This window comes from Silanimonas sp., from assembly GCF_027531545.1.
GTDB lineage: Bacteria > Pseudomonadota > Gammaproteobacteria > Xanthomonadales > Xanthomonadaceae > Silanimonas.
On record NZ_JAPZSC010000016.1, the window covers coordinates 168,358 to 224,375 of the forward strand.

Consider the following 56,018-nt stretch of genomic DNA (forward strand, 5'->3'; position numbering starts at 1 on the left):
GTTCCAGACCGGGACTGGCATCGACGACGGGTCCATCGAGGTTGCGGCGGGCGGCGTCGGCACCGCTTCGACCGCCTGTGCCGCGGCGCCTGCGCTGGGGAGCGCAAGGGCGGCGGCAAGAGCGATGGCGAGAGCAGTGCGCATGCGAGGATCGGACTGTCGACCGGGCAAGGAGTTCCCGGCCGTGCAGGGTATCACTTTACGCACTTTTAACAACAGTGCCGCCGTCGATGGTTCGGGGTGCGGGGCGCCGGAACGCCCCGCGGGCCCTGCCTACTGCAGGCCCTTCGGGCCGCTGACGTTCGCCTGGGCCTGGGGTGTGAACAGCGCGCTGATCGCGTCCTTCGCCAGCCGGTACTCCCTGCCGCAGAACTCGCAGTGGATCTGCGCCTCACCGCTCTCGGCGGCGGCCAGGGCCTCGGTTTCCCCGAGGCCGCGCAGCATGTCCTCCACCCGGGCCTGTGAGCAGGAGCAGGCGAAGCGCAGGGGCTGATCCGACAGGAGCCTTACGCCGTCCTCGTGGAACAGGCGCCAGAGCAGGTCGGTGTCGGGGCCGGCCAGCAACTCGGCCGTGCCGAGGGTGCCGAACAGCGCCTCGACGCGGGCCCAGCCGTCGCCCTCGCGATCGGCATCGGGGAGCAGCTGCAGCAGCAGGCCCGCCGCACGCGACCCGTCGGCGGCCAGCAGCAGGGCCGTGGGCAACTGCTCGGATTGGCGGAAGTAGGCGGTCAGCGCTTCCGACAGGGTGTCCTCCTGCAGCCCGACGAGGCCCTGGTAGCGCTGCACCTCGCGCTGGCCGGGCGGCAGGGTTTCGATGGTGATGGCCAGCATCGAGCCCTCGCCGAAATCACGCGGGCCGAGCACGGCCGGCAGGTCGCCCTCGTGGCGGGCGAGGCCGCGCAGCGTGCCCTGCGAAGTGCACTCCGCGAACAGGGTGCGCAGGGCGCCGGTGCCGCGCAGCTGCAGGCTCAGACGGCCATCGACCTTGACGTGCCCGCAGAACAGCGCGGCGGCGGCGGCGGCCTCGCCGAGCAGGTGGGCGACGGCCTCCGGGTACTCGGCGCGCGCGCGGATCTCCTGCCAGGTGGCGTCGAGGCTGACCAGCACGCCGCGGACGCCGGTGTCTTCGATCAGGAAACGGGTGAGGGTGTCGGGATTCGCCATCGGTGCATGGACAGCGCGGCGTCGGGACGCCACGCTTCGCGCTCGGTCGGATTCGGGGATGCGAATGGTAGCGCGGGGGCGGCGATGAGGCGGAACGCGCGACGCGGCGCACGTCCGGGGTGGCGCGTCTGGCTGTTCCGGATCGCGTGGGGCGTGCCGCTGCTGTTCGTCGCGGTAACGGCGCTTCAAGTGGTCGCCTTGCGGGTGATCGACCCGCCGACCAGCGCCTTCATGCTCGACCGCCAGTGGCAGGCCTTCGGGAACGACGAGGCCGGCTTCACCTTGCAGTACGACTGGGTGGACTGGGACGCGCTCTCGCCCGAGCTACCGATCGCCCTGGTGGCGGCGGAGGACCAGCAGTTCCCGTCGCATGCCGGCTTCGACCTGGCGGCGATCGACAAAGCGCTGGAAAACAATGCACGCGGGCGCCCGGTGCGCGGTGCCAGCACCATCAGCCAGCAGGTGGCGAAGAACCTGTTCCTCTGGGACGGGCGAAGCTGGCTGCGCAAGGGGCTGGAGGCCTGGTACACGGTGCTCATCGAGCTGTTCTGGCCGAAGCAGCGCATCCTCGAGGTGTACGCGAACATCGCCGAATTCGGCGATGGCGTGTACGGCGCGGAAGCCGCCGCGCAGGCCTATTTCGGCAAGCCGGCGAAGCGCCTGAATGCCGCCGAGAGCGCTCGGCTCGCCGCCGTGCTGCCCAGCCCGAAGCGCTACAGCGTGCGGGCGCCGGGCCCCTACGTGCAGCGCCGTGCGGCGTGGATCGGCCGGCAGGCGCGCAACCTCGACGGGCCGCACTACCTCGCGGCCTGCTGCGGCGTGCCCGGCGTCGACCCCGCTAAGCTGGAGCGATGATGCCGACCGTCGATCTCGTCCTGCTGGTCGCCGCCCACAACGAAGAGGCGGCGCTGCCGGCCATGCACCCGCGCCTGCTCGGGGTGGCGGAAGCGCTGGGGCCGGGCGTGCGCGTGATGTACGTCGATGATGGCAGCCGTGACGGGACATGGGCCCTGCTGTCGGACTTCGTCACCGCTTGCCCCGAGCGCGTTGGCGCCCTGCGGCTGTCGCGCAATTTCGGCAAGGAGCTGGCCCTCACCGCCGGCCTCGACCACGTGCCGCCGGGTGCGGCCGTGGTGGTGCTGGATGCGGATGGCCAGGACCCACCGGAGCTCGTGCCGGCCATGGTCGCGCGTTGGCGGGCCGGTGCCGAGGTGGTGTTTGGGCGGCGCTCCGAGCGCCACGGCGAGCCATGGCTGAAGCGGGCCACCGCCGCCGCGTTCTACCGCGTGATCAACGCGCTGTCGGACACGCCGATCCCGCGCGACACCGGCGACTTCCGCCTGATCGGCCCGCGCGCCGTCGAGGCCCTGCGTGGCCTGCGCGAACGCCAGCGCTTCATGAAGGGCTTGTTCGCCTGGGTCGGTTTCCGCGCCGAGCCCTTCGACTACGAACGTGCGCCGCGCGTCGCCGGCGCCAGCAAGTTCAACTACTGGCGGCTGTGGAACCTCGCGCTCGAGGGGATCACCGGCTTCTCGACGGTGCCGCTGCGCGCCGCGACCTATATCGGGCTGGCCAGTTCTCTGGCCGCCTTCGCCTTCGGCGTATGGATCGTCGTGCGGACCCTGCTCTGGGGCGACCCGGTCGCCGGTTGGCCGAGCCTGATGGTGGTCATCGCCCTGCTCGGTGGCCTGCAACTGATGGCGCTCGGCATCATCGGCGAGTATCTCGGCCGGCTGTACCTCGAAGCCAAGCAGCGGCCGCTCTACATCGTCGACGAGGCGCGTCTCCCCGGTGCCTGAGCCGCACGCCGGCGTGACTTGAGCGCGCCCCTCGCGGGCGTATGATCGGGCTATCCACGACGGGAGCCAGGACGATGCGCAGCGTTCGACAGATCCTCGACGGCAAGGACACCCCGCTGGTGACGGTCGGGCCGGACGATCCGGTGCTCGACGCGCTCCGGCGCATGGCGGAGAGCGGCGTCGGCGCGGTGCTGGTGATGGAGCACGGCGCCCTCGTGGGCATCATGACCGAGCGCGATTACGCGCGGAAAATCGTCCTGCAGGGGCGCGCTTCGGCGACCACGCCGGTGCGCACGATCATGACGAGCCCGGTGAAGACGGTGACGCCGGAGCATCGGGCCCGCGATTGCATGCAGATGATGAGCGACCACCGCTTCCGCCACCTGCCGGTCGTCGAGGACGGCACGCTGATGGGCGTCATTTCCATCGGCGATCTGCTGAAGACCGTGATCGCCGAACAGCAGCAGGAAATCGGCCAGCTTCAGGCCTACATCGCGAGCTGAGCCCGAAACGAAAACGCCGGCGCGAGGCCGGCGTTTTCGTTGCGACGAGCGGGGCGATCAGAAGCGGTTGTCGCCGCCGAGCACTTGGCCGAGCCCGCCCAGCACCGAGCCTTCATCGCGGCCCGGCTTCATCGCCGCCTGCATCATGCGGCCCGCCAGGCGCGAGAACGGCAGCGACTGGATCCACACTTTGCCCGGGCCGGTGAGCGTGGCCATGAACACGCCTTCGCCGCCGAACAGCATCGACTTCACCGAACCCACCGACTTGATGTCGAAGTTGACGCCGTCGGTGTAGGCCACCACGCAGCCGGTATCGACATCGAGGCGCTCGCCCGGGGCCAGCTGCCGCTCCATGATCGTGCCGCCAGCGTGCACGAAGACGAGGCCGTCGCCTTCGAGCTTCTGCATGATGAAGCCTTCGCCGCCGAACAGCGCCGTCATCACCTTGCGCTGGAAGTGCAGGCCGATCGAGACACCTCGCGCCGCGGCGAGGAAGCTGTCCTTCTGGCAGATGATGCGGCCGCCGTAGTTCGATAGCGTCATCGGCACGATGGTGCCGGGGTAGGGCGCCGCGAAGGCGACCTTGGCCTTGCCGCTGCCGCCGGCGTGCGAGAACACCGTGGTGAACAGCGACTCGCCGGTGACGAGGCGCTTGCCGGCGCCGACCAGCTTGTCCATGAAGCCGCCACCGCTGCTGGCCTTGCCGTCACCGAACACGGTTTCCATGTTGACGACGGCGTCCTTGTACATCATCGCCCCGGCCTCGGCGACCGCCGATTCACCCGGATCGAGCTCGATCTCGACGAACTGCATGTCCTCGCCGTAGATCTTGTAGTCGATGACGTCGGCGCGCTGGCCCCCGGAAAAGGCCGGAGGCGGCGGCGAGGTGACGTTGCCGGCCACCGACTCACTGCGCAACTCGGCGCAGGCGGCGATCGGCACCCACTCGGCGAAGCCGTTGCGCCAGCAGTGGCCGTTCGGGTTCTTCGCGGCCTGCGCGACGGCGGCGGCGGTGTCGAGCGGGCCCATCTGCTGGCCGTTGTAGCTGAGGTACCACTGGTGCATGGCGAGTCTCCTTGCGGGGGGATCAGAGGCCGAGTTCGGCGTGGAGCTGTTCGCGCACGGCGGCGTCGAGGCCGAGGCGCTGGGCGAGGTCGTCGAGGTAGCGGACTTCGAGCTCGGTGTCGCGGCCGATCGCGATGACGGAAGCGACGTACACCTGCTCCCGCTGCGCCGGGCGCGTGCGCGCGACCAGCTGGGACACCGTCAGCGGCGCCGCCAGTTCGCCTTCCAGCGCCTCGAGGTCTTCGGCGTCGAGTCCGGCATCGCGGGCGCTGCCGAGGATGCGTTCGCGCTCGTCGGCGTCGATCAGGCCGTCGGCGTTGGCGGCGCAGATCATCGCGCGCAGCAGGTGCATGGCTTCGACGGCGCGTTCGGCATCCGTTGGTGCGGCCGTGCCAGGGGCCTGCGGCGGCGATGAAGGGGCTGCCGGCGGCGGGGGGGGCGGTGTGCCCCCATGCATCGGCTGCGGGGGCGGTGCGCTGGCGGTGCCGGCGGGTCGGTTGCTCGACTTGTAGTGCTCGTAAGCGGCAATCGCGAGGCCGAGCGCGCCCATGCCGATCTTGGCCTTCGTGGCGGTCGACAGGCCGCCGCTGCTGCGACGGCCGCTGCCGCTGCCCAGCACGCCGCCCAGCAGGCTGCCGAGGCCGCCCGATCCGCTGGACGAGCCGCCCGACGAACCGCCAAGCAGGCTACCCAGCCCGCCGAGGCTGCTGCTGCCGTAGCTCGACTTGTGGCGGCGCTGCTTGCCGCCGAGGCTGCCGCTGAGGGCTTCATTCATGACCTGCTTGAGCAGGCGTTCGGGGTCGAACATGGGTCGTCCTTCTACATGCGGGAGGCCGCCGCATCATGCCAAAGCGGGGTTAATCCCCTGTCAGTGCCGTAGGTCCTGCCCGCGGGCGCCGGCCTCGAGGGGCCGCCTGTGGCACACTGCCGCGCCTTCACTTCGCCTTGAATCCGGACCGCGCGCGACATGGCCGACAGCATCGACAGCCACGCCCCGCGCACCCCCTTCCAGGTGTGGCGGGCGATGACGTGGTCGCTGCAGGGCCTCCGTGCCGCGTGGATGCTGGAGAGCTCGTTCCGCCTCGAGGTCTACCTGTTCGTGGTGTTGGCCCCGCTGGGCTACTGGCTGGGTGCGGATGGGGTGGAGCGCGCGATCCTGATCGGCTGCCTCATGCTGGTGCTCATCGTCGAAGTGCTGAATTCGGCCCTGGAGGCGGTGGTCGACCGCTTCGGCAGCGAGTGGCACGAGCTCGCCAAGCGCGCCAAGGACATGGGCTCGGCCGCGGTGTTCCTCTGCGACCTCAACGTCTTGCTGTGTTGGGGCTTGATCCTGCTGCCTCGCTGGCTGTGATGCCGCGTCGCTTCCCCTTCTCCTGAACCGGTACCGATGATCGAATTCCTGACCAGCCCCGAACTGTGGATCGCGCTGCTGACGCTCGCGACCCTCGAGATCGTCCTGGGTGTCGACAACCTCGTTTTCATCTCCATCGCGGTCAGCAAGCTGCCGCCGCACCAGCGTCCCAAGGCGCGCAAGTTCGGCCTGGCGCTGGCCTGCATCACCCGCATCCTGCTGCTGCTGACGCTGGCGTGGATCGCCGGCATGAAGCAATCGCTGTTCTCGCTGTTCGGCCACGCCTTCTCGATCCGCGATCTCGTGTTGATCGGTGGCGGCCTGTTCCTGCTGGTCAAGGGCACGATGGAGATCCACGATTCCGTCGAAGGCGACAGCGACGCCGAGCAGATCGACACCAAGCCCTCGGCGGTCTTCGGCTGGGTGATCGCCCAGATCGCGGTGATCGACATCGTGTTCTCGCTCGATTCCGTCATCACGGCGGTGGGCATGGTACCGGCCGAGCAGACCGGCATCATGGTGGCCGCGATCATCATCGCCGTCGCCGTGATGATCCTCGCCTCGAACCCGATCGGCGATTTCATCGACCGGCATCCGACGGTGAAGATGCTGGCCCTGACCTTCCTGATCCTCGTGGGTGCCGCCCTCGTGGCGGACGGTTTCGGCTACCACATCCCGCGTGGCTTCCTTTACTTCGCCATGGCCTTCTCGGGCCTCGTCGAAGCCCTGAACATGGTTTCCCGCCACCGCCAGGCGAAGAAGGCCGAACGCAAGCGCCTGGCCGGCTGAGGAGTTGTCGATGAGCGATGTCGCACCGCTGGTGCTTAAGAAGGGCGAAGAGCGCCGCCTGCGTGCCGGGCACCTGTGGGTCTTCAGCAATGAAGTGGATGTCGCGCGCACCCCGCTGACGGCGCTGCAGCCTGGCCAGCCGGTGATGCTGATCGACGGCGCGGGCAAGACGCTGGGCAGCGGCTACGCCCATCCGAATACGCTGATCGCCGCCCGGCTCGTCGACCGCGGCGGCCACGCGCTCGACCGCTCGCTGTTCGTGCACCGGCTCAACGTGGCGCTGGCCCTGCGCGAGCGCCGCTACGCCGACCCGTTCTATCGCCTGGTCTTCGGTGAAAGCGACGGCCTGCCCGGCCTCACCGTCGACCGCTTCGGTGATGTTCTGGTGGCCCAGGCCACCACGGCCGGCATGGACCGCCTGCAGGACGAGATCACCGACGCGCTCGACAAGGTGTTGAAGCCGCGCAGCATCGTCTGGAAGAACGACAGCAGTGCCCGCGCCATCGAGGGCCTTGGCAATGAGGTGCGCGTGGTCGGGATGCCCGTCGAGGGGCCGGTGGAAGTGCGCGAGGGCGCCCTGCGTTTCGCCGCCGATGTCATCGAAGGCCAGAAGACCGGCTGGTTCTACGACCAGCGCAGCAACCGCGACCGCCTCGCGCCCTGGCTGAAAGGGGCGAGCGTGCTCGACCTCTTCAGCTTCGCGGGCGGCTGGGGCCTGCGCGCGGTCGCCGACGGTGCCGCCAGCGCCGACTGCGTCGATGTGTCGGGGCGTGCGGTGCAGGCCGTCCAGGCGAATGCCGAGCGCAATGGCCTGGGCGACCGCGTTTCGGCGCAGGCCATGGACGCGTTCGATTTCCTGAAGGCCGCACGCGCCGAGCGCCGTCGCTGGGACGTGGTGATCGTCGATCCGCCCGCGTTCGTGAAGCGCAAGAAGGACTTCAAGGAAGGGGCGCTGGCCTACCGGCGCATCTTCGAAGCCGCCATGCAGGTGCTCTCGAAGGACGGCCTGCTGGTGGCCTGCTCCTGCAGCCACCATTTCCCGCGCGGCGCGCTCGTCGAAGCGGTGCAGGCTGGCGCGCGGCACCTCGACCGACAGGCGCAGCTGCTGGAGTTCCTCGCTCAGGGGCCGGACCATCCCGTGCATCCGGCCATCCCGGAAACCGAGTACCTGAAAGGCGCGCTGTTCCGCATCCTCCCGGCCTGATGAACGCCCCCGACACGCTCACCCTCGACCAGCCGCCGCCGGCCTTCGAAGCCGCGCTGAAGGTGCTGCATCGCCTTGCGCAGCGCGACGACGAGGACGTGCCGGGCCGGCTGCTGGAGATCACGGCGGAAACGCTCGGCGTGGCGCGGGCCAGCCTGTGGGCGTTGACGCCTGGGCGGCGCTCCATTCGTTGCCGCGCGATGTTCGAGCAAGGGCAGGGCATGCTTACCCCCGAGATCGAGCTGGCCTGCGATGCGGCACCGGCCTACTTCCAAGCCATCGAAGGCCTGCTGGTGCTGGCCGCCGAGGACGCGCAGCGCGATCCGCGCACCGTCGAGCTCGCCGAGGGCTACCTGAAGCCGCTCGGCATCGGGGCCATCCTCGACGTGCCGATCTGCGAATTCGGCGAGATCGTCGGCGTGCTCTGCCTGGAGCACCTCGGTCCGCCGCGGCGTTGGAGCGGCGCCGAGCGCCTGTTCGTCACCTCGCTCTCCGGCATCTTGTCGCAGCGGCATGACCGCTTGCGCATGGCCGCGACCGAAGACGAGCGCAAGCGGCAACTGCTGTTCGATGCCGCCACCGGCCTGGCCGGGCGAAGCCTGTTCATCGACCGTCTGGCGCATGCCGTCGCCGAGTTGCCCGCGGGCCACGACCTCGCTGTGCTCGCCCTCGACCTCGAGCGCCTGCGCAGTCTCGCGCACCGCTATGGCGGCAATTTCGCCGACAGCGTGATGGCCGAGGGCGCGGCGCGCATCGGCCAGGTGGTGCCGGCCGCCCGCTGTGGCCGCATCGCCGATGACACCTTCGCGCTGTGGGTGTCCGGGGATCGAGCGCAGGGCCTGGCCACGCGCCTCGCGGGGCGCCTGCAGCGCGCGCTCGCGCTGCCGATGGCGGCACCGGACGGCGACAGCCTGGAGTTCAGCACCGCGGTGGGCATCGTCCCCGGCGCTCGCGCCGAGCCCGACGCCGACCGCCTGCTGCGCGATGCGCTCACCGCGGCGTTCAGCGCGGCGCGCAAGGGCCGCGGGCGCGTCGAGGTGGTGTGGCCCGACGTGCGCAACGAATTGCAGAGTTCGCTCGAGCTCGAGCGGGAAGTCCGGCGCGCCGCGGACGCCCGCGAGTTCACGTTCCGCCTGCAACCGATCGTCGACCTCGTGACGGGACGCGCCGTCGGTGCCGAGGCGCTGATGCGCTGGCCGCGCGAGGGTCGCGACGTGCCGCCGTCCGACTTCGTGCCCCTGCTGGAAGACAGCGGCCTGATCGCGCAGGTGCACATGGGCCTGCTGCGTGACCTTTTCGCCTGGGCGCGTGAGACGTCGCTGCTCGAACGCCGCCCTGGCTTCCAGCTGCACGTGAACTTCTCGCCGGTGCAGCTGCAGTCGCCGGGCTTCGTCGAGGAACTGCGCGACACCGCAAGGGCCTACGGCGTGGAGGGCTTGCTGGTCTGCGAGATCACCGAGAACACCCTGTTCTCCAGCGGCGAAGATGCGGCGTCGACCTTGCGCTACCTCGCCGAGATGGGCATCCCGGTGTCGCTCGACGATTTCGGCACCGGCTTCGCTTCGCTCACCCACCTGATCGACCTGCCGCTGCATGGCCTGAAGATCGACCGCAGCTTCTGCCTGCGCTGCGCCGAGGATGCGAAGGCGCGGGCCGTGGTCGCCGGCTTGCTCGGCTTGGCCAAGCACCTCGGCCTCGACGTGGTGGCCGAAGGCGTGGAGACCGACGCGCAGCGCGCCTTGCTGGTCTCGCTGGGCGCCACCGTGGCGCAGGGCTACCTCTTCGACCGCGCGCTCGACCTGGAACCCTTCGCGCAGCGCTGGCTGTGCGACTGATGGAGCGTTAATGAGCACCCTGCACGACATCGATCCCATCGCGGTTTCCCTGCCGCTCTGGCCGCACGGCATCCACTGGTACGGCCTGATGTACGTGCTGGCCTTCGCCGCCGCGTGGTGGCTGGGCCAACGGCGCCTCCGCGCCGGGCGCTTGCCGGGCATCGACGAGAACGCCTACGGCGACCTGTTGTTCTACGGGATGCTCGGCGTGCTGCTGGGCGGGCGCATCGGCTACGTGCTGTTCTACGACCTGCCGGCTTTCCTCGCCGACCCGTTGGTGTTGTTCAACGTGCGCGGTGGCGGCATGAGCTTCCATGGCGGGCTGCTCGGCGTGATGGCCGCCGGATGGTGGTGGTGCCGCAAGCACCGGATGCACTGGTTCGACGTGATGGATTTCGTCGCGCCGCTGGTGCCCTTGGGCCTCGGGTTCGGGCGCATCGGCAACTGGATCGGCGGCGAGCTGTGGGGGCGCGTCACCGACTCGCCGCTCGGCGTCGTCTTCCCGCGCGCACTCCCGGCGGAATACGCCAACCTGCCGGTCGAGCAGCTGCGCGTGCTGCATGCGCAGGGCGTGCTCGAGCCGTTTGCGCGCTATCCGTCGCAGCTGCTGCAGGCGCTGCTCGAGGGGCTGGTGATGTTCGCGGTGCTGTGGTGGTTCAGCGCGAAGCCGCGGCCGCGCTTCGCGGTGTCCGGCATGTTCGCCCTGCTGTACGGCGTGTTCCGCATCGTCGCCGAGTTCTTCCGCCAGCCCGACGCTCAGTACGGCTACCTGGCCTTCGGCTGGCTGACGATGGGCATGGTGCTGAGCCTGCCGCTGGTGGCGATCGGACTGGTGTTCCTGTGGCGATCGCGCACGGCGCCGACGCTGGCGAAGGAGGGCGCGTGATGCAGGCCTACCATGACCTTCTCACCCACGCGATGGCGAACGGCGCCACCAAGACCGACCGCACCGGCACCGGCACGCGCAGCGTGTTCGGCGCGCAGATGCGTTTCGACCTCGCCGCCGGCTTTCCGCTGGTCACCACGAAGAAGGTGCACTGGAAGTCGGTGGTGCACGAGCTGTTGTGGTTCCTTAAGGGCGAAACCAACATCGCCTACCTGAAGGAACACAAGGTCGGCATCTGGGACGAATGGGCCAATGCGGACGGCGAACTGGGGCCGGTGTACGGCAAGCAGTGGCGCAGCTGGGCCGCGCCCGACGGCACGGTAATCGACCAGATCAGCGACGTGATCGCGCAGATCCGCAAGAACCCCGACTCGCGCCGCCTGATCGTCAGCGCCTGGAACGTGGCCGACCTGCCGCAGATGGCCCTGATGCCTTGCCACGCGCTGTTCCAGTTCTACGTGGCCGACGGCAAGTTGAGCTGCCAGCTCTACCAGCGCTCGGCCGACCTCTTCCTCGGCGTGCCGTTCAACATCGCCAGCTACGCGTTGCTGACGCAGATGATCGCGCATGCCTGCGACCTCGGCCTCGGCGATTTCGTCTGGACCGGCGGCGATTGCCACATCTACTCGAACCACGTCGACCAGGTGAACGAGCAGCTCTCGCGCGACCATCGCGCGCTGCCCACCGTGCGCCTCAACCCCGAAGTGCGCGACGTGCTGGCCTTCCGCTACGAGGACATCGAACTCGTCGGCTACGACCCGCATCCGGCCATCAAGGCGCCGGTGGCGGTGTGAGCGGCGTGGATATCGCGCTCGTCGCGGCACTGGACCGCGACTTCGCCATCGGCCGCGGCAATGCCCTGCCGTGGTCGCTGCCGGACGACCTGAAGCGCTTCAAGGCTTTGACGCTGGGCCACCCCATCCTGATGGGGCGGAAGACCGCCGAGTCGCTGGGGCGCGCGCTTCCGGGGCGCCGCAACCTCGTGATGACACGCTCCGGCCGCGTGCCCTTCGAAGGCATGGAGGCCGTGGATTCGATCGATGAGGCCTTGGCACGCATCGCCACGCCGGCGGGAGCGGACTCGGGCGTGCTGATGGTCATCGGCGGCGGCGAGGTCTACGCACAGGCGCTGCCGCTGGCCTCGCGCCTGCACCTCACCTGGGTCGATACGCGCGTCGAGGGCGCCGATGCCTGGTTTCCGCGTTTCGATCCCGCCGCTTGGACGATGACCGACAGCGAATCGCACGCCGCCGACGCGCGGCATACCCTCGCGTTCCGTTTCGCGGATTACCTCAGGCTTCCGGTGGATCGCGCGACAAGCGTTGGCGCATGACTTCGTCGAGGATGGCATCGCCGTCCGTTGGTGCCTCCCCGACCCAGCCCGTGTCGTCGCCATCCAGTCGCAAGCGGTAGGTCCCGCCGTTCTGCATCACGCGCAGTTCGTTGCGGAGTCGCGGACGCGCGTACACAACCACGTCCGCAGGACGCGGAACGGGTCCCAGCATCCGCCCCTGCCAAGACGTCCGGCAATCCCTGCTTTCGATCAGGGCGCGCAACGACGGCAGCAGGTCGGTCTGCTGGTAGGGGCCTGGCGCCGCGCCGCCCGGCGTGGCGCCGACGCCCAGAACGAAGGCGGGAACCCGTGATGCGGAGGACTCGCCGAACCGCCGCGCCTCGTCCGCGCGGATGGGGGTCATCGCGCGATGGTCGCCCAACACCACGACGGTGCCGGTCTCCAGCACGCCACGGGCGTCGAGTGCTTCCAGCAGGCGATCCACTTCGCGATCCATCCGGCGGAGCGCCGCCGCCTCGCCGGCCTCGTCCGGATCGGTGTGGTCGGTGTCGACGAACGGTGGGTGCGTGCCGACCGTCAACAGCGTCGCCATGAACGGGCCGGGCGGGCGCTCGTGGTCGAACCACGCCAGGAAGCGGTCAACGAGGGCGCGATCGCTGGCGGCCTCGAAGGGCCCGCGCGGCATGTCGACATAGGCTGGGTGCTCGCTACCCTCGACGGCGTCGATGCCGATCTGGGTCATGACGGCGGCCCGCTCGCCGAAGTGCAAGGCCCCCGTCGTGGCGAATCGGGTCTGCCAGCCACGCATGGCAAGCCCGCGGTGGAAGTCGGCGTCGACGTCACTGAAGGCCAGCGCACCCCAGGAGCGATGGCTGGGGATCGGAACCCGACCGTTGAGAATGGCGATCAGGGCCGCCTCGGTCGAATAGCTGTTGGCGACGAAGTCCGGGAACCATCGGCCGCGTTGCGCCTAGGCATCAAGCCGTGGCGTCGCATCGTCGAGGCCGGAGAACAGCGCGCTGTGGTGTAGCGACCACGATTCGAGCACCACGACGATGATGGATTGCGGCGCGGCCCCGGCGGGCAGTGCCTCGCAGCGGGGGGCGGGTTCGGGCAGGGCGCGGATGCGCCGCGCGATGGCCCTCGAGTGGTGGCGCAGGCCGGAATCGATGCCTTGGATGGCAACGACGTTGCCGAGGAAGGCGGTATCCGTGTAGTCGAGCGGCGGCGTGCGAAAGCCGACGAGCATGGCCAGCCCGGCGACGGCCGCGGCGACCCCGGCAGGCCACCGAGCGCGCTCCGGTGGCGTCGGCAGCAGCGCGAACCCGAAACCCGCCAGCGCGAGCGCCAGCCCGCCTGCGGCGAGCAATCCCTCCCGGTTCTGCAGATAGGGGAGCGCCATGTCGGCGATGGCGCCGACTTCGCCGCCGTAGTTCAGCAGGTCGGTGAGCAGCAAGCGATGGCCGAGCGTCGCCATCGTCCCGACGTCGACCGCCATGGCCACCGACAGCAGGGCCAGGATCGTGAAGGCGACGATGCGGACGATCCTCGCACGCCCTATCCAGGGCAGGGCTGCGCACACCGCCAGGGCGAAGGCCAGAAGGGGGAGGTCGGTATGCAGCGCCATGTCGACGAAGCAGCCTTGGCAGTCGACGTAGGCGCCGCGCTGCGCGTCGAGGCTCTGGCCGCGCAGCTGCGACAGCAGCAGCAGCCCCGCGGTGCCCGCGACCGCCGCGACCCACGGACGGCCGGCTCGACTCCATCCACGCAGGCGGCGCAGCAGCGACGCCAAGCCTCAGTCCTCGGCCTTCGGCGCACCGACGACAACGCGCCCCGGCACCTGGTGCACGCGCGGTTCCGGCCCGAGTTCGAGCGCGGTGAGCTTGCCGCCCCACACGGCGCCGGTGTCGAGGCCGTGCACGCCGAGGCCCTGGAACAGGCCGAGCGTGCTCCAGTGGCCGAACACCACCGGCATCTCCCGCTCGACGGTGCCCGGCACCGAGAACCACGGGTAGAGGCCGGGTTTCTGCGTGCCGGGGCGTCCCTTCTCCTCGAAGGCGATGCGGCCGGCGGTGGTGCAGTAGCGCATGCGCGTGAAGATGTTGATGATCGCGCGCCAACGGTCGACGCCTTCGAGCTTCGGCGTCCAGTTCGGCTTGTCGCCGTACATGTTCTTCAGCAGGCGTGCGCCGCCTTCGCCCTGCAGTCGCTCTTCGACCTCGCGCGCCCGTGCTTCAGCGATCCGGACCGTCCACTTCGGGCCGAGGCCGGCGTGGACCATGGCGAAGCCCAGCTCGCGGTCGACGTGCATCAGCTTCTGCGCGCGCAGCCACTCGATCAGCGTCGCCGCGTCGTCGTCGAACAGCACGCGCTGCAGGTCGGGGTTCACCCGGCGCTGTTCGTCCGGACGGCGACCGGCGATAGCCAGCAGCGAGAGGTCGTGGTTGCCGAGAGTCACCACGATGTGTTCGCGGATCGAATGCAGCAGCTTGAGCGTTTCCAGCGACTGCCCGCCACGATTGACGAGATCGCCGCAGAACCACAGGCGGTCCTTCGCCGGGTCGAAGCGGATCGCTTCGAGCAGGCGCAGCAGGATGTCGTGGCAGCCCTGGAGGTCGCCGATGGCGTAGGTCGCCATCAGTGAAGCGTCCGCGGGATGCTGAGCGCGAAAGGCGCGATCTCGGCGTCGAACTCGGTGCCGTCGTCGGCGAGCATCTGGTAGCTGCCGCGCATCTGGCCGCAGAAGGTCTCGAGCACGGCGCCCGAGGTGTACTCGAATTCGCCACCGGGCTTGAGCCAGGGCTGCTGCCCCACCACGCCTTCGCCCGCCACCTCCTGCACCTTGCCGTTCGCGTCGGTGATCAGCCAGCGGCGCGACAGAAGGCGCGCCGGCACGTCGCCAGTGTTGGCGATGCGGATCGTGTACGCGAACACGTAGCGGCCTTCGTCAGGCGCGCTCTGTTCGTCGAGGAAGCGGGTGGCGACGGCCACCGCGATGGCATAACGGGGGTTGGGCATGCCGGGATTTTACTTAAAGCGCGTCGGCTTCCGGGGGTTGGATGCCGGCGTCGATCAGCTGGTTCGACAGCGTGACGTAGGCCTCCACCGCAACCGCCTCGGCGCGCGCGCCCGGATCGATGCCGGCGGCGCGGATGGCGTCGGCGTCGCAGACGGTCGAGAGTGAATTCCGCAGCGTCTTGCGCCGCTGAGAGAACGCCGCGGCGACGGTCCGCGCGAAATGCGCGGCGTCCTTCACGCCGGCCTCGCCCTGTGGACGCGGCACGAGGCGCACCACGGCCGAATCGACTTTCGGCGGCGGCGTGAAGGCGCCCGGCGGCACGTCGAACAGCGGCGTCACGCGGCACACCGCCTGCAGCATCACCGAGAGGCGGCCGTAGGTCTTGCTGCCGGGCTCGGCGGCCATCCGGTCGACGACCTCCTTTTGCAGCATGAAGTGCATGTCCTTCACAGCCTCCGCGTGTTCCATCACGTGGAAGAGGATCGGCGTGGAGATGTTGTAGGGCAGGTTGCCCACGAGGCGCAGCGGGCCCTCGACGTCGTGGCCGTGGCCGAGCTTGCCGAAGTCCACCTTCAGCACGTCGCGGTGGACGATGGTGAGCTTGCCGTGCTTCGCGCCTTCTTCCGCCAAGGGCACGATCAGGTCGCGGTCGAATTCGATGACGGTGAGCTCGCCGTGGGCGCGCAGCAGCGGGAAGGTGAGGGCGCCGCCGCCGGGGCCGATCTCGACGATGAATTCGCCCGGTTTCGGGGCCACCGCGCGGATGATCTTTTCGACGATGCCGGGGCTCGACAGGAAATGCTGGCCGAGCTGCTTCTTGTGGCGGTGGGCGTCGAGGCTCATGGGGCGTATCGGCTCAGTGCGTGTGGCGCGCAGCGGCGCGATGGCGGGCGAGGTCGGCGCACAGCGCCGCGGCGTGCTGCAGGCTGGAGGGGTCGGCGATACCGCGGCCGGCGAGGTCGAGCGCGGTGCCGTGGTCGACGGCGACGCGCGGGAAGGGCAGGCCCAGCGTGATGTTCACCGCGTCCTCGAAGCCGCTGGCCTTGAGCACCGGCAGGCCCTGGTCGTGGTACATCGCGACGACGGCGTCGAAGTGGCCGAGATGCTGTGGCAGGAAGGCTGTGTCGGCCGGCAGCGGGCCTTCCAACTGGAGGCCTTCCGCGCGCAGCCGTTCGAGCACGGGGATGATCACGTCGATCTCCTCGCGCCCCATCTCGCCCGATTCGCCGGCATGCGGGTTCAGGCCGAGCACGCGCAGGCGCGGGTTGGCGATGCCGAACGAATCTCGAAGTGCAGCGGCAGTAATGCGCAGCACGCGCTCGAGGCCGGCTGCGGTGATGGCATCGGGCACCGCGCGCAGCGGCAGGTGGGTGGTGGCCAGCGCCACGCGCAGGCGCGGGTTGGCCAGCATCATCACCACGTCGGTCCCGGCCACTTCGGCGAGCAGCTCCGTCGTGCCGGTGTAGGCGATGCCGCCGCGGTTGATGGCGGCCTTGTGCACCGGGCCGGTCACGAGGCCATCGACCGTGCCGGCCAGCGCGTCGCGAGCGGCGGCCTTCAGTGCGCCGATGACCGCCGAGGCGTTGGCCGGGTCGGCGTGGCCGAAGCGCACCGGTGCGGCATTGCGATGTTGGACCAGCGCGAGCTCGCCCGGTCCGGCGTCCGCTGAAGCGTCGCGCAGGCGGAGCGGCAACCCGAGCGAATGCGCGGCGGCGAGCAGGGTGTCGCCGTCGCCGTAGGCGACCAGCTGGGCGTCACGTGAGGCTTGGGCGATCCGGACGCAGAGTTCCGGACCGATGCCGGCCGGCTCGCCGGGGATCAGCGCGAGCCGGGGCGCGGTGGGCATCGGCTCAGGCGCCGAGGCGCGACTCGACGTAGGCGTCGGCGCGGAGCTGGCGCAGGAAGCGCTCGAACTCGTCCTGCGCCTTGCGCTCGCCGATCTGCTGGCGGGCGCGCTGGCGGCGGTTCTCGTCGGTGACGTCCTGCTGGCGCTCGGCGATGCGACGGACCACGTGCCAGCCGGCTTCGGTGCGGAACACGGCCGAGAGCTGGCCGTCCTGCAGCGACTGCACCTGCTGGGTCACGGCGGGGCCGAAGGTCTCGCCGCTGAACCAGTCGAGACGACCGCCGCGATTGCGGCTGAAGGTGTCATCGGAGTTCTCGCGGGCGATCTTGGCGAAATCCTCGCCGGACTCGATGCGCGTGCGCAGCTCGTCGATCTTGCGGCGCGCGGCCTCTTCACCGACGACGTCGTTCACCGCCACCAGCAGGTGGTCGGCCTGGTACTCGGTGACCGTCTGCGGGCCCGACTCGCGGACGCCGACCAGTTGCACCATCTGGAAGCCGCTCGGGCCGCGGATCGGCGCAGTGTACTGGCCGGGCTGCAGGCCCTGGATCAGCTCGGCAAAGCGCGGCGGGATGCTGTTCGCCTCGCGCCAGCCGAGGTCGCCGCCCTCGAGGGCATTGCGGTCGTCGGAATAGCGGATGGCGGCGGCGCGGAAGTCGATTTCGCCCCGGTCCATCAGCGCCTTGATGCCGTTGATCTTCTGCTCGGCTGTGGCCACCTGCTCCGGCGTGGCGCCGTCCGGCAGGGCGACCAGCAGGTTGGCGAGCTGGAATTCGGTGCTGTCGACGTTGCGCAGTGCCAGGAATTGGTCGATTTCCGATTCGCTGATCACCACGCGGCTCTGCACCACGCGCTGCTGCAGGCGGCGCATCTGCAGCTCCTCGCGGACGCTGCGGCGGTAGTCGTCGAAGCTGAGTCCGCCGCCTTCGATCTGCGCACGCATCTGCTCGATGCTGACGCCCGACTGGCCGGCGATGCTCTGCAGGGTCTGGTTGAGCTCGGTATCGCCGATGCGGATGCCGGTGCTCTCGGCGCGCGCGACTTGCAGGCGCATGAGCACCAGGCGGTCCAGCACCTGCCGTTGCAGCACATTCTCCGGTGGGAGTTGCGCTTCACGGCCTTGGTACTGGTTACGCACGTTGGCGACGGCGCGGTCGAGCTCGGACTTCAGGATCACGTCCTCGTCGACGACGGCCACGATGCTGTCCACGCTGCCACTGCTGGCCCCCGGGCCGGCGAGCAGCTGGGCGCGGGCGGGTGCGGCGAACGCGAGGGCGGCGGCCAGAAGGCCGGTGAACGCGGGCTGGAGGAGCGAGGTCTTCGACATGGGGCTGGAACGGGCTCTGGCGCGCGGAAAGCGCTGGGTCAAGGCGAATAGCCGAGGATAGCATCGGACAACAACCGCTCTGAATCGCGGCCGAAGCTGCCGATGCCGTTCAGCTCGATTTCGAGGTAGACGCCGAGGTTGCGGTCGCCATTCAGGTCGCGGACGTAGTCGCGGGCCAGCACGCGCACCGCCACGCAGCAGCTCTGCCATTCGAGGCCGCCCAGCGCTTCCTGCGTGCGGCGATCGCGCAGGGACCAGGCCCAGCGGGCGACCGCCCGCCAGTTCGCGTTGATCGGCGCGGCGAAGCTCACGTCCGTCTGCTCGATCAGGTCCTTGCGGTAGCGGTAGCTGGCGTTCACCACGCCGCGCTCCGAGAAGCGCCACTGCGTCCGCACCGCCGACAGGTCGGTGCCGAATTCACCCGGGTTCCACTGCTGGGCGAGCGACACGCTCCACGCGTCGCTCACGCGCCAGTCGAGCTCGCCGACGTAGGCCGAGCCGTCGCTGGCCGGCGAGCGCTCGCCGGGGATGCTCACCCGTGGCGGGTCGAAGTAGTGGACACGGCCGAGGCTGGCGGACAGGCGCTCGCGGCCGTCGTCGGCGTCGAGCAGCCGGGTGGTGACGGCCAGCGTGGCCTGGTTGGCGTCGGTCTGGCGATCGGCGCCGGTGTAGCGGTTCTGGCGGAACAGGCCGGGCCAGCTGAAGGACAGCGGCTGGGTATCGAACAGCGGCAGGTCGTCCTGCACCCGGTAGGGCACGCGCAGGTAGTAGAGGCGCGGCTCCAGCGTCTGCACGTAGTCCCCGCCGAACAGCGTGGTCTCGCGCTCGAACAGCAAGCCAGCGTCGATGCTGCTGATCATGGTGCTGCGGTCCGGGCTGAGGTCCGTGCGCTGCGCCAGCACCCGCGGGTCGCGCTCGAGCGTGTAGCTGGTCTGGCGGACGGCGAATTCGGGGTTCACGAACCAGCTCGCGCCACCGAAGTTGAAGCGCACCGAAGGCTTCACGTCGATGCGCTGGCCGCCGGGCAGCTCGTCGTGCTGGAAGCGCACGGCTTCGGCGCTCACGCCGAGGTCCATCCACGGCAGCACCGGCTGCAGCCACTGGCCGCGAATTCGCGGCAGGCGCGCATAGGGTTCGCTGCCGGGCAGCACGGCCGGATTGGCGGCCTCCCAGCGTTCGAACGACACGCCGGTGGACCAGTAGCGGCCGCGGCCGTTCAGCGCGAGGCTGCTGTCGAGCAGGCTGAGCGTGTTCTGGCCGAAGTTGTCGCCGAGGTCGCGGAAGTACTCGCGGTCGCTGACGTCCTGCAGGTTCGCGGTGGCGTACCAGTTCGGCGACAGCGCGCTGAAGTGCTGCCAGCGGAAGAAACCGCGATCGTCGCCGGTGCGGTCGTCGTCGGCGAGGTAGGTGCCCTCGACCCGGCCGGCGATGGCCGCGCCGAGATAGCGGAACTCGCCGCCGAGCATCAGGCCGCGGCGCGACATCCAACGCGGCGTCAGCGTGGCATCCATGTTCGGCGCGAGGTTCAGGTAGATCGGCTGCTCGTAGTCGAAGCCGTTCTCGTCCTGCACGCCGACCTTCGGGGCCAGCAGGCCGGTGCGGCGTTCGCTGGTGGTCGGGAAGCTGATCCACGGCAGCCACAGCACCGGTACGTCGCCAAGGCGCAGGACCGCGCTCTGCGCGACGCCGCGCTTGGCTGCGTCATCGATCTCGATGGTCGAGGCCTCGAAGGCCCATTGCCGCTGCCCGGGCGGGCAGGTGGAGAACAGGGCGTCGGCCAGCGTGCTGCGTTCGCCCTCGCGCACGACGCTCGCGGCGGTGCCGTTGCCCATCGTGCCGTCGAGCAGCTGGAACTGGACGTCGCGCAGGCGGACGCGCTCGGCGGCGTTGTCGCCGTCGGCCGATGTCGCCGCGACGCGCAGGCGCTCGTCCTCGAAACGCAGCGGGCCCGGGCTCTCCCAGGTCTCATTCTCGTGGCGGTAGACCAGCGCGTCGGTGCCCACCCACTGGTCGGCGCGCATCAGTTCGACCCGGCCGCTGAAGGTCGTCACCTTCTCGCCGGAGACGTCCAGCGCGTCGGACTGCACCTGCGTGGCGCTGGTGCCGCGTTCGGCCGCGCCGGCCGTCGGGGCGCTGGTGCGCGCGCCTTCCAGCGTCATCGGGGCGCGGCACAGCACCCAGTCCGGGCTGGCCAGCGGCTCGGCGGCGCGTGCGGGCAGGGCCAGGGCGAGGCCCAGGGCGAGGGCCAGCGGGTGCAGGTTCGGTCGCGACACGGACAAGCCTCTCACTTCGTGACCCGTAAGCTTGACTCAAAACCGCTCCCAGCCGGGAGCCCCGCGCCGCGATCTGCGGCCCCGACGATGCCGGAGGACCCCCGATGACCGCGCCCGTCCGCAAAACCGAGGCCGAATGGCAGGCCGAGCTGAGCCCCGAGCAATACGCGATCTGCCGCTGCTCCGCGACCGAGCCGCCCTTCACCGGCGCGTTCTGGGACCACCATGCCGACGGCGTCTACGGCTGTGTCGCCTGCGGGGCGGCCCTGTTCGATTCCACGGTGAAGTACGACTCCGGCAGCGGCTGGCCGAGTTACTGGCAGCCGGTGGCGCGCGAAGCGGTGGCGCTGAGGGAGGACGGCTCCCACGGCATGCGTCGCACGGAGGTCTGCTGCGCTGCTTGCGATTCGCATCTGGGGCACGTGTTCCCGGATGGGCCGAAGCCCACGGGCTTGCGCTACTGCATCAACTCGGCGGCGCTGCGCTTCACGCCGCGGTGAGGCCGCGGAGGTGGGCCACGCTGCACTCGCGCAGCGCGGTGAGGCTGTAGCCGCCTTCCAGCACGGACACGAGCCGCCCGCGGCAGTGGCGGGCCGCCAGATCGGCCAGCTCCGCCGAGAGCCAGCGGTAGTCCTCGGCCGTCAGTTCGAGATCGGCGAGCGGGTCGAGGTGGTGGCCGTCGAAGCCGGCTGAAACGAGCAGCAGCTGCGGTCGGAAGGCCTCGAGCGCCGGCAGCAGCTTGGCGCGCCACGCATCGCGGAACACCGCGCTGCCCGCGCGCAGCGGCAGCGGCGCGTTGACCACGTTGCCCGCGCCGGTGTCGCTTTCCATGCCGGTGCCCGGATACAGCGGATGCTGGTGCGAGCTGAGGTACTGCACGCGCGGCTCGGCGGCAAAGATGGCCTCGGTGCCGTTGCCGTGGTGCACGTCGAAATCCACGACCGCCACCCGGGTCAGTCCGTGCGCGTGCACCGCGTGCGCGGCGCCGATGGCGATGCCATTGAGCAAGCAGAAGCCCATCGCCGTCTCGCGCGTGGCGTGATGGCCCGGAGGGCGCACGGCGCAGAACGCACGGGTCACTTCGCCAGCCATCACCGCATCGACCGCGGCCACCACCGCGCCGGCGGCGCGGCGCGCGGCTTCCGGCGAATCCGGCGACATCGCGGTGTCGGCATCGAGGCGCACGAGGGCCTCGCCGTCGAAGCGGGCGTCGAAGATCGCGTCGACCAGGGCCTTGGTATGCACGCGCTCGGCCGCTTCCCGGCTGGCCAGTGGCGCCTCGATCCACTCCAGCGGCTGGATGGCGGCGCGCAGGGCTTCCGTCACGGCCTGCAGGCGCGCCGGGCACTCCGGATGCCCCGGACCGGGCTGGTGGGCGAGGCAGGAGGGGTGCGTGTAAACGCGCATCAGCGCCGGCGGTCGTGGCGCCAGAGCACTTCGCCGTGGCCACTCTCGCGCGCCAGCACGCGGCACAGCACGAAGAGCAGGTCGGAGAGGCGGTTGAGGTAGCGGATCGCTTCCGGGCGCACGGCATCGTGGTGCGAGAGCGTCACGACCTCGCGCTCGGCGCGACGGCAGATGGTGCGGGCGAGGTGCGCCTGCGCCGCCGCCATGCCGCCACCGGGCAGGATGAAATCCTTCAACGGCGGCAGATCGGCGTTGAAACGGTCGAGCGTGTCCTCGAGCGCCTGGATGTCGGCGTCGAAAATGGCCGCGTGGCCGGGAATGCAGAGTTCGCCGCCGAGGTCGAACATCTGGTGCTGCACGGCGACCAGCACGTTGCGGATCGAATCGGGGATCTCGCAGGCCAGCACGATGCCGATCGTGCTGTTCGCTTCGTCGACGGTGCCGTAGGCGGTGACGCGGGCCGAATCCTTCGACACGCGGGCGCCGTCACCGAGGCCGGTGCTGCCGTCGTCGCCGGTGCGGGTGTAGATCTTGGAGAGGCGATTGCCCACGCGGGGTTCCTGTCGTCGGAGGGGCCGACAGTGTCGACCCCTGCGCGTGGCGATGGCGTCAGTCGGCCTTCACCGCCGCGCCCGGCAGGCGGGCGAGCAATGGCTGCACGGCGAGGTGCATGGCGCCGATGACCGCAACCCACGCGAACGCGACCTGTGCGTAGGGGAGCAGCCAGTCGCTCCAGTTCTTGGCCCAGCCGGCGAGGGTGGGCTCGGCCACGCTGCTGCTGAACCAGTAGAAGCCGCCCTGCGCCAGCAGGTGGCAGGCGGCGGTGCCGACGGCCAGCGCCAGCACGAGGCGGCCGAGCAGCGCCCAGCGCGGCGCGAGGCCGGCCGAGGCGGCCCACTGGCCGGCCGCCATCATCGCGGCGTGCGCCGGCAGCAGGAACCAGTAGCCCGGGGAGACGCAGTAGTGCGACCAGAAATTCACGCCGGTCGCGGAGATGACGACGTAGTCAACGACCACGGCCAGCGCCATCAGGGCCGGGAAGGCCCAGCGCTGGTGGCCCGTGAGGTAGACGCCGGAGGCGAAGAACACCGCCCACGAGGCATCCGGGATGGCGCCGAAGTGATGGGCGCGCGTGGCGGCCATGAGCAGGGCGAGGGCAGCGAACACCGCGAGAGCGGGGCGGACGGCAAGGCGCATGGAGGGTGATCGGCAGCGGAAGCGAAGGCCGAGAGTCTAGCCGATGCCTCGGCCGCCGTGACCGGCCGACGACCTACTGATCGAGGGGGGCGCGTATTCTTGCGCGCCATGGAGATCCGAGATTTCGACGTGGTGGTGGTCGGCGGTGGCCTCGTCGGTTGCAGCCTCGCGTGTGCCTTGGCGCCGCTCGGGCTGGCCGTGGGCCTCGTGGATGCCGGCAGTGGTCCGACGCCGCTCGCGGCGGACCCGCGCAAGCTGGCCTTGGCGGCCGCCAGCCTGAACGCCCTGGGCCGGCTGGGCGTGCTCGCTCGCCTTGCCACGCCCCCGACGCCCATCGAGCGCCTGCAGGTCAGCCGTGAGGGCGATTTCGGCGTGCTGAACGTGGCTGCACATGATGTTGGCCGCGCTGCCTTCGGCGGTGTTGTCTTGGCGGGCGATCTCGGGTCGGCACTGCTGCAGGCCGTGGGCGCGCTGCCGGACCTCGTGTCGGTGCGTGGCACAGCCACGGCGGCCGGGATGGCCGACGATGGCCGTCGCATGCTCGACGTCCGCGGGGGCATTGATGACCCCGGAACCACCGCTGCGGCGTCCGCGCAGCGCTGGCGGGCTCGGCTGGTGGTGGCGGCCGATGGCAGCCACTCGCCGCTCCGCGTTTCCGCGGGCATCGATGTCGACACGCACGACTACGGGCAGACCCTGATCGTCACTTCGGTGCGCATGGGGGCCGCGACCCCGGGCACGGCTTACGAACGTCTGACGTCGACCGGCCCCTGCGCCCTGCTGCCGATGGCCGGCGGGCGCCATGGCGCCTTGATGGGCGTGGCCACCGACGAGGCGGACGCCGTGATGGCTCTCGATGATCGCGCCTTCGCCGAGGCGTTCCAGCGCCGCGCCGGCTGGCGTGCCGGCGCCGTGCGCGAGGTCGGTTCGCGCAGCGCCTGGCCGCTGCGCCGGCTGGTCGCGAAAGCGTTGGTGGCCGAGCGCTTGGTGCTGGTCGGCAATGCCGCGCAGACCATCCATCCGATCGGCGCGCAGGGCTTCAACCTCGGCTTGCGCGATGCGCTGAGCCTCGTCGACGTGCTGGCCGAGGCGCGAGCGTGCGGCACCGCGGATGCCGGTGCCGCGGCGGTGCTGTCGGCTTATGAGGATCACCGCCGTATCGACCGCGCCGAGACGCTGGCCTTCAGCGACGGTCTCGCGCGCGCCACCGCGAGTGACTCGCCCCTGCATCGCCTCGGACGCAGCCTCGGGTTCGCCGCGATGAGCCTCGATGCCGGGCTGCGTGCGGGCTTCGTCGCCGGCGCCATGGGCTTCCGCGGCCGCGTGCCGACGCTGGCGAGGGACGCCGCATGAGCGCCTCGATCGAACGTCGCCGCCTCGATGCCGTCGTGGTCGGCGCGGGCATCGTCGGCAGCGCGTTGGCGCTGGGTTTGAAGCGCCGCGGCCTCGATGTCGCAGTGGTCGAGTCGACGCCACCGGCCGCATGGCGCGCCGTCGCGCCGGACCTGCGCGTCTACGCCATCGCGCCCGACAGCGAGGCTCTGCTTGCCGCGCTCGAGGTCTGGCCGGCCGTGCGTGCTGCACGCGCCCAGCCCTACGCGGCGATGCAGGTCTGGGATGCCGGCGGTGGCGCGCCCTTGCGCTTCGACGCGGCGGCGCTGGGCGTGCCGCGCCTTGGCCACATCGTCGAGCACGGGCTGCTGGTCGATCGCCTGCAGGCGGCGCTGGCCGCCGCGGGCGTGCCGATCCTCGATGCCGCCGTCGAAAGCCTCGAGCCCGGCGACGACGAGGTGACCCTCCGCTTGTCCGGCGCGCGCCGCATCCGCGCCTCGTGGGTGTTCGGCGCGGACGGCGCGGCCTCCGCGGTGCGCGGGCTGGCCGGCATCGATGTCGATGCCCGCGACTACGGTGCGAAAGGGCTCGTCGCCTACCTGCGCACCGAGCGTCCGCACGAGGCCACGTGCTGGCAGCGCTTCCTGCCGACGGGGCCGCTGGCCCTGCTGCCCTGCGCGGACGGCCGCGTGTCGATCGTCTGGTCGCTGCCGCAGGCCGAGGCCGATCGCCTCACCGCCGTGCCCGAGGCGCAGTTCAATGCCGAGATCACGCGCGCGTCGGATCGTGTGCTGGGTGATCTCGCGCTCGATTCGACGCGCATCGCCTTCCCGCTGAAGCGCCAGCTCGCCAGCCGCCCGCGTGACGGGCGCATCGCCCTGCTCGGTGACGCCGCGCACGCCGTGCATCCGCTGGCCGGGCAGGGCGTGAACCTCGGGTTGCGCGACGTCGGCGAGTTGCTGGCGGGCGTCGATGAGTCGCTTTCGCGGCGCCGTGCGCCGGTTTCGGAAACGATGCTGGCGCGCTGGGCGCGACGTCGCCACAGCGAGAACGTCGTGTCGGCGCGGGCGTTCGAAGCCATCCACGACGTCTACTCGAATGCGGTCCTGCCGGCCGTCGCCCTGCGTGGCTGGGCGCTGGCGGCAGGCAACCTGCCACCGCTCAACCGCCTGCTCTGGGGCCATGCCGCGGGAGGCGCGCGATGAGCGCCGAAGCCCACGAGCGCACCGGGGCCAGTTATCGCCGCGAGGCCCTGTTGCACGCGCAGGCCAAGACCTGGGAGGCCGTCAACGCCATCGGCCGCGGCGTTCGTCCCGGCATGCGCGAGAGCGAGGCCAAGGCCCTTGCTGGCGAGGTGCTGGCTTCGTTGGGCTACCAGCGGCGCTGGCACCCCGACATCGTCCGCATCGGCCCGAACACGCGGCTGATGTGGAAGGAGCGCTCGCCGGTCGATGCGGTGCTCGGCGAGAACGACCTCTTCTTCGTCGACCTCGGCGCGGTGTGGGATGGCCATGAGGGCGATGCCGGCACCACCTTCGTGGTCGGCGACGATGAAACGATGCGCGCCTGCGCCGAGGCTTGCCGCGAACTTTGGGATCGCGTCGCCGCGGCATGGCGCGAGTTGCGCCCGACTGGGCGCGAGCTTTACGCCTTCGCGAAGCGCGAGGCTACGGCGATGGGCTGGGAGTTCAACCACGAAGTGAAAGGGCATCGCGTTGGCGATTTCCCGCACGCGATCCACAAGGCGCCGGACCTCGGTGCGGTCGGCCACGAGCCGGGCGATGCGCTGTGGATCCTCGAGATCCAGATCCGCCATCCGGAGCGGCCGATCGGCGCGTTCCACGAGGACCTGCTGGCGCGCTGAGCGCGGCCGATGCGTCGTCGTAATCCGGGAATCATGCGCCGCGATCCATGCTGACCTGCAGGCAATAAAAAACCCGCCTTCCGGCGGGTCTTTTGCGATCTGGTGCCCAGGAGAGGACTCGAACCTCCACGGTTTTACCCGCTAGTACCTGAAACTAGTGCGTCTACCAATTCCGCCACCTGGGCAGGCGTCGACCGCCACTGGGACGACCGAGCCCGGAACTTTAGAGGGCCGCCTTCGCCCTGTCAACTTGTCCGGCGCGCTGCACGTGGCTGGCAAAACACGCGCTTTGACTCGGGTGCGTCATGCCCGCGTGAGTCCGGCTTGATAGAATCGTGACGGAACGCGCGGTTCGACATCGTCATCGCGTCTCGAGAAGCGCCCGTACCGGGCAGGCATTGAAGGGGCAGGGCGACGATGGATGCCACATTGGAGGACTGTTTTCGCGCGCAGCAGCTTTCCGCGCAGTGGGCCTTCGCCTTGCCCGCGCTGGCCGAGGCCATGGCGGGTTCCGCGAACGAGCGCGAACTCAAGGCCCTGTTCCGTCAGGCGGGCCAATCAATGGGCGAGGCGGCGGTCGACGCCATGCCGGACGTCGACACGATTTCCGACCTCGAAGCGTCCCTGAACACGTTCTGGCAGGTCCGTCGGTGGGGGCGCGTGGCCCTCGACGAGCGGAAAGGCCACATGGAGATCGTCCATTACGCGGCACCGCTGACTGCCGCCTTCGGCGAGGCATCGCTGGTCTGGACCTGCGGTCTGCTGGAGGGCTTCTACGAAGCGGTGCTGCATGCCTTGGGTGCGGGCGACGGTCTCGCCGTCGTTGCCGAATCGAGTGATGCGGAAGGGCTCGTCCTGCGCTTCCGTTTCGGTCGTTGATCGACGGAGGATCAGGACATGGTGAAGAAAGCAGGCGGCGACATCGAAGGGTTGTTCCGGAGCTTCGGCAGCGACAGCGGCTCGTATCGCGAACTCGCCCGGGAAGCGGATGCCCGCGATGCGCAGCAGCGCTGGCCGATGCTCGGGGAAATCGCCCCTGAAGCCGGCGTCCGCCCCGATGCGCTGGATGCCGCCAGCAAGCGCCAATGGCGCGAGCGCGGCGAAGGCGACGCCGAGTCGCCGCTGTCTCCGCCGCAGGCTTCGGCGGAGGGCCGACGCCTGATGGGCGGGCTCGACCACCTGTTGCAGCGGGGTAGTGCTCCCCAGGTCGATCCAGCGGACGCTCCGGCCCCCAGGGCCTGGGGCGCGGCCAAGCCCCAGACCCAGACCCAGACCCAGCCTCAGCCCCCCGTCCCGGTCGAAGAGCCGCGGTCGTCCGCTGGCGCGTCGCGCTCGGTCCGCAAAGGAGAGTCGCAGCGGCTCGACCTGCGGGGAAAAACCGGCTTGTTCGGTGGCGTCGATCGCGGCGACAAGGCCGGCGAAGAAGCGCCGCGGAACGCGCTTTCCGGGCTGTTCTCGAGGCTCGAAGGCGAAGGACGCGGCACGAAGCCGCTCGTGCCGGGGCGGTTGCGCAAGCGATGAGCGTGGTCGTTGTCGCATCGATGAAGGGGGGCGTCGGCAAGACGACGACCACGGCGAACGTCGCCTTCGCCCTCTCCCGCCTCGGTCGCCCGGTGATGGTGGTCGATCTTGATCCGCAGAACTCGCTCTTCCTACACTTCGGCCTCGACGGGTCGAATCGCGATGGCCTGGCGGTCGCCGCGCTGGACGGCAGGCCATGGCATGCGCCGGCCCTGGTGTCGGACTCTGGCGTGCTCTGCCTGCCCTACGGGCTCCTTCGCGGCGAACAGGTGGCCCGCTTCGAGCGGCCCTTGAACGAGAACCCGCGAGCGCTCGGCGAGGCCCTGCGCGCCGCCTGCGCCGCCGAGCCCGAGGCCATCGTCCTCATCGACACGCCGCCTGGGCCCTCGCCCTATCTGAAGGCGGCTTTCGAGTGCGCCGACCTTGCCCTACTCGTGTTGCTTGCCGACGGCGGCTCGTACGCCACCATCCCGGCCATGGAGGCCTGGGTGGACGAGTGGCAGTCGCAGCGGCCGGGCCTCCGCGCCGCGTACGTGCTCAACCAGACCGACGCATCCTCCCCGTTGGCCCGCGACATCGCCGAAGTGTTGAGGCAGCGGCTGGCCCATCGACTGCTGCCGGTGGGCATCCACCGTGACGAAGCCATCGGCGAAGCGCTGGCCGTCCAGCAATCGGTGATCGAGTACGACCCGCACTGCCGGGCGTCGCTGGACTTCCGGCAGCTCGCCGCAGCCGTGGCGCGCGAGTGCCCATGAGCGACCTGCGCGGCCGACTGCGCGGGCTGGTGCACGACCTTGCCGAGGGCGAGCGCTCCCGCCTGAATCCGCGCTACGTCTACGGTCGGCTCAACGACTGGGGGCGGCGCGTCGTCGACGCGCGCGTGTGGGAGTCGCGCCTGCTGCGCCAGGTGGCCGGTGCGCTCTGCGTGGTGCTTGCGGTTCTGATCGTCATCGTTCCCTTCGACCTCACCGAGCAGTTGCTGTTCTCCGCGGTCTTCCTCGTCGTGTCGCTCTACCTGCGACGCTTCGTCGGGACGCTGGTGACGCTTCTGTTGATCGGCCTGTCGATGCTGGCATCGACGCGCTACCTCTACTGGCGGTTCACCGAGACCCTGGCGGTGGAGTCCAGCCTCGACCTGTTCCTCGGAACGGGACTCCTGCTCGCGGAGGTCTACGCGTGGCTGGTGCTGATGATCGGTTTCGTGCAGACCATATGGCCGCTGCGCCGGAAGCCTGTGCCGATGCCGGACGATGTGTCCACCTGGCCTTCGGTGGCCATCCTCATCCCCAGCTACAACGAACCGCTGTCGGTCGTTCGCCCCACGGTGATGGCGGCGCTGGCACAGGACTGGCCGCGCGACCGCCTCAAGGTCTACATCCTCGATGACGGGCGCCGCGAGGAGTTCCGGGAGTTCGCCGAGCTGGTGGGGGTCACCCACATCACGCGCGACAACAACCGGCATGCGAAGGCCGGCAACATCAACCAGGCGCTCCCCAAGACGGAAGGCGAGCTTGTCGCCATCTTCGACTGCGACCACATCCCCAATCGCAGTTTCCTGCAGATGACCGTCGGGCAGTTCCTGGTCGATCCGAAGCTGGCGATGGTGCAGACACCGCATCATTTCCTCTCGCCCGATCCGTTCGAGCGCAACCTCGGCGTCTTCCGTGCGATGCCCAACGAGGGCGCCCTGTTCTACGGGTTGGTGCAGGACGGCAACGACCTCTGGAACGCGACCTTCTTCTGCGGCTCCTGCGCGATCCTCCGGCGCGACATGCTGCTGGAGGTGGGGGGCATCGCCGTCGAGACCGTGACGGAAGACGCGCACACCGCCCTGAAGCTGCATCGGCGCGGCTACAACACCGCCTACATCGGCATCACGCAGGCTGCGGGCCTCGCCACGGAGAGCCTCTCCGCCCACGTCGGGCAGCGCATCCGCTGGGCGCGCGGCATGGCGCAGATCTTCCGCATCGACAATCCGCTGCTGGGGCGGGGCCTCAACCTCGCCCAGCGGCTCTGCTACATCAACGCGATGCTGCACTTCTTCTACGGCCTGCCGCGACTGGTGTTCCTCACCTCGCCGCTGGCCTATTTCTTCCTCGAGGCGCACATCATCGCCGCGCCCTCGGTGCTCATCGCCGCCTATGCCCTGCCGCACCTGATCCACGCGAACATCGCCAACTCGCGGATGCAGGGCAAGCACCGTCACAGCTTCTGGGCCGAGGTCTACGAAACGGCGCTGGCCTGGTACATCTTCGTGCCCACCTCGCTGGCCGTCATCAACCCCAAGCTGGGCACCTTCAACGTCACCGCGAAAGGCGGCGTGGTCGAGCGCGACTACTTCGACTGGAAGATCGCGACGCCCTACGTGGCCCTCCTTGCGCTGAACCTCATCGGGCTCATCGTCGGCCTGGGTCGCCTGTTCATCTGGAACACGCATGAAGCGGGCACGGTGATCCTCAACCTGCTCTGGACGCTCTACAACCTGATGATGCTCGGCGCGACCCTCGGCGTCGCTTTCGAGACGCGGCAGATCCGGCGGTCGTGGCGTGTGCGCAGCCGCCTGCCGGCGATGGTGCAGCTTCCGAACGGCCGCACCATTGCCTGCGAGACCGAGGATTACTCGGAAGGTGGCGTGGCGCTCGCGCTGGGCCGTGAGATGGCCTTGCCGCTGGGAACCGAAGTGACGCTGACCCTCTACCGCGGTGACCGTGCCTATCCGTTCCCGGTCAAGGTGGTCTACAGCAAGGGGGAGGCCTTGCGGCTGCAGTTCCACGAGCTGTCGCTGGACGACTACCGCGCGCTCGTGGCGGCGACCTTCTCGCGCGGCGACGCGTGGCAGGAGTGGCTGCCGCAGGAAGAAACCGATCGTCCGCTGCGAGGCTTGGTGGAGATCTTCAAATTCAGCATCGAAGGCATGCGGCGTTTCGCTGAAAGCGCACTGCTGGCCTGGCGCCTGCGACAGGCGCGCCCCCGCTTCAAGGAGCTCATGTGATCCGATTCCCGGCGATCTTCCTGCTCGCGTGCCTCTGCGCGAGCAACCTTCCCGCCCAAGCGCCGGCCGCGGCCCCGCCCGCCGCCGAAGCGCCCGCTCCGGCGACGCCGGCGAACCGCGTGCTTCGCCTCGGCTTCAAGGAGCTCGGTGCTAGCGGGCCGCTCATGCTTCGTGGCGTGGAGGGTTCGATCGGCCTACCGTTCTCCATCCGTTCGGACGAAGTCGTCGTCGGGGCCAAGCTCCGCATGGACTACCAGTATTCGCCGTCCCTGCTGGAAGAGCTCAGCCACCTCGTCGTCACCCTCAACGACGAGGTCGCCGCCACCATCGCGCTCCCGAAGGGGCAGGGCATGGGCAATCGGCGCGAGATCGATCTCGATCCGCGCCTGTTCATCGACCACAACAAGCTCGCGTTCCGCCTGATCGGCCACTACACCTACCGCTGCGAGGACCCGACGCACTCGTCGCTGTGGCTTAGCCTCGCGCAGTCCGGTTCGCTCGAGCTCACGCTGGCGCCCCTGGCCTTGGCCAACGACCTGCGCTTGCTGCCCAACCCCTTCTTCGACCCGCGTGACCAGGGCGCCTTGCGCCTGCCCTTCGTGTTCGAGGAGACGCCGTCGCCGGGCATGATGAAGGCGGCAGGCATCGTCGCGTCGTGGTTCGGCGGCCAGGCGAGCTACCGCGGCGCGAGCTTCCCGGTCCGCCTAGAGGGCTTGCCGGCCGGCCACGCCGTGCTCTTCCGTCGTCGTCCGTCGCCGGCGGGCGAGGCGGGGCCGGCCATCGAAGTGCAGGCGCACCCCTCGGTGCCGGGGGCGAAGCTGCTGATCCTCTCGGGCGCCGATGACGAAGCCTTGCAGCGCGCGGCCCGCGCCCTCGTCTTCTCGAATGGCGCCTTCAGCGGTCCTCGCGTCGTGATCACCAGCGAGAACCTCCCCGCGCCGCGCGAGCCCTACGACGCACCGGCATGGCTGCCCGTGGATCGGCCGGTGCGGTTCGGCGAGGTGATGGCGCTCCAGGACATGCAGGTCAGGGGCTATTACCCGGACGTCATCCGGATGAACTTCCGCGTCGCCCCCGACCTGTTCACCTGGCGCAGCGAAGGCGTGCCGATCGATTTGAAGTACCGTTTCACGCGGCTGCCGTTCAACAAGAATTCCAGCCTGAACATCAGCCTCAACAACAATTTCATCCATGCCCTCGCCCTGAACGACCCCGAGCGTCGCGAGGAGGAGCAGGAGAAGCTGCGGTTGCCCGTGTTGGACGAGAACCTCGCGCTGCGCGAGGACGTCCTGTTCGTCCCGCCCTACCAGGTGGGCGGCCGGAACCAGATGCAGTTCCACTTCTACTTCGACATCCACAAGCAGGGTGAATGCCGGGATTCCATCCCCGACAACATGCGCGCGATGGTCGATCCGGAGTCGACCATCGACTTCAGCAGCTTCCCGCATTACGTGGCGCTGCCGAACCTCGCCTATTTCGCCAACATCGGCTTCCCTTTCACCCGCCTCGCGGATCTTTCCGAGACCGCGATCGTCATGCCGTCCTCGCCGGCCGCCGCCGAAGTGCAGATGTACCTCGACCTCATGGGGCGCATGGGTGAGGCCACGGGCTATCCCGGTTTCCGCCACGCGCTGACCACCGCGGACGCGGTCGAGGAGCATGCCGACAAGGACTTCATCCTGATCGGCAGCCACACGAGCCAACCGCTGTTCGGCCGTTGGGCCGAGCACCTCGCGCTCGTCGAGCAGCAGGGCGTGCGGCGCCTGCGCGATCCTGACAAGTTCCTGCGTTCCACCTATCGCTGGGAGGAAAAGGACGTGCAGGAGCGCCCCGACCCGCTTGGGGATGTCAGCTTCACCGGAGGTGGTGCGCTGGCGGCGGCGATCGCCTTCGAATCACCGCTGAAATCGGGCCGCAGTGCGATCGCCTTCTATGCGGACCAACCGCGACACCTCGGTTCGATCAGCCAAGCGCTCAATGATCCGGCACGCATCTCGAAGTTCCAGGGCGACTGGGTGATCGTGCGCGGTGATCGCGTCGGCCACTACCAGGTGGCGGAGACCTACTACAGCGGCTCGCTGCCCTGGCTGCTGAAGCTGCGCTGGTGGTTCACCGAGAACCCCATCCTGTTGGGCGTGCTCTCCATCCTGCTCGCGCTGCTGGCGGCCATCCTGGCCTACCGCAGCCTGCGTCGTCTCGCGGCGCGCCGCCTGGCGACGAAGAAGTAACGTGCGGCGACTGCTCCTGAAAGCGGCATTGGGCCTGCTGGCAACGGCGGGTCCCGCGCTGCTGTGCGCGGCGGAGCCAGCAGGGGACTGGCCGGCGTTTGCCCGCGACTTCATCCAGGCGGATGGCCGAGTCATCGACCACGAGGCGGAGGCCATCAGCACCTCGGAGGGACAGGCTTACGCGCTGTTCTTCGCTCTCGTGGCGGGTGATCGTGCCCGCTTCGAGACGGTGCTGCGCTGGGCCGAGGACAACCTCGCGCAGGGCCGGCTGGAGGACCGGGCGATGGCCTGGAAGTGGGGCCGCGATGACCAGGGCCAGTGGCGCGTCCTCGACGCGAATGCCGCCAGCGACGCCGACCTCTGGATGGCCTACACGCTTTACGAAGCCGCGCGGCGCTGGCAGGTGCCGGCATGGCGTCTGAAGGCGGATGCGATGCAGGCCCACGTCGCCCGCGATCTCGTGACACGCGTGGGCGGCCGGACGACCTTGCTGCCGGGTCCTGAAGGATTCGCCCTGCCGGGCGGCGGTGTGCGGGTGAACCCCAGCTACCTGCCGCTGTTCGTCCTGCGTGGGTTGGCGCGCGAAGCGCCGCAGGGGCCGTGGCGGTCCTTGGCTGAAGGGCTGCCGGAGATGCTGGCGGCCTCGCCCGCGAAGGTCGCGCCGGACTGGCTCCATGTGGCGCCCGCTTCCGGCTATTCGTTGGCTGCGGAGTTCCCGGTCGGGAGTTACGACGCCATCCGTGTCTACCTTTGGGCGGGCATGACGCACTCCGATGACCCGGCACGGGAGGCCGTGCTCCGGGCGCTCGCGGGCATGACGGCCTGCGTGGATGCCGCAGGGCGCGTCGCCGAGCGCATCGATGCCACCCGCGGCACCTGCACGGGCACCGCCGACGCCGGGTTTTCCTGGGCCGTGCTGCCCTTCCTGATGGCGCGGGACGACCTCGCGCAGGCCCAGCGGGCACGTGCCGCCGCGGCCATTTCGCCCGTGGGCAAGCGTTACTATCCGCGGTCTTTGGAACAGTTCGCAGCGGGTTGGATGGCGGGGCGGTTCCGGTTCGCGGCTGACGGCCGTCTGCTGCTGGCTGAGGATTCGGAATGCGAACGATGAACGCCCTTTCGCTGGCGATCGCCTTGGTCTTCGGATCGGCCGTGATGGCCGCGGACGACGTCGCCGTGCGTCAGCTGGTCGATCAAGCCCAGTATTGGGAGAAGAAGGGCGACGACGAGCGCGCCGCGCAGGCCTGGCAGAAACTGCTGCGCGCCGACCCGCTGAACGCCACGGCGCAAGCCGGGATGGCGCGCCTCAATGCCCGCCGCGGCGGCGTGCTGCAGCCCCTCGTTGACGATGTGCCAGGCGCGCGCGATCGCGCAGCGTCTGCCGCGCCGCGCGCGGCAACGCCCCCGTCGCGCTCGCCGGAAGGCACGGCCACGCGCCCGCAGGCCTATGCCGGTCTCACCGGCTCCACCGAGGGTTGGGCCGCAGCGCGTGCCAGCCTCGAGGTCCTGGCGCGACAGAATCCCGACGACGCCGCGGTGCGCTTCGAACTCGCGAAAGTGCTGACCTATCGCGAGGGCGCGCGGCCCGAAGGCCTGCGGATGCTCCAGGCCTTGGCGCAGGCGAAGCCGGATGACGCCGCGATCCGCGATGCGTGGCGGCAGGCGCTCACCTGGTTGGGCAACCGCGCGTCGGACCGGGCACTCATCGAGGCCTATCTCGCGAAGCACCCGGGCGACCAGTCGCTGCGGGAACGCCTGCGTGCGCCTGCGACGGGCGCGCGCGGCAGCGCGACGTCACTCTCCCGTTTGGCGGGATTCGCGGCCTTGGATCGCGGTGACCACGAGAAGGCGGAAGCCGCGTTCCGCGCGGCCTTGCAATCCCGTCCCAATGATGCGGAAGCGCTGGGCGGGCTCGGGGTGATCTTCCTTCGCCGCGAGGACTTCCCCGAAGCCGCGCGCCTGCTGGACCGTGCCGTCGCCGCCGGCGGTGGTCAATGGCGCGACGCCGCGCGAAGCGCCCGGTATTGGCGGGACGTCGAAGCGGCCAGGGCCGCGCGCCTCGCGGGTCGGCGCGACGAGGCGGCGCGACTCGCCCAAGCGGCCGCGCGAGCCGATGCTTCGGAGCCCGAGGCCGCGGTGCTGCTGGCGGATATCCAGGCTGAACGCGGCCAGGCGGCGTTGGCGGAGCGCGCGTATCGCGCGGTGTTGGCGCGCCACCCCACGCACGAGGGCGCGTTCCGTGGGCTGCTCGCCATTCTGGCGAACACGGGGCGCATCGCGGAGATGCAGACGCTTGTCGCGGAGATGCAGGGGAAGGCGGGTGGCGATGGGGCGAGTGGCCAAGCGCGCGCCGTTCTCATGCTGCGCGAAAGCGAGGTGCTGGCCGCTGCCGGTGATGACGCCGGCGCCGCCGCGCTGCTCGAGGATGCGCTGGTGCGCGATCCGGGCAGCCAGCCCATCCGCGTCGCATTGGCGCGGGTGTATCAGCGCCTGGGGCGCGCGCAGGCGGCTGTCGGCCTGCTCGGCTCCGCTTTGGATGCCGATGCCCAGTGGCAGGACGGATGGTTCGCCAAGGCGCAGGCGCTGGCCGCGCAGAAGCGTTGGCTCGAAGCCCTGTTCGCCATGGAGAACATCCCCTTCGGCGAGCGCGATGATGCGATGGCCGCCGAGCAGAACCGCTTCTGGGTCAACGCCCGGGCCGAGCGCGCCGTGGCGCTCGCCGGGGATGGTCAAGCCGGTGAGGGGCTCACGCTGTTGATGGAAGCCGAGCGACGGGCTGAAGGGAACCCGGGCGCGATGGCCGCGGTGGCCTCGGCATGGGTCGACCTGGGCCAGCCCGCGCGCGGCATCGCGATGGCGCGGCGCCTGGTGTCCGCCTCGCCAACGCCTGACATCGGACTGCAGACGACCTACGCCGGCCTGCTGCTTCGGGCCGGTGAAACGGACGAGGCCGCCCTCATCCTCGAACACCTGTCCGGGCAATCGCTCAGCGATGGCCAGATCAACGATCTGAACGCATTGATCCGCGCCTACACGCTGCGACAGGCCGATATTCTTCGCGAGGAGGGCCGCTATGCGGAGGCCTTCGACGTCCTGCGCCCGTTGATGCAGCAGGGGCCCGACACCGCGCTCACCATGGCCTTGGCCCGGCTGTATCTGAGTGCCGGCGACAGGGAGGAAGCGCAGGCGCTGGCGGAATCCGTCTTGAAGGCCGAGCCCCGCTCGCTCGAGCACCGCCTGTTCGTCGCGGGCATGAGCATCAGTGCGAGGGACTGGCCGGCGGCGGAGCGGCACCTCGCGGTGGCGAGCCAGATTTCACCCGGCCATCCACGCGTGTTGACGATGCAGGGGCGGCTTGCCAAGGCGCGAGGCGATCGGGCCGGCGCGACGGCGCTGTTCGAGCAGGCGCTGGCCGCGGAGGGCACGCGGGCCGGCATCACGCCCGGCGGTGGCTTGATGTCGCTGCGCCTTGTGGAATCGGAAGGCAGCGTCGGCTGGCCCGGTGGTGGACGTGCCGCTCCCTCGCCATCGATCCCCGCGAGACCCCGCCTTCTGCCGATGCCGGGTCAGGCCGCTCCGGTGGGCACGCTGCCTCCGTCGAGCCGCGGCCTGTCGCTGCCGCGCGCGACGTCGGACGCGACGCGCCGCACCGCGTCGCCCTTGCGCCGTGCCGCCGCCGTGGCCTCCCGCGAGACGCGGTTGCCTTCCCTGCCGCGGTCCACGGCATCGGCCTCGTCCGATCCCGCCACCGAGGCCGAGCGCGAGTTGGCCCAGCTTGAGGCCGAGCGTTCCCCGAAAGTGGAAGCGGGCATCGACATCGGTGGTCGCAGCGGGGAAACCGGCCTCGGCCAGCTCGACCACACCGCGCTGACGGTGCAGGGCCATTGGCCGACGACCTGGGGCGGCACCTTAAGTGCCTCGCTGACTGCCGTCGATATCGATGCCGGTCCTTTTGACACCCGTGACATCTTTGCCTCGCCGCGTTTCGGCACCAATGCCCTCGGGGCCTTCCTCGCCGCGCCGCCGCCGGCGCCCCTCACAACCGACAGCGGCCTCGCCGCGGCCTTCGCCTATCGCGACGAAACGCTCGCCTTCGATGCCGGTGTCACGCCGGTCGGCTTTGTGCTCGGGCGAGCGGTGGGCGGCCTGAGCCTCTTCAGCGACGCGGGTGATTGGCGGCTGCAGGGCACCGTCGAACGCCGCGCCGTCACCGACAGCCTGCTGTCCTGGGGGGGTATTCGCGATCCACAATCGCTGCGGCGCTGGGGTGCGGTGACGCGCAACGGCGCGCGATTCTCCGCAGCCTCGGGAAACGAGCAAACCGGTGTGTACGGCGCCCTGGGCATGTACCAGCTCGAGGGTCGCCTGGTCGCCCGCAACAATGCGACGGAGTTGGGCGTCGGCGCGTACATGCGGCTCTGGGATGACGGCGCGTCGAGCGCCACGCTCGGTGTCCATTTCGAGACGCAGGCTTATGAGAAGAACCTCTCCCGATTCACCTTCGGGCATGGCGGCTACTTCAGCCCCCAGCGCTTCGTCAGCCTCAGCTTCCCGTTCACCGCCAGCGGCCAGCGCGGCGACCTGAGCTACCAGTGGGGAGCGGAGGTCGGCGTCCGCAACATCCGTCAGGATTCGGCGCCGTTTTTCCCGAACGACCCCGCGCTGCAATTCGAGTGGGAGCGACGCTTGTCGACGCCCGGCTTGGGCGCTTTCTCCGCTCGGCATCCGGGCTCGAACGAGCGCGGCTTCGGCTACGGAATGCATGGCGCCTTCGAGTACCGCGTGATGTCCGATCTTTCCGTGGGCGGGCGCTTCTTCTGGGACGACAGCCGCGACTTCAGCCGATATGGCGGATTGCTTTACTTGCGTTACGGCCTGCAGGGCTTGCCGTTGCCGGCGGCGCCGCCCAGGCCCTTGCAGCCGATTGAGAAAGGGGTGCCCTGATGCATCGTAGTCTTCGAGCCCTCGGCGCACTGATGCTGGGGATTTCCGCGATGGCGGGGCCTTCGTTGACGGTGGCGCAGGACGCCGGGCTGGCGCGCGAGCAGTTCGCCCAAGGGGAACACGATGCCGCTGCGGCAGCGTGGGAAGCGCGCCTCGAGGTCAACCCCTTCGACCCCGCCGATCTGAACAACCTGGCGGTGGCCAAGGCGGCCCGCGGGGACTACCAGGCCGCGCGCGAACTGCTGCAACGTGCGGTGCGCCTCGCGCCCGGGCGCGAGGACATCGCAGCGAACCTGGCGCGTCTGACCGACTGGATGGACCGCCAGCGCGACGGCATCGCACCGCCGGGCGCCCATCCCGCCCTGCAGCAGCCCGGCGCGCGCGTCGTGCCGCCCGAGCCGCCGGCGCCGTGGCCTCGTCGCGCCGCCGCCGGTGGACGGGGCTGACGCATGGCCGTGATCGCATTCGTTTCCGGAAAAGGAGGCGTGGGCAAGACGTCGCTCACGGCGGCGACGGCCGTCGCGCTCGCACAGCGCGGCCGGCGTGTCCTCGCGATCGATCTGGACCCGCAGAACGCGCTGCGCCTGCACCTCGGGATGGACCCGGCGGACCCGGCGGGCTGGTCGCGCGAAGGCTTCGGAACGACGGCGATCTTCGAAAGCGCTGGCGGCGTGTCCTTCCTCCCCTTCGGCACCTTGCTCGAGGCCGAACTGGAGGAGTTGGAGGCGGTGTTGCAGGACGATCGGCACTGGCTGGCGGAGCGACTCGCTGACGCGGCGGCGCGCGGACGCTTCGACTATGTCCTGATCGATACGCCCCCGGGGCCGACGGTGTTCCTGCAGCAGGCGCTGCAGGCCGCGCATCGAGCGCTGGTCGTGGTGCTGGCCGACGCGGCCTCGCTAACGACGCTGCCGATGTTCTTCCCGCTGATCGACGAGTTCACCGCCGGGCGTGACGGCTTCCAGGGCAGCCAGATCCTGATCAACCAGTTGCCGCACCAGAGCCGCCTCGGCCACCAGGTGCGCACGGCAATCCATGCCCATTTCCCGGGCCGCGTCGTTCCGGTCGCCGTGCATCGCGATGCGGCGGTGGCGGAGGCCCTGGCGTTCGAGCGCACCGTGCTCGACTACGAGCCGGGGGCCGAGGCCTGCCTCGACCTGCAGCATCTCGCCGATTGGCTGCTGGCCACGCTCGAGTCGTGAAACGCCTGCGCCATTGGGTTGCGGCCGTTTGCCTGATGCTGGTGCTTCCGGCAGCGGCTTCGTCTGTGCCCGCCACGTCGCCCCCGCCGATGACGGGCTACGTCGCTTGGTGGCTGGGTGATGCCTGGAAGACGACGCCGCTCGAGGGCTTCGAGCGGATCATCTTCATCGAGCAGCGGATCGATGTCTCCGGGCGCATCGCCGAGGCCAACGGTTGGCCGGAACAGTGGCAGGAACTCCGCGACGCTTCGCGCGAGGCTGGCGTCGGCATCGATCTTTCCCTCGGGCTCGTGCAGGAATCCGATTTCGCCGCGCTGTTCGCTTCGCCTGAGGCGCGTCGACGCTTGCTGCGCGAAACGGCCCGCCTCCTGCGGCAGCCCGATGTGGCGGGCCTGCACATCGACATCGAGGTCTATCGCCAGGCGTCCACGTCGCCGGAGGCCATTGCAGGCTTTCGTGCCTTTGTCGAGGAGCTCGCCCAACGGGCACGCCGCTCCAAACGCTGGCAGCTGAGCGTCTTCCTGCCGATCGGCGGTGAGTTGCAGCTCTACACGCCTGCCACGCTCGCCGGGATGTCCCGCGTGGTCGTGCAGGGCTACGACGCGCATTGGCCGGAGGGCCCCAATGCGGGCCCCGTGGCACCGCTGCGCGGTCCAGAGGCGGTCACGGTGGAAAAAGCCCTCGCCCAGGCCCGGGCCTTGGGCGTCGACGATGCGCGCCTCCGTCTCGCGTTCCCGCTCTACGGTTACGAATGGCCGGTGCAGGGCGAAGGGATCCGGCGCAAGACCACGGGCAAGGGGCGCGCGCTGCCGCTCGCACCATTGCCCGAAACGATGCGTGCGAGCTTTCCCTCGAGCGTCGTGGAGCGGGTCGCGCGACATGGCGCGGTGTTCCACCCGGAGAGCGCCTCCGGAAGCTATGCCTTCGAACAGGACGGCACCGCTTGGGAAGGGTGGTTCGAGGACTGGACGTCCCTTCAAGTCAAGCGCCAGTGGCTGAAGTGCGAGGGTGTCGATGGCCTGGCGTTCTTCGCGCTCGGCTATGACGCCGGCGCCCTCGTTTCCACCGTCGCCCATTCCTTCCCCGACGACTCCGCCTGCCTCGCGCCAACGCGAGCCGCGCCTTAGGCGGAAGGGTCGATGCATCAAGCCGGCAGGAGTTCGCCTTGCTCTTCAGCTCACAGCTCTTCCTCTATCTCTTCCTGCCGCTGTTCCTGCTGACGTACTACCTGTGTCCGCAGCGGTTCCGCTCGGCCCACATGTTGCTCTTCAGCTACGTCTTCTATGGATGGTGGCGTCCGGACTTCCTCGGCCTGCTCATCGGCGTGACGGTCGTGAGCTACTACGTCGCGGCGGCGCTTGAAGCGGCGGCGGTGCAGAACCGCAAGCGTTGGCTCGCGGTCGGTGTCACGGCCAATCTCGCCGCGCTCGGCTATTTCAAGTACGCGAACTTCGGCATCGACAGCCTCAATGCGCTGCTCACGGCCGCGGGTTTCGACACGATCGGTTGGACCAAGATCGTCCTGCCGATCGGATTGTCCTTCTACATCTTCCAAGCCATCAGCTACATCATCGACATCTATCGGAAGACGGCCCCCCCGGCGCGCAATCTCGTGGATTTCGCGGCCTTCATCGCGCTGTTCCCGCAGCTGGTTGCCGGCCCGGTGCTGCGCTATCACGACCTGGCCGAGCAGTTCTACGTCCGCACCTACTCGTGGGAACGTTTCTCCCGCGGCTCCATGATCTTCATGGTCGGCTTCTGCATGAAGGTGCTGGTCGCCGACACCGTTGCACCGCTGGTCGACGCGGTGTTCGCGCTGCAGGCCCCGACCCTCGTCGATGCGTGGATTGGCGCCCTGGCGTACACGATCCAGCTGTTCTTCGACTTCGCGGGTTACAGCACGATGGCGATCGGCATGGCGCTGATGATCGGCTTCGTCTTCATGGAGAACTTCAACGATCCCTACGTGTCGCGCTCGATCACGGAGTTCTGGAAGCGTTGGCATATCTCGCTTTCAAGCTGGCTGCGGGAGTACCTGTACATCTCGCTCGGCGGCAATCGCAAAGGGCGCCTGCGCACCTACATCAACCTGTTCCTGACCATGCTGCTTGGCGGCATCTGGCACGGTGCCAACTGGACCTTCGTCCTCTGGGGTATGTGGCATGGCGCGGTGCTTGCCTTCGAGCGCTACTGGGAAGAGAAGTTCGGCCCGTCGCGCTTGCCGGTACCCATCCAGGTGGCGCGCACGATGCTGCTCGTGATCATCGGTTGGGTAATGTTCCGTGCGACCACCGTTGATGGCGCACTTCAGATGTATGCCGGCATGCTCGGATTCAACGGCATCGGCATGAGTGATTTCCTCATGTCTGAGGTGACGACGGACCGCGTGGCGGTGCTCATCTTCGCTTTCCTGCTGGTCTATGCGATGCCTTGGATCAAGCGCAATGGCGACAACCTGCGTTGGGTGATCCTGCCGCTCTTCGCCTGGGCCGTGGCGACGCTGTCCGCGCAGTCCTTTTCGCCCTTCCTCTACTTCCAGTTCTGAGTGGCCGACCATGTCCATGGAAACTACGACGCAGAATCCGTCGCCCCGCCCGATCGGCATCCAGAACTTCCTCGCTTCCGCATTGCTGCTGGCGGTGATGGTGTTCGGCCTTTGGCAGATGGCGGGAGCCAGTCGCAACCTTGATCTCAGCGCCGTGCCTTGGGGTTGGGACCACTTCTGGGAGGGCAGCACCACGCAGGCTTTTGAAAAGCGCCTCGATCAGGCCGTGCCGGCTCGGCCCGAGCTGATCATGGCGGCGAACGCCGCGCGCTACTGGCTCACCCACGGCGCAGGCCCGAAGGTGCGAGTGGGTGACGACAACTGGCTGTTCCTCACCGAGGAGCTGCAGGTGGACGCCGGCGTGGGGCAGCGCCTGCAGCAGCGCGTCGCCCTGCTGGCCGATACGCATCGCGCACTCGAGGCCCGCGGTATCGCTTCTGTCATCTTGCTGGTGCCGGACAAGACGCGCGTGCATTCGGAGGCCTTGGGGGCGAGCCGCCCCGAATTCGTCGAGCGGCGCTATGCCCTGGGTCTGGAGGGCCTGAAGGCCGCGCACGTGCCGGTGATCGACCTGTATGCGGATATGCAGGCGGCGCTCCAGAACGACCCAACGCAGGAGCTCTACTACCGCACGGACACGCACTGGAACCAGAACGGTGCCGAGTTGGCGGCCAAGGCCGTCGCGCGCTGGAACAGCGAGAAAGGCATCGTCGCGGGCCAGACGGCGTTCGAGCTGCGTCGCGAAGGCGAGGGGGCCGAGCGCGTGGGCGACCTGCTGGCACTGATCGGGCTGGACAAGGCGCCGGCGTGGATGCGGCCGCGTGGCGACTGGGAAGTACCCGTCGTGGTGGAGGCGCAGGCCTCGGCGTCGGCCGACGCCTTGGGCGACCTGTTCGGTGACGCTGGCGTGCCCGTGGTGCTGCTGGGCACCTCCTACTCGCAGCGTGCCGCTTTCGGCGACTTCCTGCGCCTGCACCTCGGGAGCGAGGTGCTCAATGCGTCGAAGGACGGCGGGCGCATCGCCGGTTCCGCCGAGGAGTACTTCGCCGACGACGCGTTCAGCCAGTCGCCGCCGACCCTGGTGGTCTGGGAAGTGCCGGAGCGCTTCCTGACCCTGCCGATGGACGATGGAAAGTCCGAGCCCGTGGTGCTGCTTCCGGCCCCGTGAGGCCGGAAGCGGCGGTTACGGAGAAAGCGCGGGGAGGGTCGGCATCCGGCAGAGCGCGATGTCCTCGAGTTGCAGCGCGGCCGCCCCCTCGCTGCCCACCGTGAGGGCCTCGATGCTGGCGCCTTCGGGGAGCGGCATGCGGAAGGCCTGCCATGTGCCGTCTCCGCGGACCTCGAGCGTTTGCGTGGTAATGGCACCTGCCGTGTCGCGCCACGCGATGGAGATCTGATTCGGTCCGGTCACGGCCAGCGTGGCGGACAGATAGGCATCGCCTTGAGGTTCCAGCGACCACGAGCCGCCCGTTTCGCCGGTGCCCACCGTCCCGGCAGGAGTGCAATCCCGCGTGATCCATGCCGCGGCACGCCGGAGCCAAGTGCGTTCGTCGACGATGTAGCGCGCTTCGCGGTAGGGATAGCTCGGCGGCGCCGCGAGGCCGCGCTCGGGGATCTCGACGACGAGGAGCTTCGGCGGCTGCGTCTGGAAGCCGTCGTCGCGCAGATAGAGTTCCAGTCCCACCCAATGCCCGCGATCCGCAGCGACGGACAGGTCCGCGACATCGCGCTGCAGGGCGAAGCGAAGGGCGTCCGGGAAGCCTGTCCACGTGCCGCTGAAGCTGCTGCCCATCAGCGCGATGCCCGGCGTGGCATCCTCGGCGAGCAAGTCGCCGCCCGCCGGTGCGGTCACGCCGAACACGCGCACCTGCTCGGGCTCGAAGGCGGGCGTGCCCGCCGGAAGGATGGACGTCAGGTCGCCCAAGGCCAGCGTCTGCGGCGTCGGATTCCATTCCAGCGTGTAGGCGCGGGAGGGAAGCGCGTCGAGGGCGGCCTGCGTCCCATCCTTGCCGTTGGCGTGTTGCGCGATCCGTTCGGCCGCCAGCAGGGAGCCTGTTTGCGACCAGTGGCTGTCCAGCCGCATGAACAGGGGATCACCGTTTCCGGCGCGTGCCTGCTCAAGGAACGGCGTCTGCAGGTCGACGACATCGACGCCGCCTTGCTGCAGCGCCTGCAGGCTCTTGCCGTAGTGCTCGACGAGGAAGGGTGTCAGCGCCCGATCGGCCGGGAGATTCTCCGGGTAAATCCGGACCTTGGCAGGCACCACGGCGAGCATCATCCGCGTGCCGTTGGCCGCGAGCAGCTCCGACAGCGCCGAGAACAGGTCAATGGATTTCGTGACCGAGGGCTGCTCGCTCGCGTCAGTGAAGTCGTAGCGGTAATACAGCCAGCCGTTCTGGCCGACGATCCCGGCGTCCTGCTGCGCTGCCACGGGGGCAGCGAACTGCACGGCGAGGCCGGCAGCAAGCGCCGCCCACAAGCGCTTGTGATTCATCCTCATGGCGTCCCCGTGTAGCGTTCGACGCGGTTGAGCACGGCCTTCAGCACCGGCCCGTCCTTGCCGGGAAGGATGAACAGGCTGTAGGTGCCGCCGTATTCCATGGCCAGGGGGGCGCCGGGTGCCGCGACGGCGGTGCCGCTGCGAGCAAGGCCGAACCCGATGTTCAGCGGGTTGACCGGGCGCGACACCGAGGCGCCTTCGGCGACGGCTGGGAAAACGACCTGTGCACGCTCGCCAGCGGTGACATCAAGAGGGCCGGTGCCCGGCGCGAGGTGATAGGCCGTCAGCACCGCCTTGAGCTTGTTGGTATTGGCCTTGTCCTCGAAGCGCAGGGGCTCGGTGCCCGGCGCGCGGCTCGTGTAGGCGAGCGTCAGGGCTTTGCCCGCCGGCGCCTCCAGCGTCGTCTCCAGCACCTGGCCGCCCGCGCTCAGCTTCAGAACGTGCGTGCCGGCGGAAAGCACGAGGTATTCGCCCGGCTCTCCGGCTGCGAGGGCGGCCCCGCGCGGCTTGCCATCGACGGTCAGCGTCATGGCAGGGCCATCAGCGGCGACCAGCAGTCGCACGTAGGCGGAATTGGCCGGCGGTTCGGGATCGTAGAGCAGGCCCGTCTGTTGCGCGTTCGCCATGCCGGACAGCAGCAGGACGGCGAGGGTGAGAAAACGGCGGCGGGCGATCATCGCTTGGCTCCTTCAGGAAGGCCGGCAATCAAGGACGCCTCATGCCGGCACACGGCCGGCTGGGCGATGGCGAAATTCTCCCCGGCGCCCGGGAAGATGCGCAGGCTGCGGGCGCCCTTCGCGTCGGCGGGCAGGCGCGTCTTCAATGCCATCGGCGTACCGTCCTCGGGGAGGCCCATCGTCCAGCTGGCGGCCTTGCCCGCGGCACCGGTGGCTTCGAAGCGGACCGTGCCGCCCCCCTGGATGGCGACATCCGCCCAGAGGTAATCCGTCGTGTCCAAGGCTTGGGCGAAATCGAGCTGGACGTAGCTGTCGGCATTGCTGGGGCCGTAGCCCACGCCGCCGTCGGCCAGTCGCGTCTGCGCGTCGGGGAGATTGGCTTCGGACAACTGCACCGCCACGGGCGAGGTCGCGCAGTTGCGCGAAACCGCCGTGGCGACGTTCAGCAACCACTCCTTGCTGTCGCGGAAGTACTCGGCATCGCGCCAGGGCGAGTCGGGCGGATTCACGCTGTCGCGCTCGGGCACTTCCCAGATCAGCAGCTTCGGCGGATGCAGCTGGAAGGCGGGGTCGCGGGTGTAGTTCTCCATGCCCACGAAGGGGCCCTGGCGACCGGGGATGGAGATGTCGAGCAGCTGGCGCTGCAGGGCAACGCGAACCGCATCCGGGTATTGCGTGCCGGGGTGCGTGAAGCTGCTGCCGATCACGGTCACCTGCGGCACGCCGGATTCACCCGTCAGCGCGTCCACCGAGCCAGCGTCGAGCGCCTGCACGGTGAAGCGGAGCACGGTTTCCGCCGGTGGCGGCGTGGCGCCCGCCGGCAGGGTTGGCAGGAGATCGGTCGTCAGCGAGGGCTCGCGCTCGCCGTTCGGGGATGCAGCGAACTGCGCTTCGGGGATGCTGGCGAGCACGCCGCTGGCCTTCGCATCGGCGTCGATGGCTTTGCGGATGGTCTGCCCGGCCAACATCGCCCCGGTGGGCGTCCAATGCGAGTCGAGGCGAAGGAACAGCGGTTCGCCGCCCTTGGCGGCCTCGGCCTGGAAGGCCGGCAGCTGGTCGGCCACCGTCATGCCCGCAGCTCGCAGTGCCTGCACCATGCGCTGGTTGCGACTCTCCGTGCCAGGCGCGGCACCGAAATCGGCGGGCAGGTACTGCGGATAGATCTGCAGCTTCAGCGGGGTGACGGTGAACACGACATGCACGTCGTTCGCCGCCATCACACGGCCGGCGCGCGCCAGCATGTCGGTGAAGCGGTCCACTTCGGGCATGAGGGAGGCGTCGAAGCGCTCCCAACGGAAGTACAGCCAGTCTTCCTTGCCGACGATCGTGCCGGTTTCTTCCGCATGGGCTGCGGGCATGAGGGCCGCGGCGAAGAGGGCGGCGGCGATGGTCTGGCCCAATCGGGCCTGCGGTTTCTTCAACATGGTCGTGGGCGGCTCCAGCCCTAGAACGTGATTTGGTAATGATAGTTGCCGGCCGGAAGTTCGCCGAAGCGCACGCTGGCCCGGTAGGGATCGATCGGCGCCACCTCGACCGGCGGCATGCCCGTCTTGGCGCCTCGGACCGTCGGCAGGACATTCTTCCGCGGCAGCATCACGACGACGGACACGCCGTCCACCGGCTCGCCCGGCGTGACGCTCAGGTCGAACTCGGCGCGGAGGCCGAGATCGCGGGAAACCACGCGCACGCGATCGCGATCCCGCCACCACTCGGCGACCTCGCCGGCCGATGCCAGCCAGACCGTTTCACGCCGCGAGGCCAGCTGGTGCAGGTAGATCGAAACGGCCGATGCCAAGGGGCTGCCCGGGGCGAAATTCTGCGTGTGCACGGACAGAATGCCCAAGGCCCCCTGTGACTCCACCAGGGCCAGCTCGTCGCCCAGACGCTGGGCGAGGACGACGGCATCGGTGGTGCCTTCCGACAGCAGGTTGATGTCGTCCCGCTGGGTGCGTGGCAGCACGACGAGTTGCTGCGCCGCACCCTCCTCGGCGGCGAACAGCGGCAGCCTCGCATCGCTGCGATGCGGGTCGGCGAGGTGGTGGGTGAAGCCCTTCTCCGCCAGCAGTCGCTCGGTGGTCGCGTCGTAGCCTTCGGTCGGCGCACGGAAGCCCATCGTCGTCTGGTCGCTCGGAAGGGCCGTCGCCAGTTGTGCCTGCATAGTCTCGAGGCGTTGGCGCTGCGTCGCCTCCGGCAGGTCCTTGAACGAGGTGTGGACCTCGCCATGGAAAGCCACCTCGTGCGAGCGCGCGAGAGTCTTCACCACGTCGGGGAATTCCATGCCCATTGAGGTCAGCACGTAGAACGTGCCCCGGTAGCCGATGTTGTCCATCAGCGAAGCCAGGTGCAGGGCATTGCGGAATTGGTCTTCCGTATCCATCTCGACGATCTGCGCGGCTCGATGCCCAGCAGGCCAGTTCGCCAGCATCGCGTCGGGGCGACGGCCGAGGAAGGCCAGCGCATCCTCGATCACCGGCGCAATGCGGTGGGGCTGGTACTCCCACGTGCTTTCGGAGAAGCCGAGGACCACCGAGCGGCCGCCGCGCTCGTCCTCCCCATAGACGATGGCTCCGTTGGCGAGCTCGGCAGGCGCCGGTGTGCGCGCCCAATCCATGAACCGACCCGCGAGCTGGGCATCGTTGATCGGCATCAGGCGCAGGAGCGGCTCGTGGTTGGCGCCGAGCCAGATGCGCAGGCCGGCAGCCTGCTGGCGGTTGATCGGCGATTCGCCGTCGAGGACGAGGAAGCCGGGGGCATCCTCGGCCTTCGCCACTTCGCCATTGACCCGCGCCTGGCCCATGCGCTCGAGCCATTCCCATCCCGTCCACTGGTTCGCGTCGTCCCGTGTTCCGCTGGCCCAGGTCAGCAGCACGTTGCCGCCGTCGGCCTTGAAGGCCTCGATCGCGCTGCGCTCCTGCGGGCTCAATGCCACGGCCGAAGGGACGATGAGGATGCGCCCCTCGCCCTTGGACAACGCCTCCGGCGTGCTGGCTTCGGTGACCCGCCAGCGCTGTGCCGAGAGATGTTTCCGCCACGGTGAGAGCAGCACCTCGTAGTTGCCGCCGACCCCGGTGAAGTAGCGTTGCGTCGTGGGCGAAACGAACAGCACCACATCACGGCTGCCTTCGCTTTGCACGAGCGGTGGCAGGGCGGTGTCGAGGCGGTCCGGCACCGGCCATCCCAAGGTCCGCATGGCCAGCAGGTACACCAGCGCGAGCATCGCCAAGCCGCCAACGACGAGCGCGGGGAGGTAGATGCCCATGCGCCGGTAACCCGGCCGGGTCTCGAATTCCGTCGGATCTTCCATGCTCATGGCGCGGCCTCGCCCTTGCCCTCGGGCACATCCGCGCCTGCACTTTCGGGCTTCGTGGTTTCCGGGATGAATCGCGTCAGGAAGACGGGTTCGCGTGTCCCGTGCAGCGGGACGGTCGGATCATGGCGTTTCGGCTTGCGCTTCTCGCGCATCTTGAAGGCCGCGTACGCCGCGACCGCCACCACCAAGGTGCCGATGGTGGTCAGCAGGATCACGGTGGCCAGGATGGAGATCAGGTCCACGTCAGAGTTTTCCTTCGCGTTGCAGTTTGCCCCAGGTCATCGATTTCCCCCGCCATTCCTCGATGGTGGCGAAGACCTTGGCGACGTCGACGATGACGATGTAGAACAGGCGGAAATAGATGGAGTAGCCGATCAGCGACGGATCTTCCTCTTCGACGATCACGCAGTACGCGGCGGCGATCACATCCAGCAGCGTCAGCTGCAGCCACCAGAAGAAGATGAACGTCGCGACGCCGTAATACAGGCCGACGTAGGCGAAGAACAGGCTGCCCAGTACGGTCGAGAAGGGCCACAGGATGCCCTCGAAGAGCATGTACCAAAGGATGAAGAAGTTGACGCCGCCTTTCCGCGGGCGCCACAGCGCCGAAGCGTGCTTGCGGATGGCCTGCAGGATGCCCCGCGTCCAGCGGTAGCGCTGCTTCAGCAGGTCGAGCAGGCGGCTTGGCGTTTCCACCCAGGCCACCGCGGCGGGTTCATAGGCGATCTGCCAGCCGCGCATCAGCAGCTTCAGCGTCAGGTCGGCGTCTTCCGCGAACGTGTCGTGGTCGTAGCCGCCGGCCTGCTGCAAGACGGTCTTGCGGAACATCCCGAGCGGCCCCGGGATGATGACCACCGAGCGCAGGTAACTCTGCGCCTTTCGGGCCATGGCCAGGCCCTCGATGTACTCGACCGCCTGGATCTTGGCCCACAGGCTTTCCCGGTTGAGCACCTTGACGTTGCCGGCCACCGCGCCGATCCGCGGGTTGTCGAAATGCCGGATGCACGCCCGCAGGGAGTTCGGCGAGAGCTTGGTGTCGCCGTCCATGTTGAGGATGAATTCGCCGCGCGCCTGCGTCATCCCCGTATTCAGCGCATCGGACTTGCCGCCGTTGCGCTTGTTGATGACGCGCACCGGCACGTTCGTGGATTCGCGGGCGACCACGAGGGCTTTCTCGTAGGTGTCGTCCGTGGACCCGTCGTTGACGACGAGGATCTCGTAGTTCGGGTAATCGAGGTGCAGGAGCGAGCGGATCGCCGGCTGGATGACCAGCCCTTCGTTGTAGGCCGGCACCACGAGGCTGATCATCGGCAACTGGCGGTCTTGCTTCTCCGTCGGCGGCGGCGCCGTCCGGTCGGACAGCGTGTACTCGATGTGCTCCATGAAGGAGTAGAGCAGCAGGAAGGCGTACCGCAGCACCAGGATGGCCAGGAAGACCATCAGGTACAGCCCGACCGCTCCGAGGATCCAGTTCTCCAGGAACACGCGCAGCGCGCCCGACCCGAGCTGCAGGATCTTCCCGTACGTCGCCGCGAGCAGCGCGACGAGGAAGAGCACCGCGCCGACGGCGATCAAGACCCGCCAGGTGCGTGTTAGCGCCACACCTTCTCCACCTGCAGGTTCGCCGACCGCGCGCCGTAGGCCGCGTTGTCGCGGAAGCTCGACATGCGCCAGAACCCGAACGAGAACGCGAGGTCTTCGGCGAACTGGTAGCGTCCGCCGAGCGACAGGCTCCAGGACGTTCCGGACTCCTCAAGCAGTGGCGTGCCGTACTGGGCGCTGCCATAAAGGCTCCAGCGGCCCAGGCTCCAGTCGCCGCTGAAGCCCGCGTAGGCCGAGCCATGGCCGAGGGAGGGCGACCAGTACTCGGCGGCCGGGCGCATGGCCTGGCGGAACTCCACGCCGAGCAGGGGACGCCAACGCGTGCCCAAGGGGCGCCATGACGGCGTCCAGCGCAGTTGCGCCGCACTGATCGAGTTGCCGTCGGTGATCCCGTAGTAGTCGACCTGCCCGTAGAGCTGGCCCCAGTCGAATTCACCCATCGTTTCGAGGCCGCTGTGCCTCGCGACCAGCCCGCGGAGGGCAGCGCGCGGCGCCAGTGCTTCGTGGCTCCAGTCGAGTCGGCCGACCCGGAACCACACCGGCCATTCGTGGAGCTTGATGCGGGCGGAACCGAAGATGGAGTCGTCTTCCCGCTCCTGCAGCAGACCCGCCTCGAGCACGGCGAGGCGGGGTGGCAGCGGCGGCTGCGGCGGGTGTGCCGCTTGTTGCTGCAGCGAAAGCGTGAGTTGCGGCTGCAGCGGATGCCCCAGCATTTCGATGCTGGCAGAGAGGCTCTGTCGGCTGGTTTCGGCCCGGCGTGGGATCGGAAACGGGTCCCGGATGCTGAGCGGCGGGATCTCCCACTCGATGCTGTCGTCGTAACGGGCGAGCTTCACCTCGTAGCGGGTATCCCCCGAGGCGTTGTGCCAGCGGTGCCCGAGCATGGCGCCGCGCCGCTCGACCGGGTTGATGTCGGTGGTGTATTCCACGCCGAACGTCGTCCGCGGCGCGAGGCCGAGGCGTGACTGCCTCATGCCCTCGAGAGCGTCGCTGTCGTCCGGGTGGCGATCGAGCACGGCCTGGTAGCCCGCCATCGCGAGATCAAAGCGCCCATTCCATCGCTGGGTGTTCGCCAGCCCGAGTCGGGCGTCGCGATCGACCTTCGAATCGAAGAGCGCCCGGTACTGCGCTTGGCCCCCTTGGAGCTTCCCGCTCCAGGCGAGGCTGTTGGCCACCTTGAGGTGGAGCTCGGCATCGATCGGCGCCTTCTCGAGCAGGGCAAGGCCCTCTGCGCCCGCTTCGGCGTACTCGCCCTTCGCGTACAGGGCATCGATGCGCTGCGTTGGCGTGGCGGGTGCGGCGGCCTGCGGTCGTGTGGCCGGTCGCCCTGCGGGCGCGGCCAGCGAGGCAGGCGCGCCGAGCCGGCGGGGTTGCGCGTTGGCGGTACTGGCAGTGGCCGTTGCCGGGCTGCCGAGCCGGCGAGGCTGCGTCGAGGCCGTGTTCGCGTTCCTCGGCGCGGGCGGAGGCGCGGCGAGTGTCCGCGGCTGCGCCGGAGCGGCGGTGGCCGGGCTGCCGAGCCGGCGGGGTTGAGTGTTGGCTGTGGTGGCCGTCGCGGCGGCGGGCGGCGGCGCGGCGAGTGTCCGCGGCTGCGCTGGAGTCGCCGTGGCCGGGCTGCCGAGCCGGCGGGGTGCCGCCAGCGCGCCTGGCGTGGTCGCGGTCGTCGCCGGAGCGGCCACGCGGGCGGTCTGGTTCACCGGGGCGCTGGCGGGCGCCGCTGCCGTTGCGGCGGGCTCACGAACTGCGGGTGCCGCTCGTGCCGTCGAAGCAAGCGCGGTCGCCCGTGCCGCGGGCGCCGCCGGCGTGGTGCGGAGAGGCGGCGCGACGGTTTGCGGCATGGCCGGTGCCGGGCGCGCGGCGATGGCCACGCGGGTGGGGGCCGTGTCGACTGGTGGCGCGGCAGGCCGGCTGGGCGCGCGTCCGGCCAGCGCGGCCAGTCGTCCCTGCGCGGCGCCTTGCAGGGGAGTGCCCTGCAAGGCGGAGAACTGGGCGGCCGCCTCATCCAGTCGTCCCGCACGCTCGAGGCTGTCCGCGACGAGGTAGCGCAGGCTGTGGTCCCAAGGTTGCTCCAGTACGCCCTTGAGGCCGAGATCGGCGGCAGCGGCATGACGATCCGCAGCGCGCAAAGCCGCCATCTCCCCGAGATCGACGGAGGCCTTCAGGTCACTCGATGCGCCAAACAGCAGCAGGGCGAGCCAGGCCGTCCGGCATGCTGGCGATGACATCAAGCGCCCTCGTCCTGGTCGGGGCCTGCGAGCGGGCGGCGCGCACGCGCCATCGAGGCCTGTCCCTTCCCACTTTCCCGGGCGAGGCGGCCACCGTATCGGAAGCGCCGCAGGTCGATGGGCTCAGAGACCTCGACGACCGGTGCCTGCCGGGCGATTTGGAGCTCGCGCCCATCGCGGGTCCGGCTGGCGCGGGAGAGCGGCACCGGCGCTCGCGGGCCGGAGGCCTCGGCTTGCGGGCCGCGCGCGGAAGCGACTCCCGCCAAGCGGTCTCGCAGATCCGGCATTGGCTGGGAGCGGGTACGTTCACCGAGCGCGGCGAGTTCGCGCTGGATGTCTTCCCGCGATGTCAGGCTCCGCGTCTCGGACAGCAAGGCGTCCGCCGATTGGCCCAGCGCGCGCTCCAAGGTCATCCTCAGGCTGCTGGCCGGGCACCCGGCGAAGAAAAAGTACGCTTGCTCGCCGTCGCAGGTGAGCAGGTCGCCGGCGCGGGACAGGCGGCAGCCGTCAAGGATCTCCTCGAGAACCAGATCGCGCCCGGCGCGCGCCACGACCAAGGCTCCCGGCACGTTCAGGACCGCGGCGCGCTCGAGGATCATCATGGCTTCCTGCGCGAAAGGCATAGGCAGCAGATAGCCGCGCAGCGGGGTGACCGACACGCTCGCCAGGGCGGTGTCGAAGTCCACGCTGATCTCGCGATCGAAGGTTTGCCCTTCGATCGATTGCACGGCCAGCGGCCAGCGGCTCTCCGGCGTACCGCGATGGACGATGAGGTTGGCGCCCAGATTGAGCAGCAGAGCCTCGTTGGCGTACCGGAGGGAGGCGCCCTGCTCGAAGATCAGGATCTTCGCGCCCCGTCCCACGGAGATGCGAAGCGTGTGGACCGTCTGCGCCAATTCCCGTACCGACGTGTCGCTCGTGAAGGTCAGCAGCACCGTGGGCGTGCGGCTGCCCTGGCAGGCCTGCAGGAGACCGATCAGCGACTCGCGATGGCTCCATTGGCCGGGCAGTGCCGAGTCGAGGAGGGCGAGCGACCGGTCGAGGTAGAAGTAGCGCGTCTCGCCAACGGGTTGCGCTGGGGCCAGGGGCTGACCGACTTCCACGTTCGACACGACGCCATGTTCCAGGACGGCATAGCCCTGTGGCGCCCGCTGGACCGGGAAGCTGCGCGCGGCGATCGCGCCGTGATGCGACTGCCAGTAATCGAAAGTCAGCTCGAGACCGTCATCGCCGGCGTTCAGCCGGGCGATTCCCGCGAGGTGGTCGGCCATCGCCATCAGCGTGTTCATCGCTTGCGGCGCGTTCGAAAGGTGGACGAAGCTGAGGAGCACGGTGCTGCCGGACTCCTCGGCCCAACGATGAAGGGCTTCGATCTGTTCGAGCGCCAAGCCGAGGTCGTTGAGGCCCAAGAGCTCGTCAGCCTGGTCGAACACCAAGAGCCCGTTCTTCGGAAAGCCGAATCGTTCGAATTCGGCGACGAGTGCGGTGGCTCCGAAACGGAACATCTTCTTGCTGAAATCGCCCTGCTGGACGAAGACGCCGAGCTTTCCCGTTTCGATGCTGTGCTGGACGTCGGGCAAGCCATTCGATGCAAGGCGGCCGAGGAACTGCTCCGGCTTGCCGGCCACCACCAGAGTCCCGGGCTGCCCGGAAGCCGTCGCCCACCCGAGCGCTCCGGCAAGCAGGGGGATGCGTGCCGGCGGGGTCTCGGTGGTGAGGGCGTAGATACCGCCGGCGTTCATGCCCCCTGCGAACGCAGGGAGGCCACGAACGCCCAAGACCGCGCGGGGTGCCTCGGCGGGGTCGCGGTCGTCGAACGTGGGGGGCATAGATGACACTCTTTATGGACCGCATGAGTTTAGACGAGGAATCCTGACCAGATCGGAGGAGGCCACGGGGTGGCGGTGTACCATCCCGGAATGAAAAAACCTCCGAGAAAGGCCGGCGGGAAGCAGCTTCCGCCATGGATGCCCGATGTTTTCCGATCGAGCGAGGCACCGCGGCCGGGGGGAGGCTCCGGTAAAAGGTCGTCACGCGTTGCCGCGCCGCACCAGACGTCCTCGCCGCGTCGCGCCGGACCACCGGAGTTCCGCGACCCCCATGCGGGCCGCGAGGCGCAGCGCTACGACAACCCGATCACCAGCCGCGAGGCCATCCTCGCGCACCTCGTCGCCGCGCCCGGCCCGGTGACCGCCGACGAACTGGCCAAGGCCTTCGACCTCGAGGCACCCGACCGTTTCGAGGCGCTGTCGAAGCGGCTCGCCGCGATGGTGCGCGACGGCCAATTGCTGCTGAACCGCCGCGGCGGCTTCGCTCCGGCCGAACGGCTCGACCTCATCCCGGGCCGCGTCATCGCCAACCCGGACGGCTTCGGCTTCCTGAAGCCCGAGGACGGCAGCGACGACCTGTTCCTGGCGCCGAACGAGATGCGCAAGGTGATGCATGGCGATCGCGTGCTCGGCTGCGTCACCGGCGTCGACCGTCGCGGACGCCGCGAAGGCGCGATCGTCGAAGTGCTCGAACGCCGGCTCACCCGCGTGATGGGCCGCTTCGAGGAACGCGCGGGCATCGGCTACGTGGTGCCGGACGACCGTCGCATCCTCGCGGAGGTCCTGATCCCGCCGCTCGCACGCAACGGCGCGAAGGAAGGCCAGCGCGTGGTCGCCGAGATCACCGCGCCGCCGGAGTCGGGTCGCCCGCCCTTCGGCCGCATCCTGGTCGTGCTGGGTGACCGGCTCACCGCCTCGCGCGTGGTCGAGGCCGCCATCCACACCCACAACCTGCCGCACGAGTTCCCGCAGGAAACGCTGCACGAGGCCGAAGCCGTGCCGCTCGAGGTGCCGGCCGACGTCGCCGCGAAGCGCGTCGATCTGCGCAACGTGCCGCTGGTCACCATCGACGGCGAGGACGCGAAGGACTTCGACGACGCCGTGTGGTGCGAAGCGGACGGCAAGGGTTTCCGCCTGATCGTCGCCATCGCCGACGTCTCGGCCTACGTGCGCCCGGGCACGGCGCTCGACGCCGAGGCCGTGCAGCGCGGTACGTCGGTGTACTTCCCCGGCTTCGTCGTGCCGATGCTGCCGGAGACGCTCAGCAACGGCATTTGCTCGCTGAACCCGAAGGTCGAACGCCTGTGCTTCGTCTGCGACATGCGTGTCGATTTCGACGGCAACGTCAGCCGCTCGAAGTTCTACGAGGCGGTGATGCGTTCGCACGCCCGCCTGACGTACACGACGGTGGGCAAGGCCATCGACGGTGACGAGGAAGCGCTCGTCCAGCTCGGTTCGCTGCGGCCGCAGATCGAGGCCCTGCACCAGCTCTACCGGGTGCTGTCGAAGGCGCGCGGCGAGCGCGGCGCGATCGAATTCGAATCGGGCGAAGTGCGCTTCGTGCTCGACGCCAAGGGCGAGGTGATCCAGGCCGGCATGCTGGAGCGCAACGACGCCCACAAGCTGATCGAGGAATGCATGATCGCGGCGAACGTCGAGGCCGCGCGCTTCGTCATCCGCAAGAAGATCCCGGCACCGTTCCGCATCCACGACCGTCCGCCGGAGCGCAAGTACACCGAGCTGTTGGAATTCCTGATGGAGTTCGGCCTGCGCCTGCCGCCTTGGCAGAAGGTCGAGCCCAAGGACTTCACCACCCTGCTGCGCAAGGTGCGCAAGCGCCCGGACGCCGCCCTGCTGGAGACCGTGCTGCTGCGCTCGCAGAGCCTCGCGCAGTACTCCATCGAGAACATCGGCCACTTCGGCCTCGCGCTGGAAAGCTACGGCCACTTCACCTCGCCGATCCGCCGCTACCCGGACCTGCTGCTGCACCGTTCGATCAAGCACATCCTCAATGGCGGCAGCGCCAGCGACTTCAACTACACCGAGAAGGAAATGGGCACGCTGTGCCTCGCCTGCTCGGAGAAGGAGCGCCGCGCCGACGAGGCCGAGCGCGAGGTCGACGAGCGCTACCGCAGCGCGTGGATGGAGCAGCACGTCGGCAGCGATTTCGACGGCGTCGTGAGTGGCGTCACCAGCTTCGGCCTGTTCGTCGAGCTCATCGAGTCGAAGGTCAACGGGCTCGTGCACGTGACCATGCTGCCGCACGACTACTACCACTTCGACGCCACGCG

Annotated in this window: 49 protein-coding genes, 1 tRNA gene and 1 pseudogene (2 of these 51 only partly in view); 27 read left to right on the forward strand and 24 right to left on the reverse strand. The window is 69.4% G+C overall.

Annotated elements, in window-relative coordinates:
• A protein-coding gene (locus O9280_RS09720; protein ID WP_298341760.1) for a hypothetical protein crosses the window boundary here: on the reverse strand, positions 1-144 show its beginning. It extends 813 nt beyond the left edge of the window; the window shows 144 of its 957 coding nt (coding positions 1-144); it begins with the start codon at positions 142-144; its stop codon lies beyond the left edge, outside the window.
• A 129-nt stretch (positions 145-273) separates the two neighbouring features.
• On the reverse strand, positions 274-1,164 hold the full coding sequence (locus O9280_RS09725) for an Hsp33 family molecular chaperone HslO (protein WP_298341763.1): 891 nt from the start codon (positions 1,162-1,164) through the stop codon (positions 274-276).
• An 84-nt stretch (positions 1,165-1,248) separates the two neighbouring features.
• Between O9280_RS09725 and mtgA the strand changes: the two genes are divergently transcribed.
• The 3 genes from mtgA (at position 1,249) to O9280_RS09740 (ending at position 3,466) form a co-directional block, all read left to right on the forward strand.
• Positions 1,249-2,019 (forward strand): monofunctional biosynthetic peptidoglycan transglycosylase, encoded by a 771-nt coding sequence (mtgA, locus tag O9280_RS09730; protein WP_298341766.1) that lies wholly within the window; start codon positions 1,249-1,251, stop codon positions 2,017-2,019.
• Entirely contained in the window at positions 2,019-2,963 is a 945-nt protein-coding gene (locus tag O9280_RS09735) for a glycosyltransferase family 2 protein (protein ID WP_298341769.1), read from the forward strand. Before mtgA ends, O9280_RS09735 begins: the two co-directional genes overlap by 1 nt.
• Before the next feature lie 74 nt (positions 2,964-3,037).
• On the forward strand, positions 3,038-3,466 hold the full coding sequence (locus O9280_RS09740) for a CBS domain-containing protein (protein WP_298341772.1): 429 nt from the start codon (positions 3,038-3,040) through the stop codon (positions 3,464-3,466).
• 57 nt (positions 3,467-3,523) lie between these two features.
• On the opposite strand, the gene O9280_RS09745 is transcribed toward O9280_RS09740, so the two are convergent.
• Positions 3,524-4,531 (reverse strand): TIGR00266 family protein, encoded by a 1,008-nt coding sequence (locus tag O9280_RS09745; RefSeq protein WP_298341775.1) that lies wholly within the window; start codon positions 4,529-4,531, stop codon positions 3,524-3,526.
• 22 nt (positions 4,532-4,553) lie between these two features.
• Positions 4,554-5,339 (reverse strand): DUF533 domain-containing protein, encoded by a 786-nt coding sequence (locus O9280_RS09750; protein WP_298341778.1) that lies wholly within the window; start codon positions 5,337-5,339, stop codon positions 4,554-4,556.
• 159 nt (positions 5,340-5,498) lie between these two features.
• Between O9280_RS09750 and O9280_RS09755 the strand changes: the two genes are divergently transcribed.
• From O9280_RS09755 to O9280_RS09785, 7 genes are read left to right on the forward strand one after another with little or no spacing between them, the layout of a single operon-like run.
• Entirely contained in the window at positions 5,499-5,882 is a 384-nt protein-coding gene (locus tag O9280_RS09755) for a diacylglycerol kinase (RefSeq protein WP_298341781.1), read from the forward strand.
• A 36-nt stretch (positions 5,883-5,918) separates the two neighbouring features.
• A complete protein-coding gene (locus O9280_RS09760) occupies positions 5,919-6,671 on the forward strand; it encodes a TerC family protein (RefSeq protein ID WP_298341784.1) in 753 nt (250 codons plus the stop codon).
• Positions 6,672-6,681: 10 nt separating this feature from the next.
• Complete coding sequence (locus O9280_RS09765; RefSeq protein WP_298341787.1) at positions 6,682-7,875, forward strand: class I SAM-dependent rRNA methyltransferase; 1,194 nt, start codon at positions 6,682-6,684, stop codon at positions 7,873-7,875.
• Complete coding sequence (locus O9280_RS09770; RefSeq protein WP_298341791.1) at positions 7,875-9,710, forward strand: GGDEF and EAL domain-containing protein; 1,836 nt, start codon at positions 7,875-7,877, stop codon at positions 9,708-9,710. The genes O9280_RS09765 and O9280_RS09770 overlap by 1 nt, the downstream gene beginning before the upstream one ends.
• 10 nt (positions 9,711-9,720) lie before the next feature.
• Positions 9,721-10,596, forward strand: coding sequence for a prolipoprotein diacylglyceryl transferase (lgt, locus tag O9280_RS09775; RefSeq protein ID WP_298341795.1), 876 nt, complete (start codon positions 9,721-9,723; stop codon positions 10,594-10,596).
• Positions 10,596-11,390 carry a thymidylate synthase gene (locus tag O9280_RS09780; protein WP_298341798.1) on the forward strand — a complete coding sequence of 265 codons (795 nt, stop codon included), beginning with the start codon at positions 10,596-10,598 and terminating at the stop codon, positions 11,388-11,390. Before lgt ends, O9280_RS09780 begins: the two co-directional genes overlap by 1 nt.
• A gap of 5 nt (positions 11,391-11,395) precedes the next feature.
• A complete protein-coding gene (locus O9280_RS09785; protein WP_298341801.1) occupies positions 11,396-11,929 on the forward strand; it encodes a dihydrofolate reductase in 534 nt (177 codons plus the stop codon).
• Here the strand turns inward: O9280_RS09785 and O9280_RS09790 are convergent.
• The 8 genes and pseudogenes from O9280_RS09790 to lptD all read right to left on the reverse strand — a co-directional run.
• A pseudogene (locus O9280_RS09790) lies at positions 11,889-12,845 on the reverse strand (sulfatase-like hydrolase/transferase); the annotation flags it as partial. The gene O9280_RS09785 and the pseudogene O9280_RS09790 overlap by 41 nt on opposite strands.
• Positions 12,846-12,860: 15 nt before the next feature.
• Entirely contained in the window at positions 12,861-13,682 is an 822-nt protein-coding gene (locus tag O9280_RS09795) for a hypothetical protein (RefSeq protein ID WP_298341804.1), read from the reverse strand.
• 3 nt (positions 13,683-13,685) lie between these two features.
• Positions 13,686-14,528, reverse strand: a complete 843-nt coding sequence (locus O9280_RS09800; RefSeq protein WP_298341807.1) for a symmetrical bis(5'-nucleosyl)-tetraphosphatase — start codon at positions 14,526-14,528, stop codon at positions 13,686-13,688.
• Positions 14,528-14,908: a Co2+/Mg2+ efflux protein ApaG gene (apaG, locus tag O9280_RS09805; RefSeq protein WP_297864950.1), complete on the reverse strand. Its 381-nt coding sequence runs from the start codon at positions 14,906-14,908 to the stop codon at positions 14,528-14,530. Before apaG ends, O9280_RS09800 begins: the two co-directional genes overlap by 1 nt.
• Before the next feature lie 13 nt (positions 14,909-14,921).
• On the reverse strand, positions 14,922-15,752 hold the full coding sequence (rsmA, locus tag O9280_RS09810) for a 16S rRNA (adenine(1518)-N(6)/adenine(1519)-N(6))-dimethyltransferase RsmA (protein ID WP_298341815.1): 831 nt from the start codon (positions 15,750-15,752) through the stop codon (positions 14,922-14,924).
• A gap of 13 nt (positions 15,753-15,765) precedes the next feature.
• Positions 15,766-16,755: a 4-hydroxythreonine-4-phosphate dehydrogenase PdxA gene (gene pdxA, locus O9280_RS09815; RefSeq protein WP_298341818.1), complete on the reverse strand. Its 990-nt coding sequence runs from the start codon at positions 16,753-16,755 to the stop codon at positions 15,766-15,768.
• Positions 16,756-16,759: 4 nt separating this feature from the next.
• The gene (locus tag O9280_RS09820; RefSeq protein ID WP_298341821.1) at positions 16,760-18,082 is read right to left on the reverse strand and encodes a peptidylprolyl isomerase; all 1,323 of its coding nucleotides are present in this window, start codon (positions 18,080-18,082) and stop codon (positions 16,760-16,762) included.
• 38 nt (positions 18,083-18,120) lie between these two features.
• The gene (gene lptD / locus O9280_RS09825) at positions 18,121-20,355 is read right to left on the reverse strand and encodes an LPS assembly protein LptD (protein ID WP_298342480.1); all 2,235 of its coding nucleotides are present in this window, start codon (positions 20,353-20,355) and stop codon (positions 18,121-18,123) included.
• Positions 20,356-20,459: 104 nt separating this feature from the next.
• Between lptD and msrB the strand changes: the two genes are divergently transcribed.
• Complete coding sequence (gene msrB, locus O9280_RS09830; RefSeq protein WP_298341824.1) at positions 20,460-20,855, forward strand: peptide-methionine (R)-S-oxide reductase MsrB; 396 nt, start codon at positions 20,460-20,462, stop codon at positions 20,853-20,855.
• Here the strand turns inward: msrB and O9280_RS09835 are convergent.
• The 3 genes from O9280_RS09835 to O9280_RS09845 are packed head-to-tail and all read right to left on the reverse strand — an operon-like array spanning position 20,842 to position 22,959.
• Positions 20,842-21,762 (reverse strand): histone deacetylase family protein, encoded by a 921-nt coding sequence (locus O9280_RS09835; RefSeq protein WP_298341827.1) that lies wholly within the window; start codon positions 21,760-21,762, stop codon positions 20,842-20,844. The genes msrB and O9280_RS09835 overlap by 14 nt on opposite strands.
• Positions 21,762-22,313 (reverse strand): cob(I)yrinic acid a,c-diamide adenosyltransferase, encoded by a 552-nt coding sequence (locus O9280_RS09840; protein ID WP_298341829.1) that lies wholly within the window; start codon positions 22,311-22,313, stop codon positions 21,762-21,764. The genes O9280_RS09835 and O9280_RS09840 overlap by 1 nt, the downstream gene beginning before the upstream one ends.
• Before the next feature lie 58 nt (positions 22,314-22,371).
• A complete protein-coding gene (locus O9280_RS09845; protein ID WP_298341832.1) occupies positions 22,372-22,959 on the reverse strand; it encodes a hypothetical protein in 588 nt (195 codons plus the stop codon).
• Between the two features lie 108 nt (positions 22,960-23,067).
• Between O9280_RS09845 and O9280_RS09850 the strand changes: the two genes are divergently transcribed.
• From O9280_RS09850 to O9280_RS09860, 3 genes are read left to right on the forward strand one after another with little or no spacing between them, the layout of a single operon-like run.
• Positions 23,068-24,312: an FAD-dependent monooxygenase gene (locus tag O9280_RS09850; RefSeq protein WP_298341835.1), complete on the forward strand. Its 1,245-nt coding sequence runs from the start codon at positions 23,068-23,070 to the stop codon at positions 24,310-24,312.
• On the forward strand, positions 24,309-25,496 hold the full coding sequence (locus tag O9280_RS09855) for an FAD-dependent oxidoreductase (protein ID WP_298341838.1): 1,188 nt from the start codon (positions 24,309-24,311) through the stop codon (positions 25,494-25,496). Before O9280_RS09850 ends, O9280_RS09855 begins: the two co-directional genes overlap by 4 nt.
• Entirely contained in the window at positions 25,493-26,155 is a 663-nt protein-coding gene (locus O9280_RS09860; RefSeq protein ID WP_298341841.1) for a M24 family metallopeptidase, read from the forward strand. Before O9280_RS09855 ends, O9280_RS09860 begins: the two co-directional genes overlap by 4 nt.
• 100 nt (positions 26,156-26,255) lie before the next feature.
• Here O9280_RS09860 and O9280_RS09865 read toward each other — a convergent pair.
• Positions 26,256-26,340, reverse strand: a tRNA-Leu gene (locus O9280_RS09865).
• 232 nt (positions 26,341-26,572) lie between these two features.
• Here O9280_RS09865 and bcsD point away from each other — a divergent pair.
• From bcsD to O9280_RS09925, 12 genes are all read left to right on the forward strand, one after another.
• Entirely contained in the window at positions 26,573-27,034 is a 462-nt protein-coding gene (bcsD, locus tag O9280_RS09870; protein WP_298341844.1) for a cellulose biosynthesis protein BcsD, read from the forward strand.
• An 18-nt stretch (positions 27,035-27,052) separates the two neighbouring features.
• Positions 27,053-27,676 carry a cellulose biosynthesis protein BcsP gene (gene bcsP / locus O9280_RS09875; protein ID WP_298341847.1) on the forward strand — a complete coding sequence of 208 codons (624 nt, stop codon included), beginning with the start codon at positions 27,053-27,055 and terminating at the stop codon, positions 27,674-27,676.
• The gene (gene bcsQ, locus O9280_RS09880) at positions 27,673-28,431 is read left to right on the forward strand and encodes a cellulose biosynthesis protein BcsQ (protein WP_298341851.1); all 759 of its coding nucleotides are present in this window, start codon (positions 27,673-27,675) and stop codon (positions 28,429-28,431) included. Before bcsP ends, bcsQ (O9280_RS09880) begins: the two co-directional genes overlap by 4 nt.
• Complete coding sequence (gene bcsA, locus O9280_RS09885) at positions 28,428-30,668, forward strand: UDP-forming cellulose synthase catalytic subunit (protein WP_298341854.1); 2,241 nt, start codon at positions 28,428-28,430, stop codon at positions 30,666-30,668. The genes bcsQ (O9280_RS09880) and bcsA overlap by 4 nt, the downstream gene beginning before the upstream one ends.
• Positions 30,665-32,896 (forward strand): cellulose biosynthesis cyclic di-GMP-binding regulatory protein BcsB, encoded by a 2,232-nt coding sequence (gene bcsB, locus O9280_RS09890; RefSeq protein ID WP_298341857.1) that lies wholly within the window; start codon positions 30,665-30,667, stop codon positions 32,894-32,896. The genes bcsA and bcsB overlap by 4 nt, the downstream gene beginning before the upstream one ends.
• Position 32,897: 1 nt before the next feature.
• Positions 32,898-34,007: a cellulose synthase complex periplasmic endoglucanase BcsZ gene (gene bcsZ, locus O9280_RS09895; protein WP_298341860.1), complete on the forward strand. Its 1,110-nt coding sequence runs from the start codon at positions 32,898-32,900 to the stop codon at positions 34,005-34,007.
• The gene (locus O9280_RS09900; RefSeq protein WP_298341863.1) at positions 34,004-37,840 is read left to right on the forward strand and encodes a cellulose synthase subunit BcsC-related outer membrane protein; all 3,837 of its coding nucleotides are present in this window, start codon (positions 34,004-34,006) and stop codon (positions 37,838-37,840) included. The genes bcsZ and O9280_RS09900 overlap by 4 nt, the downstream gene beginning before the upstream one ends.
• Positions 37,840-38,286 (forward strand): tetratricopeptide repeat protein, encoded by a 447-nt coding sequence (locus O9280_RS09905; RefSeq protein ID WP_298341866.1) that lies wholly within the window; start codon positions 37,840-37,842, stop codon positions 38,284-38,286. The genes O9280_RS09900 and O9280_RS09905 overlap by 1 nt, the downstream gene beginning before the upstream one ends.
• Positions 38,287-38,289: 3 nt before the next feature.
• On the forward strand, positions 38,290-39,042 hold the full coding sequence (gene bcsQ, locus O9280_RS09910; protein ID WP_298341869.1) for a cellulose biosynthesis protein BcsQ: 753 nt from the start codon (positions 38,290-38,292) through the stop codon (positions 39,040-39,042).
• 89 nt (positions 39,043-39,131) lie between these two features.
• Positions 39,132-40,169 carry a glycosyl hydrolase family 18 protein gene (locus tag O9280_RS09915; protein WP_298341872.1) on the forward strand — a complete coding sequence of 346 codons (1,038 nt, stop codon included), beginning with the start codon at positions 39,132-39,134 and terminating at the stop codon, positions 40,167-40,169.
• 38 nt (positions 40,170-40,207) lie between these two features.
• Entirely contained in the window at positions 40,208-41,587 is a 1,380-nt protein-coding gene (locus tag O9280_RS09920) for an MBOAT family protein (protein ID WP_298341875.1), read from the forward strand.
• A gap of 10 nt (positions 41,588-41,597) precedes the next feature.
• Positions 41,598-42,755, forward strand: a complete 1,158-nt coding sequence (locus O9280_RS09925) for a hypothetical protein (protein ID WP_298341878.1) — start codon at positions 41,598-41,600, stop codon at positions 42,753-42,755.
• A 15-nt stretch (positions 42,756-42,770) separates the two neighbouring features.
• Here O9280_RS09925 and O9280_RS09930 read toward each other — a convergent pair whose 3' ends face one another.
• From O9280_RS09930 to O9280_RS09965, 8 genes are read right to left on the reverse strand one after another with little or no spacing between them, the layout of a single operon-like run.
• Positions 42,771-44,087 (reverse strand): hypothetical protein, encoded by a 1,317-nt coding sequence (locus O9280_RS09930; RefSeq protein ID WP_298341879.1) that lies wholly within the window; start codon positions 44,085-44,087, stop codon positions 42,771-42,773.
• Positions 44,084-44,764 carry a DUF4397 domain-containing protein gene (locus O9280_RS09935; RefSeq protein WP_298341881.1) on the reverse strand — a complete coding sequence of 227 codons (681 nt, stop codon included), beginning with the start codon at positions 44,762-44,764 and terminating at the stop codon, positions 44,084-44,086. The genes O9280_RS09930 and O9280_RS09935 overlap by 4 nt, the downstream gene beginning before the upstream one ends.
• On the reverse strand, positions 44,761-46,188 hold the full coding sequence (locus O9280_RS09940) for a hypothetical protein (protein ID WP_298341884.1): 1,428 nt from the start codon (positions 46,186-46,188) through the stop codon (positions 44,761-44,763). Before O9280_RS09940 ends, O9280_RS09935 begins: the two co-directional genes overlap by 4 nt.
• A gap of 20 nt (positions 46,189-46,208) precedes the next feature.
• Positions 46,209-48,074 carry a polysaccharide deacetylase family protein gene (locus O9280_RS09945; RefSeq protein ID WP_298341887.1) on the reverse strand — a complete coding sequence of 622 codons (1,866 nt, stop codon included), beginning with the start codon at positions 48,072-48,074 and terminating at the stop codon, positions 46,209-46,211.
• Complete coding sequence (locus O9280_RS09950) at positions 48,071-48,316, reverse strand: hypothetical protein (protein WP_298341890.1); 246 nt, start codon at positions 48,314-48,316, stop codon at positions 48,071-48,073. The genes O9280_RS09945 and O9280_RS09950 overlap by 4 nt, the downstream gene beginning before the upstream one ends.
• 1 nt (position 48,317) lies before the next feature.
• Complete coding sequence (locus O9280_RS09955; protein WP_298341893.1) at positions 48,318-49,676, reverse strand: glycosyltransferase family 2 protein; 1,359 nt, start codon at positions 49,674-49,676, stop codon at positions 48,318-48,320.
• The gene (locus tag O9280_RS09960; RefSeq protein ID WP_298341895.1) at positions 49,667-51,898 is read right to left on the reverse strand and encodes a hypothetical protein; all 2,232 of its coding nucleotides are present in this window, start codon (positions 51,896-51,898) and stop codon (positions 49,667-49,669) included. The genes O9280_RS09955 and O9280_RS09960 overlap by 10 nt, the downstream gene beginning before the upstream one ends.
• The gene (locus O9280_RS09965) at positions 51,898-53,727 is read right to left on the reverse strand and encodes a BcsE family c-di-GMP-binding protein (protein WP_298341898.1); all 1,830 of its coding nucleotides are present in this window, start codon (positions 53,725-53,727) and stop codon (positions 51,898-51,900) included. The genes O9280_RS09960 and O9280_RS09965 overlap by 1 nt, the downstream gene beginning before the upstream one ends.
• A gap of 138 nt (positions 53,728-53,865) precedes the next feature.
• Here O9280_RS09965 and rnr point away from each other — a divergent pair, with 138 nt between their 5' ends.
• Positions 53,866-56,018: the 5' portion of a ribonuclease R gene (rnr, locus tag O9280_RS09970; RefSeq protein ID WP_343228745.1), read on the forward strand. It continues 271 nt past the right edge of the window; only the first 2,153 of its 2,424 coding nucleotides appear in the window; it begins with the start codon at positions 53,866-53,868; its stop codon lies off the right edge, out of view.

What these genes read in the sequence shown, in the direction of transcription:
- O9280_RS09760 (WP_298341784.1), top strand. Translation starts at nt 5,919, where the DNA reads ATGATCGAATTCCTGACCAGCCCCGAACTGTGGATCGCGCTGCTGACG.
- O9280_RS09745 (WP_298341775.1), bottom strand. Translation starts at nt 4,531, where the DNA reads ATGCACCAGTGGTACCTCAGCTACAACGGCCAGCAGATGGGCCCGCTC.
- O9280_RS09845 (WP_298341832.1), bottom strand. Translation starts at nt 22,959, where the DNA reads ATGCGCCTTGCCGTCCGCCCCGCTCTCGCGGTGTTCGCTGCCCTCGCC.
- O9280_RS09835 (WP_298341827.1), bottom strand. Translation starts at nt 21,762, where the DNA reads ATGCGCGTTTACACGCACCCCTCCTGCCTCGCCCACCAGCCCGGTCCG.
- lgt (WP_298341795.1), top strand. Translation starts at nt 9,721, where the DNA reads ATGAGCACCCTGCACGACATCGATCCCATCGCGGTTTCCCTGCCGCTC.
- O9280_RS09740 (WP_298341772.1), top strand. Translation starts at nt 3,038, where the DNA reads ATGCGCAGCGTTCGACAGATCCTCGACGGCAAGGACACCCCGCTGGTG.
- O9280_RS09925 (WP_298341878.1), top strand. Translation starts at nt 41,598, where the DNA reads ATGTCCATGGAAACTACGACGCAGAATCCGTCGCCCCGCCCGATCGGC.
- O9280_RS09770 (WP_298341791.1), top strand. Translation starts at nt 7,875, where the DNA reads ATGAACGCCCCCGACACGCTCACCCTCGACCAGCCGCCGCCGGCCTTC.
- bcsQ (WP_298341851.1), top strand. Translation starts at nt 27,673, where the DNA reads ATGAGCGTGGTCGTTGTCGCATCGATGAAGGGGGGCGTCGGCAAGACG.
- O9280_RS09945 (WP_298341887.1), bottom strand. Translation starts at nt 48,074, where the DNA reads ATGAGCATGGAAGATCCGACGGAATTCGAGACCCGGCCGGGTTACCGG.
- O9280_RS09725 (WP_298341763.1), bottom strand. Translation starts at nt 1,164, where the DNA reads ATGGCGAATCCCGACACCCTCACCCGTTTCCTGATCGAAGACACCGGC.
- O9280_RS09960 (WP_298341895.1), bottom strand. Translation starts at nt 51,898, where the DNA reads ATGTCATCGCCAGCATGCCGGACGGCCTGGCTCGCCCTGCTGCTGTTT.
- pdxA (WP_298341818.1), bottom strand. Translation starts at nt 16,755, where the DNA reads ATGCCCACCGCGCCCCGGCTCGCGCTGATCCCCGGCGAGCCGGCCGGC.
- O9280_RS09850 (WP_298341835.1), top strand. Translation starts at nt 23,068, where the DNA reads ATGGAGATCCGAGATTTCGACGTGGTGGTGGTCGGCGGTGGCCTCGTC.
- bcsD (WP_298341844.1), top strand. Translation starts at nt 26,573, where the DNA reads ATGGATGCCACATTGGAGGACTGTTTTCGCGCGCAGCAGCTTTCCGCG.
- O9280_RS09860 (WP_298341841.1), top strand. Translation starts at nt 25,493, where the DNA reads ATGAGCGCCGAAGCCCACGAGCGCACCGGGGCCAGTTATCGCCGCGAG.
- bcsP (WP_298341847.1), top strand. Translation starts at nt 27,053, where the DNA reads ATGGTGAAGAAAGCAGGCGGCGACATCGAAGGGTTGTTCCGGAGCTTC.
- O9280_RS09935 (WP_298341881.1), bottom strand. Translation starts at nt 44,764, where the DNA reads ATGATCGCCCGCCGCCGTTTTCTCACCCTCGCCGTCCTGCTGCTGTCC.
- bcsA (WP_298341854.1), top strand. Translation starts at nt 28,428, where the DNA reads ATGAGCGACCTGCGCGGCCGACTGCGCGGGCTGGTGCACGACCTTGCC.
- O9280_RS09915 (WP_298341872.1), top strand. Translation starts at nt 39,132, where the DNA reads ATGACGGGCTACGTCGCTTGGTGGCTGGGTGATGCCTGGAAGACGACG.
- apaG (WP_297864950.1), bottom strand. Translation starts at nt 14,908, where the DNA reads ATGCCCAACCCCCGTTATGCCATCGCGGTGGCCGTCGCCACCCGCTTC.
- mtgA (WP_298341766.1), top strand. Translation starts at nt 1,249, where the DNA reads ATGAGGCGGAACGCGCGACGCGGCGCACGTCCGGGGTGGCGCGTCTGG.
- O9280_RS09765 (WP_298341787.1), top strand. Translation starts at nt 6,682, where the DNA reads ATGAGCGATGTCGCACCGCTGGTGCTTAAGAAGGGCGAAGAGCGCCGC.
- O9280_RS09735 (WP_298341769.1), top strand. Translation starts at nt 2,019, where the DNA reads ATGCCGACCGTCGATCTCGTCCTGCTGGTCGCCGCCCACAACGAAGAG.
- O9280_RS09780 (WP_298341798.1), top strand. Translation starts at nt 10,596, where the DNA reads ATGCAGGCCTACCATGACCTTCTCACCCACGCGATGGCGAACGGCGCC.
- rsmA (WP_298341815.1), bottom strand. Translation starts at nt 15,752, where the DNA reads ATGAGCCTCGACGCCCACCGCCACAAGAAGCAGCTCGGCCAGCATTTC.
- O9280_RS09820 (WP_298341821.1), bottom strand. Translation starts at nt 18,082, where the DNA reads ATGTCGAAGACCTCGCTCCTCCAGCCCGCGTTCACCGGCCTTCTGGCC.
- O9280_RS09755 (WP_298341781.1), top strand. Translation starts at nt 5,499, where the DNA reads ATGGCCGACAGCATCGACAGCCACGCCCCGCGCACCCCCTTCCAGGTG.
- O9280_RS09800 (WP_298341807.1), bottom strand. Translation starts at nt 14,528, where the DNA reads ATGGCGACCTACGCCATCGGCGACCTCCAGGGCTGCCACGACATCCTG.
- O9280_RS09855 (WP_298341838.1), top strand. Translation starts at nt 24,309, where the DNA reads ATGAGCGCCTCGATCGAACGTCGCCGCCTCGATGCCGTCGTGGTCGGC.
- O9280_RS09965 (WP_298341898.1), bottom strand. Translation starts at nt 53,727, where the DNA reads ATGCCCCCCACGTTCGACGACCGCGACCCCGCCGAGGCACCCCGCGCG.
- O9280_RS09900 (WP_298341863.1), top strand. Translation starts at nt 34,004, where the DNA reads ATGAACGCCCTTTCGCTGGCGATCGCCTTGGTCTTCGGATCGGCCGTG.
- bcsQ (WP_298341869.1), top strand. Translation starts at nt 38,290, where the DNA reads ATGGCCGTGATCGCATTCGTTTCCGGAAAAGGAGGCGTGGGCAAGACG.
- O9280_RS09940 (WP_298341884.1), bottom strand. Translation starts at nt 46,188, where the DNA reads ATGTTGAAGAAACCGCAGGCCCGATTGGGCCAGACCATCGCCGCCGCC.
- msrB (WP_298341824.1), top strand. Translation starts at nt 20,460, where the DNA reads ATGACCGCGCCCGTCCGCAAAACCGAGGCCGAATGGCAGGCCGAGCTG.
- O9280_RS09905 (WP_298341866.1), top strand. Translation starts at nt 37,840, where the DNA reads ATGCATCGTAGTCTTCGAGCCCTCGGCGCACTGATGCTGGGGATTTCC.
- O9280_RS09750 (WP_298341778.1), bottom strand. Translation starts at nt 5,339, where the DNA reads ATGTTCGACCCCGAACGCCTGCTCAAGCAGGTCATGAATGAAGCCCTC.
- O9280_RS09930 (WP_298341879.1), bottom strand. Translation starts at nt 44,087, where the DNA reads ATGAGGATGAATCACAAGCGCTTGTGGGCGGCGCTTGCTGCCGGCCTC.